Origin of the sequence: Thermococcus chitonophagus (genome assembly GCF_002214605.1) — an archaeon.
GTDB classification, from domain to species: domain Archaea; phylum Methanobacteriota_B; class Thermococci; order Thermococcales; family Thermococcaceae; genus Pyrococcus; species Pyrococcus chitonophagus.
Window position 1 is genome coordinate 162,410 of the sequence record NZ_CP015193.1, and the last position, 56,563, is coordinate 218,972.

At 46.6% G+C, this 56,563-nt stretch carries 59 protein-coding genes, 1 pseudogene and 1 CRISPR repeat array (1 of these 61 only partly in view); of the genes and pseudogenes, 33 read left to right on the forward strand and 27 right to left on the reverse strand.

Translation table 11 applies throughout. From position 1 onward, the window contains the following. The 17 genes from A3L04_RS01015 to A3L04_RS01090 form a co-directional block, all read left to right on the forward strand. Positions 1-235, forward strand: the 3' portion of a protein-coding gene (locus A3L04_RS01015; protein ID WP_338066276.1) for a hypothetical protein. The gene continues 158 nt to the left of window position 1, outside the view; 235 of the gene's 393 nt are visible here — the last part of the coding sequence; its start codon lies off the left edge, out of view; the stop codon is at positions 233-235. 1 nt (position 236) lies between these two features. Beyond that, positions 237-416, forward strand: a complete 180-nt coding sequence (locus tag A3L04_RS11415; protein ID WP_338066277.1) for a CRISPR-associated endoribonuclease Cas6 — start codon at positions 237-239, stop codon at positions 414-416. Positions 417-420: 4 nt separating this feature from the next. After that, entirely contained in the window at positions 421-2,676 is a 2,256-nt protein-coding gene (cas10, locus tag A3L04_RS01020; RefSeq protein ID WP_068575899.1) for a type III-A CRISPR-associated protein Cas10/Csm1, read from the forward strand. Between the two features lie 4 nt (positions 2,677-2,680). Beyond that, positions 2,681-3,157, forward strand: coding sequence for a type III-A CRISPR-associated protein Csm2 (csm2, locus tag A3L04_RS01025; RefSeq protein ID WP_068575901.1), 477 nt, complete (start codon positions 2,681-2,683; stop codon positions 3,155-3,157). Further along, entirely contained in the window at positions 3,154-4,017 is an 864-nt protein-coding gene (gene csm3 / locus A3L04_RS01030; protein WP_068575903.1) for a type III-A CRISPR-associated RAMP protein Csm3, read from the forward strand. The genes csm2 and csm3 overlap by 4 nt, the downstream gene beginning before the upstream one ends. A gap of 5 nt (positions 4,018-4,022) precedes the next feature. After that, on the forward strand, positions 4,023-4,880 hold the full coding sequence (csm4, locus tag A3L04_RS01035) for a type III-A CRISPR-associated RAMP protein Csm4 (RefSeq protein ID WP_231963807.1): 858 nt from the start codon (positions 4,023-4,025) through the stop codon (positions 4,878-4,880). Further along, positions 4,877-6,031: a type III-A CRISPR-associated RAMP protein Csm5 gene (gene csm5 / locus A3L04_RS01040; protein WP_068575905.1), complete on the forward strand. Its 1,155-nt coding sequence runs from the start codon at positions 4,877-4,879 to the stop codon at positions 6,029-6,031. Before csm4 ends, csm5 begins: the two co-directional genes overlap by 4 nt. Beyond that, positions 6,028-6,372, forward strand: coding sequence for a TM1812 family CRISPR-associated protein (locus A3L04_RS01045; protein ID WP_068575907.1), 345 nt, complete (start codon positions 6,028-6,030; stop codon positions 6,370-6,372). Before csm5 ends, A3L04_RS01045 begins: the two co-directional genes overlap by 4 nt. A 60-nt stretch (positions 6,373-6,432) precedes the next feature. Then, entirely contained in the window at positions 6,433-7,134 is a 702-nt protein-coding gene (locus A3L04_RS01050) for a TM1812 family CRISPR-associated protein (RefSeq protein ID WP_088859093.1), read from the forward strand. A gap of 1 nt (position 7,135) precedes the next feature. After that, complete coding sequence (locus A3L04_RS01055; protein ID WP_068575910.1) at positions 7,136-8,389, forward strand: hypothetical protein; 1,254 nt, start codon at positions 7,136-7,138, stop codon at positions 8,387-8,389. Then, positions 8,376-9,359 carry a type I-B CRISPR-associated protein Cas7/Cst2/DevR gene (gene cas7i / locus A3L04_RS01060; RefSeq protein WP_068575912.1) on the forward strand — a complete coding sequence of 328 codons (984 nt, stop codon included), beginning with the start codon at positions 8,376-8,378 and terminating at the stop codon, positions 9,357-9,359. Before A3L04_RS01055 ends, cas7i begins: the two co-directional genes overlap by 14 nt. Further along, entirely contained in the window at positions 9,356-10,039 is a 684-nt protein-coding gene (cas5, locus tag A3L04_RS01065) for a CRISPR-associated protein Cas5 (protein WP_331711194.1), read from the forward strand. Before cas7i ends, cas5 begins: the two co-directional genes overlap by 4 nt. 542 nt (positions 10,040-10,581) lie before the next feature. Continuing rightward, a CRISPR array of direct repeats spans positions 10,582-11,879; the repeat unit is 29 nt; unit sequence GTTTCCGTAGAACTCAATAGTGTGGAAAG. 66 nt (positions 11,880-11,945) lie between these two features. After that, positions 11,946-12,899, forward strand: a complete 954-nt coding sequence (gene cas1b, locus A3L04_RS01070) for a type I-B CRISPR-associated endonuclease Cas1b (protein ID WP_068575916.1) — start codon at positions 11,946-11,948, stop codon at positions 12,897-12,899. After that, positions 12,899-13,156, forward strand: a complete 258-nt coding sequence (gene cas2 / locus A3L04_RS01075; RefSeq protein ID WP_068575918.1) for a CRISPR-associated endonuclease Cas2 — start codon at positions 12,899-12,901, stop codon at positions 13,154-13,156. The genes cas1b and cas2 overlap by 1 nt, the downstream gene beginning before the upstream one ends. Beyond that, complete coding sequence (gene cas4 / locus A3L04_RS01080) at positions 13,153-13,641, forward strand: CRISPR-associated protein Cas4 (RefSeq protein WP_068575919.1); 489 nt, start codon at positions 13,153-13,155, stop codon at positions 13,639-13,641. Before cas2 ends, cas4 begins: the two co-directional genes overlap by 4 nt. A 3-nt stretch (positions 13,642-13,644) precedes the next feature. Next, the gene (locus A3L04_RS01085; protein ID WP_068575921.1) at positions 13,645-15,714 is read left to right on the forward strand and encodes a CRISPR-associated helicase/endonuclease Cas3; all 2,070 of its coding nucleotides are present in this window, start codon (positions 13,645-13,647) and stop codon (positions 15,712-15,714) included. Positions 15,715-15,723: 9 nt separating this feature from the next. Beyond that, on the forward strand, positions 15,724-17,169 hold the full coding sequence (locus tag A3L04_RS01090) for a hypothetical protein (protein ID WP_068575923.1): 1,446 nt from the start codon (positions 15,724-15,726) through the stop codon (positions 17,167-17,169). Between the two features lie 2 nt (positions 17,170-17,171). Here A3L04_RS01090 and A3L04_RS01095 read toward each other — a convergent pair whose 3' ends face one another. Further along, a complete protein-coding gene (locus tag A3L04_RS01095) occupies positions 17,172-21,131 on the reverse strand; it encodes an AAA domain-containing protein (protein ID WP_231963808.1) in 3,960 nt (1,319 codons plus the stop codon). 32 nt (positions 21,132-21,163) lie between these two features. Beyond that, positions 21,164-21,805, reverse strand: coding sequence for an alanyl-tRNA editing protein (locus tag A3L04_RS01100; protein WP_068575925.1), 642 nt, complete (start codon positions 21,803-21,805; stop codon positions 21,164-21,166). Positions 21,806-21,867: 62 nt separating this feature from the next. Between A3L04_RS01100 and A3L04_RS01105 the strand changes: the two genes are divergently transcribed. Beyond that, the gene (locus A3L04_RS01105; protein ID WP_068575927.1) at positions 21,868-23,076 is read left to right on the forward strand and encodes a hypothetical protein; all 1,209 of its coding nucleotides are present in this window, start codon (positions 21,868-21,870) and stop codon (positions 23,074-23,076) included. On the opposite strand, the gene A3L04_RS01110 is transcribed toward A3L04_RS01105, so the two are convergent. After that, positions 23,059-24,129, reverse strand: a complete 1,071-nt coding sequence (locus A3L04_RS01110) for a hypothetical protein (RefSeq protein ID WP_068575929.1) — start codon at positions 24,127-24,129, stop codon at positions 23,059-23,061. The genes A3L04_RS01105 and A3L04_RS01110 overlap by 18 nt on opposite strands. Positions 24,130-24,192: 63 nt before the next feature. Here A3L04_RS01110 and A3L04_RS01115 point away from each other — a divergent pair, with 63 nt between their 5' ends. Continuing rightward, positions 24,193-24,603, forward strand: a complete 411-nt coding sequence (locus A3L04_RS01115) for a CBS domain-containing protein (RefSeq protein WP_068575931.1) — start codon at positions 24,193-24,195, stop codon at positions 24,601-24,603. A gap of 6 nt (positions 24,604-24,609) precedes the next feature. Further along, positions 24,610-26,118: a metallophosphoesterase family protein gene (locus tag A3L04_RS01120; RefSeq protein ID WP_068575933.1), complete on the forward strand. Its 1,509-nt coding sequence runs from the start codon at positions 24,610-24,612 to the stop codon at positions 26,116-26,118. Here A3L04_RS01120 and A3L04_RS01125 read toward each other — a convergent pair. Then, complete coding sequence (locus A3L04_RS01125; protein ID WP_068575936.1) at positions 26,113-26,970, reverse strand: type I restriction endonuclease; 858 nt, start codon at positions 26,968-26,970, stop codon at positions 26,113-26,115. The two genes, A3L04_RS01120 and A3L04_RS01125, sit on opposite strands and share 6 nt — an antisense overlap. 87 nt (positions 26,971-27,057) lie before the next feature. On the opposite strand from A3L04_RS01125, the gene A3L04_RS01130 reads away from it, so the two are divergent. Further along, complete coding sequence (locus tag A3L04_RS01130) at positions 27,058-27,828, forward strand: class II glutamine amidotransferase (RefSeq protein WP_172799776.1); 771 nt, start codon at positions 27,058-27,060, stop codon at positions 27,826-27,828. Here A3L04_RS01130 and A3L04_RS01135 read toward each other — a convergent pair. From A3L04_RS01135 to thpR, 3 genes are read right to left on the reverse strand one after another with little or no spacing between them, the layout of a single operon-like run. Then, the gene (locus tag A3L04_RS01135; protein WP_157895679.1) at positions 27,791-28,420 is read right to left on the reverse strand and encodes a DUF257 family protein; all 630 of its coding nucleotides are present in this window, start codon (positions 28,418-28,420) and stop codon (positions 27,791-27,793) included. The genes A3L04_RS01130 and A3L04_RS01135 overlap by 38 nt on opposite strands. Before the next feature lie 42 nt (positions 28,421-28,462). Then, positions 28,463-29,803: a CCA tRNA nucleotidyltransferase gene (cca, locus tag A3L04_RS01140; RefSeq protein ID WP_068575941.1), complete on the reverse strand. Its 1,341-nt coding sequence runs from the start codon at positions 29,801-29,803 to the stop codon at positions 28,463-28,465. Between the two features lie 5 nt (positions 29,804-29,808). Beyond that, positions 29,809-30,363: an RNA 2',3'-cyclic phosphodiesterase gene (gene thpR, locus A3L04_RS01145; RefSeq protein WP_068575943.1), complete on the reverse strand. Its 555-nt coding sequence runs from the start codon at positions 30,361-30,363 to the stop codon at positions 29,809-29,811. Between the two features lie 211 nt (positions 30,364-30,574). On the opposite strand from thpR, the gene A3L04_RS01150 reads away from it, so the two are divergent. Then, positions 30,575-31,447 (forward strand): ATP-binding protein, encoded by an 873-nt coding sequence (locus A3L04_RS01150; protein WP_157092388.1) that lies wholly within the window; start codon positions 30,575-30,577, stop codon positions 31,445-31,447. Here A3L04_RS01150 and A3L04_RS01155 read toward each other — a convergent pair. Genes A3L04_RS01155 through A3L04_RS01165 form a run of 3 tightly spaced genes read right to left on the reverse strand, consistent with a single transcriptional unit; the run spans position 31,428 to position 33,187 of the window. Next, positions 31,428-32,000 carry an MBL fold metallo-hydrolase gene (locus tag A3L04_RS01155; protein ID WP_068575945.1) on the reverse strand — a complete coding sequence of 191 codons (573 nt, stop codon included), beginning with the start codon at positions 31,998-32,000 and terminating at the stop codon, positions 31,428-31,430. The genes A3L04_RS01150 and A3L04_RS01155 overlap by 20 nt on opposite strands. Next, entirely contained in the window at positions 31,997-32,692 is a 696-nt protein-coding gene (locus A3L04_RS01160) for a hypothetical protein (RefSeq protein ID WP_157092389.1), read from the reverse strand. Before A3L04_RS01160 ends, A3L04_RS01155 begins: the two co-directional genes overlap by 4 nt. Before the next feature lie 33 nt (positions 32,693-32,725). Next, entirely contained in the window at positions 32,726-33,187 is a 462-nt protein-coding gene (locus A3L04_RS01165; protein WP_068575949.1) for a phosphoribosyltransferase, read from the reverse strand. 141 nt (positions 33,188-33,328) lie between these two features. Here A3L04_RS01165 and A3L04_RS01170 point away from each other — a divergent pair, with 141 nt between their 5' ends. Further along, positions 33,329-34,498, forward strand: a complete 1,170-nt coding sequence (locus tag A3L04_RS01170) for an ATP-binding protein (protein WP_068575951.1) — start codon at positions 33,329-33,331, stop codon at positions 34,496-34,498. Here A3L04_RS01170 and A3L04_RS01175 read toward each other — a convergent pair. The 10 genes from A3L04_RS01175 to A3L04_RS01210 form a co-directional block, all read right to left on the reverse strand. Beyond that, complete coding sequence (locus A3L04_RS01175; RefSeq protein WP_068575953.1) at positions 34,483-36,225, reverse strand: radical SAM protein; 1,743 nt, start codon at positions 36,223-36,225, stop codon at positions 34,483-34,485. The two genes, A3L04_RS01170 and A3L04_RS01175, sit on opposite strands and share 16 nt — an antisense overlap. 32 nt (positions 36,226-36,257) lie before the next feature. Beyond that, complete coding sequence (locus A3L04_RS11155; RefSeq protein WP_231963809.1) at positions 36,258-36,638, reverse strand: hypothetical protein; 381 nt, start codon at positions 36,636-36,638, stop codon at positions 36,258-36,260. Next, positions 36,602-37,141, reverse strand: coding sequence for an ATP-binding protein (locus A3L04_RS11160; protein WP_231963810.1), 540 nt, complete (start codon positions 37,139-37,141; stop codon positions 36,602-36,604). Before A3L04_RS11160 ends, A3L04_RS11155 begins: the two co-directional genes overlap by 37 nt. After that, positions 37,122-37,223, reverse strand: a complete 102-nt coding sequence (locus tag A3L04_RS11165; protein ID WP_231963811.1) for an ATP-binding protein — start codon at positions 37,221-37,223, stop codon at positions 37,122-37,124. The genes A3L04_RS11160 and A3L04_RS11165 overlap by 20 nt, the downstream gene beginning before the upstream one ends. Before the next feature lie 103 nt (positions 37,224-37,326). Next, on the reverse strand, positions 37,327-38,502 hold the full coding sequence (locus A3L04_RS01185) for a hypothetical protein (RefSeq protein WP_068575955.1): 1,176 nt from the start codon (positions 38,500-38,502) through the stop codon (positions 37,327-37,329). A gap of 14 nt (positions 38,503-38,516) precedes the next feature. Next, positions 38,517-39,191: an ATP-binding protein gene (locus tag A3L04_RS01190; RefSeq protein ID WP_068575957.1), complete on the reverse strand. Its 675-nt coding sequence runs from the start codon at positions 39,189-39,191 to the stop codon at positions 38,517-38,519. A 64-nt stretch (positions 39,192-39,255) separates the two neighbouring features. Then, the gene (ppsA, locus tag A3L04_RS01195; RefSeq protein ID WP_068575959.1) at positions 39,256-41,709 is read right to left on the reverse strand and encodes a phosphoenolpyruvate synthase; all 2,454 of its coding nucleotides are present in this window, start codon (positions 41,707-41,709) and stop codon (positions 39,256-39,258) included. Between the two features lie 87 nt (positions 41,710-41,796). Next, positions 41,797-42,876 carry a hypothetical protein gene (locus tag A3L04_RS01200; protein ID WP_068575961.1) on the reverse strand — a complete coding sequence of 360 codons (1,080 nt, stop codon included), beginning with the start codon at positions 42,874-42,876 and terminating at the stop codon, positions 41,797-41,799. Continuing rightward, positions 42,809-43,822, reverse strand: coding sequence for a hypothetical protein (locus A3L04_RS01205; protein WP_068575963.1), 1,014 nt, complete (start codon positions 43,820-43,822; stop codon positions 42,809-42,811). The genes A3L04_RS01200 and A3L04_RS01205 overlap by 68 nt, the downstream gene beginning before the upstream one ends. Beyond that, positions 43,819-44,487 (reverse strand): TrmB family transcriptional regulator sugar-binding domain-containing protein, encoded by a 669-nt coding sequence (locus tag A3L04_RS01210; RefSeq protein WP_068575964.1) that lies wholly within the window; start codon positions 44,485-44,487, stop codon positions 43,819-43,821. Before A3L04_RS01210 ends, A3L04_RS01205 begins: the two co-directional genes overlap by 4 nt. 48 nt (positions 44,488-44,535) lie before the next feature. Here A3L04_RS01210 and queC point away from each other — a divergent pair, with 48 nt between their 5' ends. The 3 genes from queC to A3L04_RS01225 are packed head-to-tail and all read left to right on the forward strand — an operon-like array spanning position 44,536 to position 45,931. Then, a complete protein-coding gene (gene queC, locus A3L04_RS01215; RefSeq protein WP_068575967.1) occupies positions 44,536-45,255 on the forward strand; it encodes a 7-cyano-7-deazaguanine synthase QueC in 720 nt (239 codons plus the stop codon). A 35-nt stretch (positions 45,256-45,290) separates the two neighbouring features. Continuing rightward, a complete protein-coding gene (locus A3L04_RS01220) occupies positions 45,291-45,620 on the forward strand; it encodes a hypothetical protein (protein WP_068575969.1) in 330 nt (109 codons plus the stop codon). After that, positions 45,617-45,931, forward strand: a complete 315-nt coding sequence (locus A3L04_RS01225) for a DUF4352 domain-containing protein (RefSeq protein ID WP_084448836.1) — start codon at positions 45,617-45,619, stop codon at positions 45,929-45,931. Before A3L04_RS01220 ends, A3L04_RS01225 begins: the two co-directional genes overlap by 4 nt. Here A3L04_RS01225 and A3L04_RS01230 read toward each other — a convergent pair. From A3L04_RS01230 to fba, 3 genes are all read right to left on the reverse strand, one after another. Then, the gene (locus tag A3L04_RS01230; protein ID WP_068575973.1) at positions 45,921-46,391 is read right to left on the reverse strand and encodes a THUMP domain-containing protein; all 471 of its coding nucleotides are present in this window, start codon (positions 46,389-46,391) and stop codon (positions 45,921-45,923) included. The genes A3L04_RS01225 and A3L04_RS01230 overlap by 11 nt on opposite strands. A 12-nt stretch (positions 46,392-46,403) precedes the next feature. After that, positions 46,404-47,261, reverse strand: a complete 858-nt coding sequence (speB, locus tag A3L04_RS01235) for an agmatinase (RefSeq protein ID WP_068575975.1) — start codon at positions 47,259-47,261, stop codon at positions 46,404-46,406. A gap of 61 nt (positions 47,262-47,322) precedes the next feature. Then, positions 47,323-48,168: a class I fructose-bisphosphate aldolase gene (gene fba, locus A3L04_RS01240; protein ID WP_068575977.1), complete on the reverse strand. Its 846-nt coding sequence runs from the start codon at positions 48,166-48,168 to the stop codon at positions 47,323-47,325. Positions 48,169-48,453: 285 nt separating this feature from the next. On the opposite strand from fba, the gene A3L04_RS01245 reads away from it, so the two are divergent. From A3L04_RS01245 to pheA, 3 genes are read left to right on the forward strand one after another with little or no spacing between them, the layout of a single operon-like run. Then, on the forward strand, positions 48,454-48,663 hold the full coding sequence (locus A3L04_RS01245; RefSeq protein ID WP_068322409.1) for an LSm family protein: 210 nt from the start codon (positions 48,454-48,456) through the stop codon (positions 48,661-48,663). 6 nt (positions 48,664-48,669) lie between these two features. Then, on the forward strand, positions 48,670-49,395 hold the full coding sequence (gene mobB, locus A3L04_RS01250; protein WP_068575981.1) for a molybdopterin-guanine dinucleotide biosynthesis protein B: 726 nt from the start codon (positions 48,670-48,672) through the stop codon (positions 49,393-49,395). A 55-nt stretch (positions 49,396-49,450) separates the two neighbouring features. Continuing rightward, on the forward strand, positions 49,451-50,272 hold the full coding sequence (gene pheA, locus A3L04_RS01255) for a prephenate dehydratase (RefSeq protein ID WP_068575984.1): 822 nt from the start codon (positions 49,451-49,453) through the stop codon (positions 50,270-50,272). Between the two features lie 5 nt (positions 50,273-50,277). Here the strand turns inward: pheA and A3L04_RS01260 are convergent. After that, positions 50,278-50,511 (reverse strand): annotated as a pseudogene (locus A3L04_RS01260) (serpin family protein); the annotation flags it as partial. A gap of 305 nt (positions 50,512-50,816) precedes the next feature. Between A3L04_RS01260 and A3L04_RS11170 the strand changes: the two are divergent. From A3L04_RS11170 to A3L04_RS01270, 3 genes are all read left to right on the forward strand, one after another. Then, positions 50,817-50,990: a hypothetical protein gene (locus tag A3L04_RS11170; protein ID WP_231963812.1), complete on the forward strand. Its 174-nt coding sequence runs from the start codon at positions 50,817-50,819 to the stop codon at positions 50,988-50,990. A 190-nt stretch (positions 50,991-51,180) separates the two neighbouring features. After that, complete coding sequence (locus A3L04_RS11175; RefSeq protein ID WP_231963813.1) at positions 51,181-51,783, forward strand: IS200/IS605 family accessory protein TnpB-related protein; 603 nt, start codon at positions 51,181-51,183, stop codon at positions 51,781-51,783. A 332-nt stretch (positions 51,784-52,115) separates the two neighbouring features. Further along, complete coding sequence (locus tag A3L04_RS01270; RefSeq protein ID WP_068575988.1) at positions 52,116-52,886, forward strand: RlmF-related methyltransferase; 771 nt, start codon at positions 52,116-52,118, stop codon at positions 52,884-52,886. On the opposite strand, the gene A3L04_RS01275 is transcribed toward A3L04_RS01270, so the two are convergent. The 3 genes from A3L04_RS01275 to A3L04_RS01280 form a co-directional block, all read right to left on the reverse strand. Next, positions 52,844-53,584 (reverse strand): AAA family ATPase, encoded by a 741-nt coding sequence (locus A3L04_RS01275; RefSeq protein WP_231963815.1) that lies wholly within the window; start codon positions 53,582-53,584, stop codon positions 52,844-52,846. The two genes, A3L04_RS01270 and A3L04_RS01275, sit on opposite strands and share 43 nt — an antisense overlap. Next, entirely contained in the window at positions 53,559-53,888 is a 330-nt protein-coding gene (locus tag A3L04_RS11180; RefSeq protein WP_231963817.1) for a hypothetical protein, read from the reverse strand. Before A3L04_RS11180 ends, A3L04_RS01275 begins: the two co-directional genes overlap by 26 nt. A 108-nt stretch (positions 53,889-53,996) precedes the next feature. Next, a complete protein-coding gene (locus A3L04_RS01280; protein WP_068575990.1) occupies positions 53,997-54,536 on the reverse strand; it encodes a CBS domain-containing protein in 540 nt (179 codons plus the stop codon). Between the two features lie 50 nt (positions 54,537-54,586). Here A3L04_RS01280 and A3L04_RS01285 point away from each other — a divergent pair, with 50 nt between their 5' ends. After that, on the forward strand, positions 54,587-56,515 hold the full coding sequence (locus tag A3L04_RS01285; RefSeq protein WP_068575992.1) for a phosphoadenosine phosphosulfate reductase domain-containing protein: 1,929 nt from the start codon (positions 54,587-54,589) through the stop codon (positions 56,513-56,515). Positions 56,516-56,563: the final 48 nt, after the last annotated feature.

Consider the following 56,563-nt stretch of genomic DNA (forward strand, 5'->3'; position numbering starts at 1 on the left):
CTTTAGGGATTCTAAGGGACTCTACACGCTCCTGATATCTTCCCCGGACAGGGGGTTCATAGAGACCATCTACCAGAACGTCAAAGACAGGGAAACGATATACATAGGGAAAGACGAGTTTAGGCTCATTGAGGTCAAGAAGTTCAGGCTTAAACTGAAGAGGGCGTTTCAGACCGGTTCCCCGGTTGTAATATACAAGGACTCTACCGAAGCTGAGGAGGAACGGGAAGCTTGATGTGTACGTTAAGGTTGTGAAGAACGGAATTCCGTTTCCAGTCATAGGGAGCAACTGGGAGTTGCTCGAGAAGGAGAGGATAAAGCCAGAAGAGAGGAAGCTCTACGAGTTTATCATGGACTGTGGCCTGGGGGAGAAGAACTCCCTCGGTTTTGGGTTTTTGAATCCGATAAGGAGGTGATCTAGTGGATATAAGGGACTTAATAGCCTTAGGAGGCCTCCTTCACGACATAGGTAAGCCCGTCCAAAGGGCCCGCCTTTATAATGGAGATCATTCAATTCAAGGCCACAACTTTCTCCTCGATCTTGCGGAGAAAACTGGAGTCAAGGAATACGAAATTCTTGCCCTCTTCTCAAGGTTCCATCATAAGAAGTATATGGAAGAAGTGAGAGAGCTTAATATCCCTAACGACATAAAGATTGCTCTATATGTTGTCTACGTAGCAGACAACATTTCCTCAAAGGAGAGGGAAGAAGAAAAAGGATATGATATTAGAAGACCCCTGAAGTCGGTCTTCAACAGAAACTTAGGTTATCCCCTTTATGAGCTCAACCTAGAGACATTGCCCATCCCGGGAGAAGTGGATGGGATAACGAGCGAAGAGTACAGGAAGCTCGTTAAAGCGCTCAAGGAAGACTTGAAAAAGGTAGAGCTAAGAGTCGACAAGGTAATGCCTATTCTGGAGAAGCACTTAACCTTCGTTAGTTCTGTCACGACGGAAAACAACGTGATATCCCTCTACGACCACCTTAAGATGACTTCAGCTATCGCGCTAGCCCTGTACAACGCTGGCTGTAGGCCAGGAAGCGTCGAAGAAGCTGAAAGGTGCATGAGGGAGAAGAACCTCCTCCTTGTAGAGGGTGACTTTTCCGGAATTCAGAACTTCATATACTCGGTGAGTGGGAAGGGGACGCTCAAGTACCTTAGGGCAAGGAGTGCCTACCTGGAGCTGATAGGCTGGGACATCGTTCTCAAGATAATAGAGGATTTAGACCTAACACTTGCCAATGTTGTCTTCAACGCCGGCGGGCACTTCATGATAATAGCTCAGAACACAAAGGGGGCAAGGAACAAGCTTGAGGATATCAGAAGAAAGGTGACGGAGTGGCTATGGAAGAAGTTTGAAGGGAGGCTGTACATAGGAATTGACTGGGAAGAATGCACGGGAGAAGAGTTAATGAAGGATTTCAACAAAGTCAGGGGGAGGCTGAAGAAAAAGGTTACGATAAGAAAACTAAAGAGGTTCGAGTTTGTAAACAATGTTTTCACGGTTGGAGACAGAGGCAGGTTAGAGGAGTGCCAAATCTGTGGCGTTGAGGTTCCAGAGGAGGAGCTAAAGGAATTAGGGTTTGAAGACGGAGAGGTAGCAAAAGTCTGTGAAACCTGTCACGCTCTCTGGTTCCTGGGAGAGAAGCTAATAAAGATGGAGAAAGGCCTCGTTCTCACAGACAAAATAACTGGGGAAGGGATTCCGGGGCCCTTCTCGGAGTTTCTACCATATGAGGGGCAACTGCAAGGGAAGTACCTCCTGATGAAGAACACTTTCAGCCCTCCCAGGACGGACATGGTTTTCGTTCCTTACATAGTCGCCGACTACTATAGGGAGAAGGAGGGGAGGGTAATAAACTTCAATGAACTCGCGGAAGAGTCAGTGGGAGCAAAGAGAATTGGAGTTATAAAGGGGGACGTTGATAAACTGGGAGAGTATTTCGCCAATAGAAAGTCAATATCAGAGTACGCTACCGCTTCAAGGTTCATGGACTACTTCTTCAAGTTCTACCTAAAGGGAGTAATTCGGGGGTACTACTCCGATATTATTGGGGAAGTTCCCTCCCTGGGAGAGTGGAAGGAGAATCCAAATGTAGTCGTCGTGTACGCCGGTGGAGATGATTTCCTCATAGTGGGGAGCTGGAACGAGATTTTTGAGCTTGCCTTCAGGATAAGGGAGGCCTTCAGGAAGTACACGGGAGAAGGCCTTACAATTTCAATAGCCCTGGGCTACTTCCACTCGAAGACACCGATATACAGGATCGCGGATGTGATGACGGAGAGGTTAGAGAAGGCTAAAGAGGAGGGAAGAGACGCCATCTACGTAATCGAGAGAACAGGATGGAGAATCTCTTATCCCTGGGATATTTACATGGACTTTTGGAGAGAGATTGGGAGGAAAGTGTACAGTGATGGCAGGTTAACCGGAAAGTTCAGGGATAAGAAAGGGCTACTCCACAAGGTACTCGAGCTCAGGGAACTCTATGTCAGGGATCCTAAGGATGTAAGATGGGCTTATCTCCTCGCATATCACCTTTCTAGGCATGAGGTCGAGGAAGTGTTTAGGAAGATTCTGGGTATAGACTCCAAAACATTAGAGGAGGAGAAGCCCCAGCCGATTTATTGGGTTGATGGGATATTGAAAGTTATTCTCATGGCCGTTAGGGGGTGATTTTGTGGATCCTTTTGTTGTTAAGAACCAGTTGAAGATGGACAAAAATTACTGGAGCAAGGTGGAGCCGAAGGTTAAGGAGATAGCAAGAAAGGCTGAAAACTTCCAAGACTGGGAGCCAGGAGAAACCCTCGACTATGCGATAACAATAGCCTCATATCTAGTTTCGAAAGATCTGAGAACTAACCAGATAAGGAAGATACTTGAGATGGTAAGGAACGTCGAGTTGAAAGTAAAGACCGGAAGGGATGAAGACATAAGAGACGATGTTGCAAGAATAAGGCTTCTTTTGGCGTACACGGTAGGAAAGTCGCAGAAAAATACCAGAGAGGCATTGGAGCACTTGTATATGGTTCTGGAACCAATACTGAAAAAGATGAGTGAAGACAACAATTTCGCGGTCAATAATTTTGGCAAGTTTTTCGATTTCCTCCAAGCAATAGTCGCTTATCATAGGTTTTTAGGAGGGAAGGAGAAATGAACAGGGAATTTTATGGTAAGGTCATTATAGAGGGAGAGATCGAGGCTCTCACGGGTCTTCACATAGGGGCGCAGAGGGATATCTCCGAGATAGGTGGAATTGACAATCCAGTTATAAAGGATCCGCACACAGGTCTGCCATACATCCCAGGTTCCTCCCTGAAGGGGAGGCTTAGGTCCCTCTTCGAGATCTATGTCAACTCGAAACTCGATGAGCTTAAGGATCAGTACAAAGGGCTAAAGAATTACACGAAAGGTAGTTGCAGGGAAATAGGGAAAGAGAACTGTGGGAGGTTTTTCAACAGAGAACTGCATAACATCTGGATCCACGTTTGCAACACATACGAGGAAGCAAGGAACTGTCCAGTCTGTAGGCTGTTCGGGGCGAGCGGAAAGGAGAGTAACTTCCCCTCTAGGGTAATAGTTAGGGATGCCTTCCTAACGGAGGAGTGGAAGGAGAAGTGGAGGAAGGGAGAAGAGATCACCGAGGCTAAAATTGAAGTCGGAATAGACAGGATAACATCCCAGGCTAACCCCAGGACTACTGAAAGAGTTGTCGCTGGAGCAAGGTTCAACTTTGAGATTATCTACACGGTCGAAGATCTAAATGAGGTGGAAGACGATCTAAAGCATCTCCTTATGTCGATGCTTCTCCTAGAGGACAGCTACCTTGGAGGTTCCGGAAGCAGGGGGTACGGTAAGGTCAAGTTCCACATCAAGAGGATAGCGTTCAAGCCCAGGGAGTTCTACGAGACCGGCGATGAAGGGAAAATAAAATCCACTAAACAGTACAAGAGCGTCCAAGAGTTACTGAACAACATAAGCGATGTTATAAGCCTGATAAAACCCCAAGGGGGCTAGATGTTGTGGGCAAGTACTTAGCAATTAAGATGATTCCGAAGGGGCCCTTCAGGGAAATCCCGAAGGCCACCACACTCTTCGGAGCGATAGCCAACGCCGTAAGAGAGATCTACGGGGGTTATGAAACAGAAAAGTTCATAAGGGAGTTCAGCGAGAAAGCCAGGATTTCCTCTGCTTTTCCCTACTTGGGAGAAGAGTATTTCCTTCCTTTCCCCCTGAACGCCGAAGCAAGCCTATATGAGATCTTCAAGGGAGACATCTCAAAGATCAAGGAGACAAGAGAGAAGCCTTACATACCTTTAGACGCATTTGAGAAGGCCATAAGGCTCCAAGAGTTCACGGTGAAAGATATTCCCTACAAGAGGGTGGAGATACCAAAGGTTTCGCTGGACAGGGTTTCCCAGGACTCTTCAATTTACTTCTGGGATGCAGTCGTGTTCAAGGAAAATGGTGGTCTCTACTTCCTATATGACGGGCCAAAAGATTTCTTTGAGAGGTACATAGGGCCCGCAATGAACTTCCTGGGGGATCATGGGATTGGAGGGAAGGGAACCTGGGGCTACGGATTGTTCGTGCCGGAAATAACGGAAGTCTACATAGACGAGCCCCAGGGAAACGCCTTCGTCACTTTATCCCCGATGTACCCGAGGAATGAGAACTCGCTGATCCTGTGGAAGGTCGAGAAGATCGGGGGATGGAGCTGGGGGAGGAGGAAGCCAAAGGTGCCAATGGTTCTGGAGGGATCCGTGATCAGAGACGATCCAGGAAAGATGATCGAGCTCGATCTAGGCCTCCCGTTTAAAATTTACGTGAACGGAAAGGCCTTCCCAATTAAAGCTGAAGCCCCGAGGGATGCTCTATGAACGTTCTAACTCCGCTCCACATAGGAAACGGGAACGAGCTAACGCCAATAGACTTCTATCCTAGGGACAATGAGATTCTAGTTCTGGACGTCGAAAGGCTAGTGCACGACCTGCAGAGGCTTGGAGCCGATATAGGAGAGATCCTCGATATGATAAGGAACCCAACTGAAGACCTCTACGTCTGGAAGAAGTTTTTCGCCGAGTACAGGATAAATCCGGAGCAGTACGCTAAGTACAAACTTAAGGTGAGGGGCAGGATAGGGAAAATGAGCTCGAGGATAAGGGAGTTCATAAAGGAAAATGGAAAGCCCTACATTCCCGGGAGTTCAATAAAGGGGGCAATAAGGACTGCAGTAATGTATGAGATCATCAAGGAGTGTGGAAACACGCTCACGGTTATAGAAGCCCTAAAAGAAGGGGCAAAAGTAGCAGGGAAAGATCCAATAGCGGTGCAGGGGCTTATAAGGGGCATAGGACATCCCGCGAATAGCGATATCCTCGATTACTACATCCACTACATCGATATGGAGATCAAGAGGGCCTCCCAAAGGAGGAAGGGGGTAAACTTAAGGACAATTGACGACCTCTTAGAGGCGATAGTCTTCGGGTTCGATATTGGAAGGGGTGGAGTAAGGCACGAACCCAAGAGGGATCCACTGAGAGCCCTCATCGTTAGGGATTCCTCAAAGGTACAGCTCAAGAATCTAGCAGTTTATGAAGTCAGGATTATTGGAGCAGACGTTGACATTCCAGTGTGGGTCGAAGCACTAGAGCCGAACACCACGTTCAACGTTGAGGTTAAGTTTGACAAGGACTTAGCAGAGAGGAACTCCAGCTACTTCAACGGCCTCCTCTGGCACTGTAAAGGTGAGGAATTGGAAGATTTCATCTGGAAGGCAGTTGAGGACTTCTATGGTGAATTGGCTAGGATTGACGGAATTAGGGGGTCAAACCTCCTGAGAATAGGTTGGGGCAAGGGCTGGGTGTCTAACACCATAGGCCTTCTCCTAAAGAGGAAAGGTCAGAAATGGGAGAGGGTTAGGAAAAAGCTGGGACTTGGTAAAAAACCCAAAGGAAAGAGCATTTCCTCAGTATTTCCCAAGACCAGGAGAATTGCAGACGGAATGCCAATGGGGTGGGTAGAGTTATGAAGGTCTTGATTTCCCCCTGGGGGAACTTCAGGAGCTGGAGTGAAGTGGAGTACCACTTCGAAGGTAAACGCATGAAATCGAAATCCCCGCTCCCCCTCCTTCACGATGCGATTGAACCGGACAAAACCATGGTTATCCTGCCGGATACCCTCGCAAGTGATCTAGAAAGGGCGGAGAGAGAAGTCGAGGAAGGGGCCAGGGAATTCCTGAGGGAGCTTGGAGTTGAGGCAGAGGTAATAGTGATCCGGGAACTGGGAAGTTCCCCAACGGAGAGTTCCTGGGGCATCCAACGGACGCCTATTACTATCTCACCTACAGGCTTTCCCGGGAGATTCCAGTGAAAGATCTCGAGGTTCACCTCGACATAACCCACGGCCTGAGTCACAAGCTTAGGTGTAAACGTGATAGAGGAGAGGAATATTGTAGAGAGACCAGTAAGCGAGAAGGTAGGGAAACGGGTACTCAAAAATTACTCCCTCGAGAACGCTGAATTTGGCAGAATAATGGCAAAGTTCAGGATTAACTCGGCGAAGCTCAATCTCTGGACTTCTTCAATATTACTTGGACTACCCCTACTCCTAGCAACCACTCACCCAAATCTAACCGAAATACTTCAAATACTGGATGAGGCCCTCTGCGAGTTTAGGGAAAATACCGAAGTTCAAGGGAAGACCCTCGAGAGGAGGATTGGATTAGGAAAAGATTTCGCAACGCTATCAAAGCTCGCCTTTCAGGTTAGGGTTATCAACTGTCTCCTAGAGGATATGAACCTGCCCAAGGAAGAATTATCCGCCGACGAGCTTTTCGAAATAGCGGATAGGGTGTTCAAAGGCAGAATCGGGGCATCAACAAGAAAGGAAATAGACAGGATACTAACAAGGGTTGGAGACGTGAAGGAGTGGACTAGGCTAAGAGAGTTCTTCCCGAATGCAAACCCCCAGGTAGACCCCAGGAACTTCTTAGCCCATGCTGGCCTCGAAGCTAACCTAGTGGAGGTAAAGAGAGAGAAGGACGTGCTTTTTAGGTATACTAAGGATCGGGTTCTCTACGGAGGGAAGATGGAAGATCCATGGAGGGTTATATCGAGGATTTTGGGTGGTTAAAGTGCTCCTCCCATATATGAGGAATGGCGAACTATTTTTGGAAAGAATTGGAGTAAAGGAAGTTAGTGAAGATGTGGTTAAGGAGAAGTACCTCGAACCAATAAAGGCCCTAACCCTCGACTTAATTCCGGTGGAAGATGACGCCCAAGCCCTCAAGCTATTAAAGAGCTACGGCTTCGAAGTTGCCGTAACTAGTAAGAGCATACTAGATGCTTTTCTAAAGAGGAGGAAGGGAGTATGCTCAATCTGCGGTAGGGAGGGAGAAGTCGTTGAGAACAGGGCCTTCATATACCCTTTCGAGAGGAAGATAGATTCTATAGTAAACGAAAAGAACAGGCTGACCTTCTGCTTAGAACACGCCTTCAAGCTCTATTCGGCAATGGGATACCTCTACGTAGTCCCCATCGGAGGGAAGGATAAGCTCAAGTTCTTCTTTGAAGGTGAAAGCAGGGCATTTAGAAGATTTTCCTACCTGTTCAGGGAGTTCTGGAAGGAGAAATCGAATGTAAACAGGGACAGGGTAGTAACAAAGCTCAGCTTAAAGCCCTACCACGGGAACGAGGCGTTCTTCTCAGTCCTCTACGACTTCGTTGACTTCCTCAGGGGAAGAAGGATGATACAGGAAGCCTACGATATCGAGAGGAGTATAAGGGCATACCTAGTCTACGGCTCGGGCCAGTTCTACGGATCAACTATCGTGGAGGGGACTAGGCTCGTAGAGCTCACGAAGTTCCTGGCAACTTTAGCGGAGAAGAAGGTTGTGAAGGGCTTTTTTGACGACCTCGTTATTCCAAGGGGTAAGGATAAAAAGAAGAACACGCTCGAGAGGGAGAAGTTCTTCTCGAAACTGCTGGACGGAAAGTTCGATTTTATCTTACTGAACCAGATATTCATTGAGAGGGTGAAGAGAAAGTTGAGGGTGCCGAGATATTATCTTCCCTGGGCTCGCGCGTATTTTGAAGCCTTCGGAGGTGATATCTTGAACCTGGAGGTTTTTGAAAGGATAAACGGGCTGGGCTACTCCCTGGGGAAGAAAGTGAAGGGAACGAACCTAGAGAAGTACTTCTGGGAGCTCTTCAGGGCCAGGGGCTTTGAGGAATTCATGAACAAACTTGTCGAACTGCAGGCCAAGCTCGAAATTAGTATGGACGTTAGGCCCTTCTACGAGAACGAGAAGAATTGGAAGGTTTTGAAGGCCATCCTCCTGAACGGTATGCTAAACGCGATCCACGGTGGTGAAGATGAAGGCAATTGAAGTTGTTACCCTAACAAAGGTTGAGGGGGCAAATCTAAACTCGAACGGAACCGAGGGGGTAATCTCGGTCTTAAAGAAGGTAAGGGATCCAGTGGACGGGAGGGAGTACGTTAGGATCTCGGGGCAGAGCGTGAAGTACCACCTAAGGCAGATCCTCAAAGAATTAGGCTGGGAGCTCAGCCAGATAGTCCCCAGGGCTGAAGGTGGGCAGAAAGTCATAGTTTCCCAGGGAGAGCCACACAGGTACATAGACGATGACCTCTTCGGCTACATGATTGCCAAGAAAGTCGAGGGCAAGAACGCCACCCTAAGGAGAACCGCGGTCGTGAGAACTAACGGAATGATGTCGATATTCCCCTACCAGGAGGACAGGGACTTTGGAGTTCGCTACGATCCGACGGGGGATCAGCACAACATATACGAGACCGAGATAACTACAAACGTCATGAGGGGGAACTTCTTCATAGAGGTTGACAGGCTTGGGGTTTTCAAGGAGGGCCTAGAGGTTCCAAGGCTTGAGGGCCTTGAAGTCAGGAGGGAGAGGGATCCGACGGGCAATGAGGTAACGCTCTACGTCCTACCAAAGGAGGAGAGGGAGAAGAGGCTTAGGGCGATAATAAAGGCCATCCTAGAGTACCACGGTGGGGCTAAGCTAAGCAACTTCTTCACCAAGGTGTACCCTGAGATTGCAGTTGTGGTATTACTGAGGAGGAAGATACCAGTGGTTGGAGATGCATTACGGGTCAAGGAAGGTTACGTTGACGGGAAGTTCGTTCTAGACGTGGAGAGGCTCAAGGAGACGCTTGAGGCCTTCAGAGACAACATAGAAAAGATCTACATAGGGCTATTTGAGAGCAGGTTCGCCAACGTTGAAGAGCTTAAGGAGGCGTTCAAGGACTGGGACAACGTGAAGATAATGAGCATGAAAGACCTGAAGGAGGAGATGGAGAAAATAGGCCTCGGTGAGTGAAATTGCTTGGACTTGTGGTGGACGCAAGGCCCCTTCAGGCGCACTTCAGGGTCCCCCACTCCTCCCTACTTTTAGAGACCTATCCTTTTCCGCCAAAGACGACAGCTATAGGAATGGTTGCTGGGGCAATGGGACTCGGTGAGAGAAACTTCCTCCAACTGGTGAGGGAGGTAAAGTATGGCGTGATAATAGAGGATCCTGGGGAAAGGATTGAGGAGGTAAGTGCGATATACAAGAACCCCTACTCCCCAAGCTACCCGATAACGAGGGTTTCCCTGTACAAGCCGAGGTTCAGGATGTTCTTCCTTGGTGAGGAGGAGGTAATTGAGAGGGCATATGATGCCTTACAGGATCCTGTGTACGTCCCCTACATGGGCGACAGCGAGAGCCTCTTTTATCCCAACGGAAGGAAGTTCGTTGAGATATTGAACGTTGAGGAAGGGGAAGAAACAACGCTAAGGAGTGTTCTCCCTGGGGATGCAAAGATAAAGGAGTTCAAACCCCTTAGGAAGAGGATCCAAGTCCCCAGGATGTACGAGGCTCCAGTTGACTTTACCGTTAAGGGCAAAAGTAGGAGAGCGGTGTATGGGAAGTTCGTTGCGTTCTCTGGAGGCTTCGTCGAGCTCGAAGAGCCCCTGAAAGTTGTGCTCTTCGATGGGGAACCGGTGTTCGTGTTTTAGTGTTACTATTTTTCTTTTTTGTGTTATTTTTTGTTATGTTGGGTTTTTCATTTGTTGGTTTTGGGTTTGTTGGCGTTGTTTTATCCTATTGAAGGCCTGCTCGGGTCTGGAATTCTGGATTAAGGGTTTAGGTTGGGAACTACTGGGTTTAATGTCGTATTATAAATTTTTGCTCTGAGAGTATCTCGTTAGTGGTAATTTATTGGATGTTTTAGCTAACTAGGTGGTTATAACTTCTCCTGGCCCTATTCTTGATTTAAAGTCATAGAAACCTTAAATTGGATAGTCTAGGAGTTTTAGTTAACTTGCATTTTTGGATTAATTTAACGCCTCGAACTTTTTCGAGTTTACTTAGTTTCGATTGTTTGGAAGTTGATTTTACGGGTTTGTAAGGGTGGGTTAGTGAATTATTGTCATTTTCTGGCCCCGTTATTTTCAGGGTAAGTTTATAAAGGAATGACAGTGCTACGGGTTTCCCAGGAAAGTAAATTATTTAAGCCCTCAGAAGAGAGTATCAGTCGAACAAAGCCAAAAACCCCAAAGTTTCCGTAGAACTCAATAGTGTGGAAACATCGCCTTCTTGGCACCCTCCTTGATCCATCCTGGGAGTTTCCGTAGAACTCAATAGTGTGGAAACTCAATAAGCCAGCCTATGGCTCCTCCAACGAGTTTTCCGTTTCCGTAGAACTCAATAGTGTGGAAACATGGCCTTGACAACGATATCCCCCAATGCGGGGAAAGCGTTTCCGTAGAACTCAATAGTGTGGAAACACTACAAACTTGCTCAATCCATGACTCCTTGCAAATTCGTTTCCGTAGAACTCAATAGTGTGGAAACGAAAATCCACTCTTTCGACAGTTCGTCCTTTTCAACAACTCCAGTTTCCGTAGAACTCAATAGTGTGGAAACAAAATTTCTTGAATGACTTTTATCGAGTGCTCTGCCCCCTCTATCCCTGCAATCTCAGGTTTCCGTAGAACTAAATAGTGTGGAAAGCTAAGTCGTCCGTATGAATTGTACCTGCCGCACTTGGTTTCCGTAGAACTAAATAGTGTGGAAAGGGGCCTGTTTACCGGGGCTAAGAAATACGGCTGGCTGGGTTTCCGTAGAACTAAATAGTGTGGAAAGATCTCAAGAACCCTAAGCCTGCTACCCTAGCAGTTGTGTTTCCGTAGAACTCAATAGTGTGGAAAGTTTTTCTGGGTGGGTTCTAACGTAGGTGGTTACTTGGGGTAGTATGTTTCCGTAGAACTCAATAGTGTGGAAAGTGGATCCTCCTAAAGCGCCATTCGGCCATCCTGCTGGCCCTTCTGAAGTTTCCGTAGAACTCAATAGTGTGGAAAGAAGGCTTTCTGGAGTGATGGCCCGCTGTTCTGCCTGTCCTTTGTTTGTGTTTCCGTAGAACTCAATAGTGTGGAAAGACACTAACTTCCTGCTCCTCAAATCCCAATTTTATAAGTTTCCGTAGAACTCAATAGTGTGGAAAGGTCAAGTTGCGGACGATCTTGGCGTGGGCCCTGTCGAGGGCCTCGAAGGTTTCCGTAGAACTCAATAGTGTGGAAAGAGGGATTCTTGATCCATCAAATGTGTCACCAAAATCAGTTTCCGTAGAACTGAATAGTGTGGAAAGATTATCTTCTGTACCAACTGCTCTGCGTTTTCAACACGTTTCCGTAGAACTGAATAGTGTGGAAAGCCGATGCTCTTTATTCCGCTCTCCTTGATTCCCCCTATGGTTTCCGTAGAACTGAATAGTGTGGAAAGTCCATATTTGATCTTGGCGATCCTACTCCTGATATTCGGAGCCATAGTTTCCGTAGAACTGAATAGTGTGGAAAGAAATGATGCATTTTCCTAATTAGCTTTTGATAATTTTCCGTAGTACTTAGTAGTGGGCTGGAGGCTATGAAAAGCCCAATATATATTACCCAGCCCGGGATATTGGAGAGAAAGGCAAATACAGTTTTCTTCGTGAACGAGAACGGAAAGAAAGCTTTGCCAATACAGAACATAAGTGAGATCCACTGCTTCGCTCCCACAACATTAACCAGTGGGGTAATAAAGCTACTTGCAGATAACGACGTTCCCGTGCACTTCTACAATAAGTATGGCTATTACCGAGGCTCCTTCATGCCCGCCGAAGGCCAGATTAGCGGAGCTATAGTGATAGCCCAAGCCTCCCACTACCTCGACAAAGAGAAGAGAGCCTATATAGCCAGGGAGTTCCTGAACGGAATAAAGGCCTCGATGATAAGGCTACTCAAATCCCAGAGCGTGGACCCAATGGACATTGAGGAGATCGAGGTAAGAGGAGAGAGCGCCCAGGAACTCATGGGGATCGAAAGTCAGCTATGGAAAGCATTCTACGAAAACTTTGCTGGAATGCTAAAGTACTTCTCCTTCGATGAGAGGAACAGGAGGCCACCGAGGGATGAGGTAAATGCAATGATAAGTTATGGGAACTCAGTTCTCTACACTGTAACCCTATCCGAAATCAGAAAGACCTACCTCCACCCCGCCATAAGCTTCCTGCACGAACCATTAGAAAGGAGGTACTCCCTATCCCTCGATTTGGCGGACATATTCAAGCCAATAACAGTCTTCAGGGTGATACTAAGGTTAGTGAACCGGAGGAAGATAAAGGAGGAGCACTTCTCAAGGGACGTTGGTGTCCTACTAAACAGAGAGGGCCTAAGGATATTCCTGAAGGAGCTCAATGATGAGCTCGAGAGGAAAGTTATGCACCCAAAGCTCAAGAGAAAGGTCTCAATAAGGTATCTTATTAGGCTTGAAGCTTATTCCCTCGTGAAGCACGTCCTGGGGGATAAGGAGTACAAGGCCCTTAGGGCGTGGTGGTGATGTACGTTATAGTTGTCTACGATGTCTCCGTTGAGAGGGTTAACAGGGTCCACAAGCTCCTAAAGACTTACCTCTTCTGGAGGCAAAACAGCGTATTCGAGGGGGAGTTGAGTAAGGCACAGCTGTACGAGCTCAAGAGAAGGTTAAGCAGGATAGTAAAGGATGAGGATTCGGTCTTAATTTACGAGCTTCCCTACAAGAACTTTAACCTCCACGTTATTGGAACTGATAAAAGCCCCGTGGAGACGATACTATGAGGGTAACTGGGCTTATGATACAGTACTACTTCACGTGCAAGAGGGAGCTCTGGTTCTTTTCGAGGGGCGTAAACTTCGACTTCGAGAACGACGACATGATAATAGGAAAGATAATTCACGAGGAAGCTAGGGAGGGGGACTGGAAGGAGATACTGCTTGAAGACATAAAGATCGACGCCATAAAGAGGAAAGGAGGACTCAGGGTCATAGAGATAAAGAAGAGCTCGAAGCTTGAAGAGCCCGCGAAGTGGCAACTAAAATACTACCTCTACTATCTCAAAAAGGCCGGAATTGAGGCTGTAGGCATTATCTCGTATCCAAAGGAGGGGAGGCAGGAGGAAATAAAGCTAACGAGGGAAGATATTAGGGTTCTTGAGGACGCCATAAAGGAGATAGAAGAGATAATTGCATCGGACAAACCACCAAAGGCAGTTAAAAAGCCTTATTGCAAAAAATGTTCCTACAAAGATTTTTGTTGGGTGTGAGGGATGGATGAGTTAATAGGGATACTGAGGAAGAAGCTTGCAAAGCCAGATAAAACCCTCTATGATCACTCTGAAAGGGCTAAGAGAATTGCCGAAAAACTCCTCGATAGGATAAATTGTGGGGAACTCAAAGATTGCATACTCCAGCACGTCTTCTTGCACGACATAGGGAAGATAGATGACAGATTCCAGGAGAAGTTAAAGAGAGGTGGAAGGGCCCCTCCTCACGCTTATTTGGGAATCGAGCTCGCTTCAAGGTTCATCGACTGCGAGAGCCCATATAAGGAGATAGCCCTCCTCTCGATATTAACCCACCACAGCGACTTCCACGTCAACCTCTACCAGGATGAGATAGAGAGAGATGAGAAGCTGATAGTTAACGGCAAGGTAATCTCAAAGCCGGCAGAAACTGTACTCTGGCTAAGGGATGAAGTCTTTCCAGATTTTTTCGAGTTTGGAACTAATGAGTACTCTCCAGAGGAGCTCAGGAACCTCTACTCTCTATTTAACGGGGTTTTAAGGTTAGCAGATTGGCTCGAAAGTGCATCGCTAAGCCCGGAGATGTACCACACGAATAAGGAATTCGTACATGAGAGGGTTCTGGAATACCTCAGGAGGAGGGGCTTCAAACCTAGGGGTTATCAACTCCTAGTCATCGGAAAAGGCCCCGGCTATTTCCTCCTCCCAACGGGAGACGGAAAGACTGAAACTAGCCTATTAGCGACCCCAGAGTCAGTGAAAGTAGTCTACACCCTCCCGACAATAACCACCGTGGAGGGAATCAGGAGAAGGCTTGAGGAGATGTTCGGAAAGGAGAAGGTATCTTTTGGACATAGTATGCTCTTCTACTCCCTCTACAGAGAGGGAAGGCTCGATGAGAGGCTAATAAACAGGTACGCCATGAAGAAGATCCACGTCTCAACCATTGACCAAGTGCTTTTGGCTTTCCTCAACTACTTCAGATTTCCACTGAGGGAATTCTCCCTGAGGAGGGCCCACCTGATAATTGATGAGATACATTCCTACTCACCGTTCACGATGAGCCTGATCCTTGAAGGTATTGAGTTTGCAATGAAGTTCCTGGGGACTAGGGTAACCTTAATGTCGGCAACGATGCCCTCGCTCCTCCAAGAAAAGCTCAAGGAAATCGGATTAAAAGAGTTAATCCCCTTTGAAGAGGTCAGGGAGAGGTACGCAAGTAGGAAGAGGGTTACCGTGAAGTTTCACGACTACGGAATAATGGATGCAATAGATGAAATCGTTAATGCAAAGGGAAAAGTCCTAGTGGTAGTTAATACCGTTACTAAGGCCCGAGAATTGTACGAGGCCCTGAGGGAGCACAGGGATGACGTTTACCTCTTCCACTCGAGGTTCACGGTCAGGGACAAGCAGGAGAAGATGAGGCTTGTTGAGGAGATAAGGTCCGGAATTCTAGTTGCAACTCAGGTGGTGGAGGTTTCGCTGGACATAGACTACGACGTAATGTTCACCGAGGTTTCGCCCGTAGATTCCCTGATACAGAGGTTTGGGAGGGTGAACAGGAGAGGGTTAAGGAATGGCATTGTACACCTCTACACGCCCGAGAGGTATTTACCCTACACCAAGAGGGCAATTTCCATCTCCCTGACATTAATTGGTGAGTTAGAGAGCGCAAAAAGTGAACTAGACTTCCTAGCAGTTAATGACCGCTATTACGAGGAGCTCTGGGACGAGTATGAGAGGGCATTTAAAGAGGAGTGGCTCCACAAACACGGGCTGAGAACGATCCACAGGTTTAAAGCTGGAGAGAAGTGGCTATCGACGAGGGACACCTTTATATCCCTACCAGCGGTTCCCAGGAACTTCTGGGATAAAGTTGTAGAGTTCGCGGAAAACTGGGGTAAGATGAGTGACGAGGAAAAGCTAGAGGCCACAGTTTACGTTATAGAGAACACCGTGAACGTCCCCATATGGATACTCGAAAAGGCAAAGATAATCGACGAGAAAGTCTATTCAATCTTCGGTGTTTTCGGGATAGACATTGAGTACTCCTCCGAGTTAGGCTTAATTGAGGGCAGGGAGATAATATTCTAGGGGATCAAGATGAAGGTTTATGTGACCTCTGTTGGAACTTCACCCGAGGCGGTCTTTAACCCCCTATGGTTCCTAGTTGAAGTTTATTCCTGGGTTCCCGACAAGATTTACCTGTTTTGGAATGACGAAGTCACTGATGTGCTAAACAAAGTCACAGAACTAATCGAGAGACTAAAGAAGGCCTACAACGTTGACATAGAAATTATCGCGGATGAATCAATGAAGTTCTCTGAAGAAAACCCAATAGAGTTCAGGGATAAGGTTTCATCGCTTCTGCAGTCGCTGAGAAGAGAAGAGGTCATAGTGGATATAACCCCAGGAAGGAAATTCATGAGCGCGCTAATGCTAGGTGCTGGGATGATAAATAACGTTGAAGAGATAGTCTACCTGCACCTCCAAGACTTCAGGAGGTACATGGGCAGGCTACTCTTTGAAATACCAATGGTAGAGCAACAGCTCTTCTTCAAGGAGCATCTAACGGGAAAAAGAGGTAACGTTAAGTTCCCAGGAAGGAAGAAGGATGAGCCCCAGGAAGTCAAAATAAGGAGAGAAGACCTGATGGCCGTGATAAACTCTATGTACATAGATGGTGAGGACGTCTTCACGGTGAAAGTTGGGAACGCATTAGTTGGCAGAGTAAGGCTCGATAAGAAAGTTGAATTCACGGTTCCCTCGTTCATAGACTTAAATGATGATGTTCATGGGAATTACAACCTCGTCAAGGAGGCCCTAATAGCCGGGGGCCTGGCAAAGTTCAGAAACTGGGATGAATTAATAAGCCTCATAAGGACTTTGAGAGCCTCAAAAAGGCCCATATACATCGGTTTCGATACGAATGCCCTGTACTTCATGGTTCCCTCAAAGATTCTGGAGGATCCAAGGTTCAGGGAAAGGGGCAACCTGATAGTGGACTTCGTATACTCCGACGAGGTTGCCGAGGAAGTTGGGAAAAAGCTCAACCAGAAGCTCCCCTATGGAAGGGAGTACGGAGAGTTCTCGAACCAGCCAACTCCAAAAGCGAGGCTTGCCATGCTGGGAAGCATTGAGCTGGAAAAGATAAAGATGCTCGGTGCCGAGAGAACGAAATCTAAGGAGATTGCAGAGGGGGATACGAAAATAGCCCTGGACTACAAGGTGTTCGCTGAAGAAAAGGATGCAAACGTTATAGTTGTAACAACAGATGACACGGCGTATTCTGAAATGGAGGCGTACTCCGGAACTGGACTAATTCCATTTAAGCTTGAGTGGGAGTTTTCCTTCGGATCAACGTTAGAGGGGACGTGGGAGGAACTCAGGGACAGCATATACACACTAGCCGTCCTTTTAGGTGAGCTAAAGGTTGGGAAATACTCAATCCTGGGGATCTGGAGAGGCAAGAACCACAGGGACTGGAGAGACGAAACTGTTAAGGTCAGGAACTTTGAATACTCGAGGATACTCACCATGCTAAAATGACGCTACTTCATCCGATAGGCCTCAACTCTTACATCTCCAACCTTCCATTCGAACCTTTCCCCTTCTCTCATCCTCACGTAGAACCTCTTCCACGGCCTGACAAGCTCGAAGGTGTCAAGATCCCTGGGGGTCAGGGTGAAGATGTTCCGTGAGGCTATCATTATCAGCTTTTCTTTAGCCCTGCTCGCGGCAACGTTGAGCCTGTTTGGATCGTAGAGAAAGTCCATGACCTTCGAGAGGTAAGCCGGATCGCTCGAGGTCATTGAGACTATTATAACATCCTTCTCCCCGCCCTGGAACCTCTCAACCGTATCAACCTGCACGTCAATCCTAGACCTTATCAGCCTCTTCTGGGCCCTGTAGGGAACGACGACCCCAACACCAACATTCTCTAAGGCATTGACTATTCTCTCGACTAGAGAGGCCTCGAGCTCGTTGACCTTCGTAGATTCTCCCTCTTCGTGGACAATCAACACCACCGGGTAGTCAGGATCAAGCACGAAGCCCAGGAACTCATCCTTTCCGGCCCTCCTCAAAGCATCTAAAACCTCTTTCTTGGGCTTCTTTGCACTCCTGAGCTCTATCCCATCGAAGGAGTAGAAGAGCTCGGTGTGCAACCTAGCTAGGGTCTGAGGTAGCCTATAAGTTTCCTTAAGCCTGTACATCGGCAGTAGCTCATCCTTCTTCCCGTTCAGCTTTGGCGGATCCCTGCCTAGAATTCTCCTGAATCTCTTAAGCTCCCTCCCATCTAACTCTCCCCTGAGGAACCTCACGAAGTTTAAGGCCGAGAGGAATGGGAAGTGCCTCTCTATGGTCTTCCTGTCCTCGAGCTCCCACTCATGAACCTGTATTGGCTGCATCTGCCTGTGGTCTCCAACTAGGAGGACTTGACCTCTGGCTTTAGAAGTGGCAAGGAGGAACATGGGAAGATCCATCATGCTGGCCTCGTCCACTACAACCAAATCAACACCCTTAACGTTCTTGAGCAATCTGTGGGCCGTTTGAGGGGTTGCGAAGAGTATCTCGACCTTCCCACCACCGAAGAGGCTCATTTGACCTGACGAAAACTTGATCTCCTTGAACACGTAATCAACTTCCACGCCGAGATCCTTCCTTATGACCTCGATCGCTTCCTCACCAGAAACTCCTCTGAGCAGCCGAACTCTATCCAGTAGGGGAAACTTACCCTTCATATCCTGGATCAGCCTGTAAGTCCTCAGGAGAACCTCGTTCACGGCTCTGTGAGAGAGGCCGGTAACAAGGAAGAGGGCACTTCTTCCCTTCTTGAGTGTGGCGTAGGCCCTAGCGAGTATGGCGGGGGCCAAGGCTCCGGAAGTTTTCCCGGTTCCTGGGGGACCCTGGAGGGTTACCAGCCTATGCCTCACGTCCGAAGCGAAGGCCCTCTGCTCTTCGTTTAAATGCTCAATGCTTGCCAAGAACTCCTCAACGGAGCTTTCATCCCACAGATCAACGGTAACGTCGACTTCAGGGTTGTCCTCGTATAGGTTCCTGAGCAGATCGTAGATCACGTGGTTATCTATGTTTTCGAGGATCTCAAAGGCCCTAGACATGCCTATGTCATCGATTGCTGGATCTAAGACCAGATAGTTACCGGCCCTGACCTTCACGCCGTTGATTACAACCTCACCGTTCATGCACTTATAGCCAAAGTGGGGGAAGGTAAACTTCATCCTCCGAAGTGAGATGAGCTTTATAACAATGCCTCCATGCTTGTGGTCTATTGCCTCAACTATTCCCAGGGGCATCCTCCTTATTATTCTGGCCGGATCATCCTCTCCCAAGCTGTCAAGGGGAGTTACAACCACCCATGAATCTTCATCTATATCGACCAAAACTTCATCAGGTGAGTACCTGGCAAATCCATTCTCTCCGGGAATTACGAGCTGGCCCCATATCCTGCACTCTCTGCCCTTCTCTACCTTAGTCACCTTGACTATGGCCGTCTTCTCCGAGTAAGCTCTAACGTCGAGGGGAAGCCTGTAGTACTTTTCGAGCATTCCCCTTCTCGAGTGGAATTCAAGGAGGAGGTACTCCATTAGAACCTTGGCCAAAGAGCCATCCTCCATGTCGAAGTTCTCCAGCTCGTCCCTCTTAATGGGTTCCTTCTTCACGAATCCATCCTTGTACCTCTCATCTATCCCCTTCTCTATCGTTGCCATGGCCTCAACTACCTGCCCCAGGATGTCGTGAAGGCCCAAGGCTATCTCCTCGCTATTGGAATTGCTCATCTCAACGAGGGCCTTCCAGAACGGCGTGAATGGAAGCTCAGCATCATCCCTATTTATCACGGGATAGAGGGGCTCCTCGAGCGGGTTATGTCGGGTAACGCTCTCCAGCTTTCCCAGGAAGAGCCTCCCATTGCTCTTCCACGCCAATACCTTAAAAATGTCCTCAAAGAGCCTGTTACTCCTCCATCTGTAGCCGAACTGTATTGATACCGGAATTATTCCGAGGCCCTGGGCGAAGGGGAGGGCATGCCTCTCTATGAGCTCATCTGTTAGAATAGAAAAGCCCTCCCAGTCTATGGCCCTCCTCAAGCTCAGGATTGCCCTTATGGGCTTGCTCCACCAGAGATTGTAATGCCTCCTGAGTGCATCAACTAGGCTCTCCCTCTGACCCCTCGTGTAGAAGTAGAGGTGTAGGTATATATCCTCGCTGGGAGAAAGATCCTTTATTGTGTTTATTAAATCCTTGAAGAACCTTTCCAGCATCTTTGCTTCCTCTTCGAGACCTGTCTGAACCTCAATAGGTGCCTCCTCCACGATCTCAGATATTATCCTCTCCTCTTTAAGACCCTTAATCCCTCTAGGACCCTTAACAAGGGCCGAAATTCCAATGAGAGTTTCAGTTATAGGACTTTTCTGGACGTATATGAAGACCTTAACCAGGTCTTTGTAGTACTCTCCCCTCTCTTTGGGAAGGTTGTAGCCCGAGCCTGGGATATACAGTCTTTCAACCCTTCCGCCCCTCTCCATGAGAACAGCCTGAGCTATCCTTGAGAGCCTGACGATGTTAAGGCCCGTCCTCCTCGCTATCTCCTTAACTGCATCCCTGTTCCTCACCTCGGGCTCCCTAAAATCGACGGGACTGTTTGAGGGGAAGGAGAAGAGGTTAGCTAAGTCCTGAATGTCCCTAACACCGTTCTCAACGAGCACTCTCTTCTCCCCTGGGGCCACGCCCAGTAGCCCAAGATCCCCGGTGCTTAAAGCTTGAGAAAGGCAGAGGGCTTCAAACTGGCATGTGGTGCATCTAACGGTTATCCACGGCTCAACTTCCCTGAAGTCCCTCGATAGCGTATCCTCGATCGTGAACACGAACTCAAGGACGTCATCAGGGAACTTGAGAAAGTTGGCAGGCCATGGAGCATTATCCCTTGTAACTACCGAGAGGTTTATCTCTCCATCAATAAGCTTTGAGAGGAGCATTGAATATATGACGGCTTGAACCCTGTGAGGTAGCTTTTCCTCCTTGGTGAACTTCGTTTCAAGGAGGTAATACTTTCTCCCACGCTTAGCGATAAAGTCGGCCCTCCCCTTTATTTTGAACTTCCCTATCTCTCCAGTCAAGGGGGCCTGATAAACTAGAACGTTTTCATGCGACCCCAGGATTTTTAAGAGAGTCTTAACAGCGTCATATTCGCTCTCAAATTCAATTATACCCCCAGGGTTGTGTTTTTCAAACCACTTCTTCGTTACTGTATCCTCCCCTTTCCTAAAGAAGCCATAAATTGCCTCAAACTCACCCTTAAGAGCCCCCAATATCTGGAGCTCGAACTCCTCACCCCACTTAGCCAGCTCCCTATCTTCAGTCTCTTTCTTCCTAATAATTCCCTCGTATTCCCTTAGCTCGCCTTTTTTCCTCTTTTGAAGGAATATCATGAACCTGGGGCAGTGATCAAGCTCGAAGAACCTAGCTATCTCGCTTGGATGAAGCTCTATCATGCTACTAAAAACTCAAGAAGAGAATAAAAGAGTTACTCAAGCCAGATTTCAATCCTCTGCTTGCCCCTTCCAATGCTGGAGCGCTTAAGCTTCTTTATGTGGCCGATTTCCCTGATGTCCTTAACGTGGGTTCCACCGCAGGGGATTACCTCGAAGTCTCTTATCTGCGTGTACCTCGTCTCTCCCTCCCACCAGATCTTCATCTCGCCGCCCTCGTCAACGTACTTGTTGAAGAGCTCAATTATCTTCTCCTTGTACTTGTTGATGTTCTCAGGGTAGGCTATATCGTACCTTCCCTTCTCGACACTCATCCCAGAGCCAACGAGCTCCCACTTTCCATATCCCAATACTTCGTTCAGAACGTGCTCAAGTAGGTGGAGTGCAGAGTGGATCCTCATGAGCTTATAGCGGTAGTCCCAGTCTATCTTGAGCTCAACTTCATCTCCAACCTTGAACTTCTCCGGCTCTTTAACCACGTGCCACACGTTTCCATCTTCGTCCTTGTACACATCTAAAACCTCAACGCCGTTTATAGTCCCCCTATCGTGGGGCTGTCCACCGCCAGTTGGGTAGAATATCGTCTGATCTAAAAGCAGAGCATTGTCCTTTATTTCCAAAACTTTCGCCTTGGCTTCCTTTAAGTATGCATCCTCATAGTAGAGTTTCCTCGTCATGGTATCACCTAGCCCGAATATCATCAGAAACCTTTTAATTACTTTAGCCAAGCTAGGAAGGGATGAGGAGGATCCTGGGATTCTTCGTCTTGGGATTCCTCACCATAACTGGCTTCCAGATAATATCCCAAATTAGTGATGGAAAGATACACCTAGAAGGATACCTAAAAGAGCCATTTGTGGTTATAATGCTCCTGCTTTTCATTGCCTTTTCATGGTGGGACTACTTCATTTTCGAAATTCTCTCGACAAGGCTTACCGGACTCATGCTGGCGTTCATATTCGGAACCATAGAAGGACTCTTTAATGCAATTCCATTCTTAACGGTTTTCTGGATCTTCACTACCCTCCTGCTGTTTGGAAAAGAAAGAGAGGCTTACTATCTAACACTCCTTGGAATTCCAGTAGCATTCTTTAATTCCTATATGCATCCGGATGCGGCAGCCTTCATTTGGGGAGTTTTTGGTTTAATGATCGGATATACGGAGAACGCGATAATAGAGGAAATGGCCGAGGGGGACATTGACCTGGCAACCTTCTACTTCTTCACATTGGGGCCTCTGGGCTTCATTCCTTACTCCTTTCAAGAGGGCCTCGGAAATCTTTTGTACGCAAAGAGGGAGAACGAGAAGATATACTATCCAGTCGCACCGTCCTTATACACGGCGTTTATCCTCCCGTTTTACTTAGTTATCACTCATTACAAAGAGCTACCCGTTTGGATGACTGGTATCATTGGATCACCGAACTTCTGGGGTAGGGCTATGCTGTTGGCCTTTGCGGCGATATTTTTCGGCATAGTCTTCTCTCCAGAAGGCATGCTGAAGTTCGTCCACTACCTAACACTAATCCTCATAGGTGAGGGACTAGCATACAAGCACCTGCACAACGTCCTCTCTGAAAACAAGCTGATAATAGCACTAATTGCTGTCTTTATGATCCTCACCTTCATCGAACTTATCTTCCTCAGCGGAAAACTGCACTACCACGGCTACAGCACCGTTAATCCATACATTCTCAGGTGGGTTTCCCTAGGTCTTGCAATCTGGGGATTGGTCCAGCTCTTCCCATACTTTCAAGGGATTGCATCTCCAGACATCCTTAAGAATGCGGGTATACTAGAGGCATTTTTCCTTACGCTCTACCTTATCTTACTTAAAAGGGACTACGGAGGTCTATCGGCGTATGATGTCGTCAATGGGATCTTAGGAACAGCCCTCCTCTCCCTCACGCTTGCGTACTTCTACCCGTCCTTAAGGACTCTCATATAACCTCTCAAAGTACTCCCTAAACTCCCTAACTAGGTCTTCAAAGTCGAATAAGGTTAGCTCTATGAGCTCTATGCACTCTGTTTTGTACTCTTTCTCACAATTTTGAAGCAGGTATTCGGCCCTCGCATCACCTTTTATGGCTTCGAGTATCATTGCAACACTTATTACCGCAGTTCCGCTTGTAATGTCAAAAATGACTTCACTCCCTTCCCTTTCAAGGAGATCCGAGAGTCCTGTAGATACCGAGTTCTTAACTTCCTTTATATCTTGGCCACTACCGATCCTTATGAAGTGAACGTGAACTTCCCTACCTTCACCAATGACCACCTCCCCTCTCCCAGGAAACAGCTCTCCAAAGTTTATGACGAACTTTAAGCTAAGACATTTAGACGTCATTGAGAAAAACCTCTCAATGTATTCTCTCCGTTCAATTTCACCAGCAACTCTATCGGAGACTAAAAGGAAAACTTCCTCAAGCCTGTCTTTGTGGTAGGCTAAGGCCACATAGAGTGGAATTATGTTTAGGGGCCTATTTCCCTCATAAACTGCCCCCCGAAGGAAGTCCTCACACTTAGCTCTCTCAAACACACTATCATCCCCCCAGTTTGGGATGCTCAGGGAGGCAACAAGGTACTTGGCCCTCGCAGGGAGTTGAGTACTCTTCCTAGGGACTCCAAAGACCCAAGCACTCAGGAATACCAGGCCAAAAGTGTACATCAGAGTAGAAACCGCGAATACTATATCTCCCTCCTCCAAACCATCTGGAAGCCATGCGGTGAGGGTCATGGCGAACAGAATAAAGAGGGAGATACCATAGAGCGTCAACACATCTCCAACCAGAAACTTTGGTATGAACAGCCTCAAGAACGTGAGAAGACTATCGGATCTTTCTCCTCGAATTTTCCACCCCGCATGCATTGCAAGTACTATAGACATGAGAAGGAAGGCAACTGCCCCAAACTCAAATGCTCGCTTACTCCAAGCTAGGAGAAATGCTACAGAGAAGGAAGCCAAGATGCCAATGGCCCTTCTCTCTGAGCTCTTAAGCTTCACGCTAGACAATCACAACGGGAAACATATAACCCTTTCCACCCTATATCTATACTAGGTGGTATTATGGACATGAGAGCTCCCGTCAAGGTGTACATGACCAAAAAGCTTCTCGGCGTTAAGCCAGATACAACGGTTCAAGAAGCATCAAAGATGATGATGGAGTTCGAAGTTGGCTCTCTAGTTGTCATAGATGACGAGGGCAAAGTAGTGGGGTTCTTCACGAAGAGCGATATCCTGAGAAGAGTTATAGTTCCTGGGCTACCCTATACAACCCCAGTAAAGGAGATAATGACCAAAAATCTCATCACGGTCGATGCAAACACCCCCCTGGGAGAAGTCCTGAAGAAGATGGCAGAGCACAGAATAAAGCACATTCTCATAGAAGAGGAGGGCAAGATAGTGGGAATATTCACCCTGAGCGATCTCTTAGAGGCAAGCAGGAGAAGGCTGGAAACAGCAATTTCAACGGAGTGAGGGGAGATGCTCATAGCCCACATAAGCGACACCCACATAACGAATGAAGTTGCGTTCAAGTCCTATGCCTTCGACTTGATAGCGAACGAGATAAACACGAGACCATTCGACCTCGTCATTCACACAGGTGACGTCACCAACAACGGGCTGAGGGAAGAGTACGAGCACGCAAGCTACCTAATAAGGAAGATAGAGAAACCCCTAATAGTCGTCCCAGGAAACCACGATGCCAGAAACGTTGGGTATGAGCTCTTTGAGAGGTACATCGGGCCCCTGTTTGGCGTTCACGAGTTTGAGGACGGAGTTGTAATATGGGTAGACTCCACGATACCAGACCTAAGCGACGGGAGGATAGGAGGGTACAAGTACAAGTGGCTCAAGGCAAAACTTGAGGAGTACAGTCACAAGAGGATAAAGATAGTCGCGGCCCACCATCATTTAGTTCCTCTTCCTGATACCGGGAGGGAGAGGAACGTTCTATTTAACGCCGGAGATATCCTCGACCTGCTCCTGAGCCACGAAGTAACCCTGTACATGTGCGGCCACAAGCATGTCCCCAACGTGTACCGAGTAGAGGATCTCGTAGTAGATAATGCGGGATGTACATCATGCAGGAAGACGAGAAAGGGAGATGTAAACAGCTACAACATAGTAAAGATAACCAAGGACGGCGTTAAAGTTACGATAAGGAGGGTTACGGGGGAGGAACAAGAGAAAGAGCATAGGCCAATAAAGCCCAAGATATTCATCCCAAAGGGAAAGAGACTCCTGAGAATAGTTCAAGTTGCGGAAAGCAATGTCTCGGACAGGAGGTACTTCAGAAAGAAAGTCCTTGAGAATGCAATTAAGGCCATAAACGAGAGATACAAGCCGGACATAGTAATTCACTGCGGTGACGTTGTAGAAAAGGGCATAGAAAGGTTCTACGAGATGGCAATGGAGTTCTACGAGAAAGTCAAGGCTGAGAAGCTAATAGTTCCTGGGCATAACGACATAACTTACCTTGGCTACGACCTCTTCAAGGAGTACTTCGGGGAGACCGAAGTAATTGAGAAAGGCGATTTCGTCTTCATTCCAATCCTCTCGGCCCAGTACGAAACTCAGATAGGAGTCGTTGGGAGGATAGGGCAGAAAATCCTCAAAGGATTATTAGAAGACTTCAGGGAGAAGTTCAGGGTTGTAGTAATGCACCACAATCTAGTCCCAGTTCCGAGGGCTAGAGAGCTCGGTTATTTAGAGGATGCAGGAAATGTCCTCAAGATCATCACCGATCAAGAGGCTGAACTAACGCTGACTGGACACGGAGGCAATGCTCATGCAGTTAAGGTTGAAAAAACGCCAATAATAAACGCTGGAAGCATAAGCTGGGAGCTCCACAGGGATCCCTTTGGAAACAGCTTCAATTTAATTGATGTATATAAAGACATGGTCATAGCTTTTGAAGTTCAGGCAACATGGGGAAGCAGAAAGCTCCTTGGTATGTGGAAGATCAAGGGGGAGGTTCCTTGGCTATAAAACGAGCCTTATCTTCACACCTTTCTCTTCCTCAATTCCCCTCAACAGGGATACAGCTTTTTCATATTTTATGCCAAAAACCCTTATCTTATTAATAGCGACTTCAATAGCCCTTCTGTCCTCCTCGGGGCTTTTGTCGAGGAAGTACCTCAAAACCGCAACTAAAGCATCTTTAAGCTCCCTCCCCTCAACGGGAATGAACTTCCATCCACCATCAAATACGTAAACACCAAGAATTCTGTCGGAAGGACCAACGTCCTCAACGCCAACCACATAACCCCTCAGCGGAAGTGAGAGAATGTACTCGGCCAACTTGACCTCAGAAGCTCCAAGCTTTACCAAATCCTTAGCAGAATTCTCAAGCAACTCCAAGCTCTTATAAAATCTGATTGCACTCTCAATAACATCCTTAGACAGCCCAATGAATTTCAAGCTTAACCTTTCGATTGGCTCCGAAAGTACATCTATGCTCCCTACGACTCTCTCCGTGACATCCCTTCCAGGTTCAAAGGCATTCACAACAAGCCATCTCGCTCCGTTTGTAACTATTCCAACCTCAACCCCCATGTCAAAGCAGTACTTGGCCAGCTGAGGGACTGCCTTTGAAATGTTAATATTTAGGTTTTTGGCCTCGAGGAAGGCAACTACCCTACCGCCCTTCACCAGCGCGTAATCAGCTCTTCCTTCACCCGTCTTCTCTTCGGGCCTGACCTCAGAGGGATCATCGATTTTCCAACCGAGCTCCTCAAGTAGGGGGAGAATTAAATGTTGCTTAACCGCCTCCTCATTTCTAAGGTAAACTTCCCTATGACCAATGATCTTTCTCCTAACTTCCCTAATTATCTCTCGCATACGACAGGTATATACGGGACTACAAATATTATATTGTCGGTGATAAGAGTGTGCCGAATTCTTCTAGCTGCAGGAGAGGGGTACAGAATGAGACCCCTCGTCGAGGCCCTCATAAAGGCCTCAGAAAATGACCCATACAAGGCGGCGAGAGGAAGAGGAAACCAGCACAGAGATGGATGGGGATACGTTCTCATAACAAAAGAGAAAATCGAGTATTACAGATCACCAAAGCCGATTTTTGAGGACGAAAAAGCCACACAACTGATGGATAAGTTAAGAGGGTTCGGTGTTCTACTACTCCACTCAAGGGCAGCAAGTCAAGGCGGAGTGAACCTATTTAACACTCAACCTTTTGCCTACGGAAGCCCTCACGGTTACCAGCTATTCTTCATGCACAATGGAGATCTAATAAAAGATCTCCTCCTCGAGGGCCTGAGGCTACCCAAGGAAAGGTTTGAAAAAGCATCAGATTCGTATCTAGCAGGAATGTACGTCTCCTTATTCCTAAAGGATACCGACGACAATAGCATAGTTGAGAGGATGGCCCTTCTCAAGGGAGTAGTTAGGACATCCCTAAACACCGGCGGGATAATCCTAGAGCCCGAGAATATCAAACTCTTTGGAACTGCATACATGAGAGAGGAGTTCCTTGAGAAGGAAGCAGAAAAAAACTACATGAGACTGCTCTCATTTTACAGTGCCGATTTATTTGCAATGATGTCCTCGACACTCGAGTTGTACACGTTCCTACCGCTGGATGATGTAGAAAACTCAACGATATACGTGATCGACGTCGATATGGAAAAGGAAACGTTTAAACCTAAACCCTATCCCCTCGAAGTATCTCAGGGGCAGTAGTGCCCAGAGTTAGATCCTCTATTTCCGGATTCGCAGATTTAACAACGTGAAGAAGTAACCTCTTGCCAATCCGCCTCCAGTCTATTATGGAAGTTGCGATTTCATTCCAAAGCTCCATAGCCCCAAGACCTGTCTTATCTATGAACTCTTTGTTAACGAAGTAGAAGGTAACTCTCCCCTTCTCCCCTATGAGGGAGGAGAGGTTACCAACAAGGTTAAACAGTTCTTCCCTAGTCAGCATACTTGCCAACTTGTGGAGACCAAGAACAACGCTGAAAACGTTCTCCCCAACAAGCTTTGAGTAGCTTCCCATATCAAGAGCGTACTTATCAGCCTCCATCTTCTCCAGAATCTCACCAACACTCCTAAAGCCTCCTATCTTGATGACTTTAAGGTTATCACACACGTTTAATTGGAGGAGGGAGAGCCTCTTGCAGTATTCAGACAGCGTATCCATTATGTCGCTTACAATAACTTCTCTGCCAGCGGTCACAATAAGATAGAAGAGCAGCTCAGGAGATGAGTCGGGAGTATATCTGACCAACACGTTTTCGCCGGGGCGGAACGATGTTATAATATCCCTTATCCTCATACCCCACCCCATGACAATGTAACAAGTTCGAATATTTAACCTTCACTTAATTCTAAACTTCATCCTTGAGAGGAACAAGTAAGCGTCCTTCCGTAAGCTTCTTGGAACATAATCAACCAATATATCGGCCTCCTGCACGGCCTTTTTAACCTGCTTTCCAGCAGAAAACATTCCGCTCTTTAGTATCTTCTCGAGAACATCTACTATCCAGCCCTCAGTAGGTTTCTCGGAGTACAGATCCTTTCCCTCGATCCAAACCCTCTCGTTCCTCGCATAGAACCTCAAGCCATGTGACGAAAAGTAGAGGGGACCTCGCTTTATCGAAACTATTGGCCTCTCAAGTCTATCGACCTCGAGAAAGATGAAATTCCTCCCATAGTCAATGCCTAAAACCTTAAAGCCCTCCAGCTCGAGCTGCCTAGCTAGGCCCTTAGCCGTCTTCTCAACCTGTGGTAACAAGAGGTCATCAACTATATCGGGTGGATTAAACAGGAGCGTGAGAAGATGAGTCCCCTTTCTCTTGAGTTCATTCAAGTAGTTCCCAGGGGTGACCCTAGGGAAGAAGAACTCTTGGGAAGGATTCTCTAAGAACTTCTTAGCGTTGAAGTAGAAGAGACCATAGCGCTCCCAGCTTAAGTTAGCCGCAACGTTCCTCCTGGGGTCTACAGGATCTATAACTACCAATGGTTTATCCTCCTCTATCTCCCTCTTCACAGTCTTCATTGCAATCTCGGGTTCTCTCTTAAGCCAGTTCCCAGGATCGATAACCTTCTGCCTGAGCATAAAGTCGTGCTTTTCAAGAACCTCAAGGAAGGAGCCAAACTTTATAACGAGTATCTCCGCGAGGTAACCTGAGAATCCTCTAACATAAATCTCGCTTCCGTAAGCGTTTATCCCCTTCAAGAATTTCTTAAAGAGCCTAACCTCATCGTTCCTTCCGCTGAGGTTCTCAAGAACCCACCTCGTGTGGAGTATAGACCTGTCAACTGCAGTTTTTACGTCCCTCCAATCCCTAACGTCATAGCAAGGGACGAGATCAACTTGAAAACCCTTATAGTAGGCCCTAACGTAAGGATGCTCAGCATATGCCACTTCATAACGGTCGAGATCTTCGGCAATTCTCTTTGCCAGCTCAAGCCCCTTCTCCCTGAGCACCTCAAGGGGAGTATCTAAGGGAAAGGCCAAAAACAAGTCTATGTCATGGTCACCCCTTAGAAACGTGTCCTTCTCAAGGGATCCAACGAAGTAAGGCTTAACCTCAAGACCAAGCTCTTCTGAGGAGGACTTAACCAGCTCAAGAAGATACAATCTAACCTCATTTAGCTCTCTATAATCCTCTTCCCTGGGCTTTATCCTCTCAAGAACTTGAGATAAAAGCTCCATGGATATCACTCCGAGAGCTCGAACCTTGCCAGGGTTTCATATATCGGCCCCTTAGGGGTTAGAGTACTCTTCTTCAGCTCTATCGCCTCAACTCTAAACGTTCCAAAGTCCTCGTTGGCCAATTCCTTGAGCTTCATCGCCAAGCCAAGCTTATCCTTAACGAACTTAACCCTACCGATTGTAACGTGGGCAACGAACTCCTTGTCCTTCTTGAAGCCTAGCTTTGAGAGTTCCCTTTCTATATCCTGGGCTATGGCCTTTATCCCCTCGTCGTTCTCAACCCCAGCCCATATGACCCTAACGTAGTTTGGGTTCGGGAAGACCCCTATACCTTTAACCCTCACTTCATGCTTCCTATGCCTCTTAGCTATCTCCGCGAGAACTTTCTTTATTTCTTCGGCCTGCTCCTGCGTAATCTCGCCAAGAAACTTCAATGTTATGTGAAGGTTTTCCCTCTCAACGAACTTTATCTTCGCCTCTTTAGTTCCTATGAAGTCTTGAGCTTTAACTATGGCATCCCTAACCTCCTCGCTGACGTCTATGGCTATAAACGCCCTCATGATACCACCGAGAGAAAGTTAGAGGAAAAGGTTAAAGAGATTTTGGGAGAGCTATTAAAGGATGATGAAGGATCCAGCTCTGAGCGGTGATGAGGCCTGCGATGACTGACGGTGATTAAATGGAGTTCTATAACAGAGAGAAGGAAATTGAAGGAATTAAGAAGCAGGAAGATAATAAACAAAGAATAAGAATGAACCAACGCTAATTACATTGGCCAATAAACAGCGGGAAAACGGCCTTAATAAAGAAGATAATCGAAGATCTCCCGAAGGATTACGTGACATTCTACATCAACCTCAGGGAGAGAATGATAAAGGTATTCAAGAACTCTTCGAGACCTTTGACGTTAAAGTTCTTGACCTGCTGGAGGAAACCACGAAGTTCATGGGAATTCCAATCTCAAGAAATTTACTTGAGAAGATATTTAGCAGAGATAAGCCCGGAGATGCATTCAAGTACATCGTGACCCTAACAAAAGAGCTCAAGGACAGCGGAAGGACACCAATAATAGTATTGGACGAGCTCCAGAAGATCAAGGATATTAAGATAAACGGTTACCTGCTGTACGAGCTCTTCAATCTCTTCATAAGCCTAACTAAGGAGAACCACTCGGCACACGTATTCGCTATTACCTCGGATTCACTATTTATAGAGAAAGTGTTCAGAGAAACGAAGCTCTATGGGAGGGCAAGATACTTCCTTGTAGACGACTTTGATTATAAAACCACTGAAGGGTTCCTGAGAAAACACGGATTCTCAAGTGAGGAAATTGAGCTAACGCGGAAATACTTCGGAGGTAAACCCGTATTCTTGATTGAGGCTATAAACAACAGGGAGAACTTAAAGGAATTTTGTGAAAGTCAGCTTTCGTTAAGGAAAAGGCAGATAAAGGAGATAATAAAGGAAAGGGACTTCAAAATACTCAGGGAGTTCAAGGATAAAGAGGAGATCATTATTGAAGAACTTGATGAGGAAATAGAGAACCTAGTGGAAAACAACGTCCTGTTCTTCGATCCAGTAAGAGGAGTTCTAAAGCCACAGTCAAGGCTCGATCTACTCGCAATCAGGGAAATAGTTTCCTGACGAGCTCCTCCAATTTCTCCTTTGCGTTCCCTATTATGGGCTCGCCGTGAGCTGGATAAAGGTTCTCGAAGTCTATCTCAAGCAATTCCTTGATTCTCTGCCTATTCTCTTCAGGGTTCAAGGAATACATTTGCGGAATCTCCTTTAACCTCCCATTTTCCTCCATCAGAAGATCCCCAGGGAACAAAGACTTTGATTCCAAGTCCAAGAGAACTATGCTACCCTGAGTGTGCCCTGGCATGTGGAATATCTTTAACCCGTCAATGACTTCCCCACCTTTAACTTTCACATCCACCTCTCCGATCCTGGGAGCATCCAACTCGTGAGCAACAACCTTAATCCCTGGGAACTTCTCTCTCAGGCACCTCAGGGAGCCCGTGTGATCAAAGTGGTGGTGAGTCAGAAATACAGTTGTCAGAGGTTTATCGAGCTCCTTAACTTTCTCAATGATCTTTTCACAGGTCTCCTCAAGGCCAGCATCCACGAGGATTAGGTGATCCTCCCTCTCGATTATATACACGTTAACGAACCTGTCGAATATCCTGTGGATCATCTCCTCCACCTCAATATCAATATCAATACAACAACCCCTATAACCCCAGCGGCCCACCACGGGAAGCACTTCAATTCAGATTTAGAAACTGTGAAATTGGTAGGAATCTCCTCATAATTGAGGGTGAAGCCCGTGACGTTCTCGGGAGTTATAACCTCGCCGTCCAATCTTATCACGAAGCTTGTAGATTCCGTATTCACGATGCATGTATCTTGGCACTCCAGACCCGTAACGTTGAGCGTCCAGAAAACATCCTCTCCAGACAAGCCCGCCGTGTAGTATTTTGCCCAGGATACTTTTCCATCCCTGAGTACTCTGGTCACAAAGTAGTAACCTATCCAAGGAGCATCACTGCCTCCTCCAGCAATCCCGGCCACTATCACCGAGTCCTTTACGAATACTACTGCCTCTGGAACCATATAGTATTCTGAGGCGATGACCTTTTGCACAACCAAATTCCCGTCCCTGTCCAAAACTGCCACCCAAAGCGAGTCCTTAGGGTGAGCAGGCATCTTCGCGGAGCCAATAACCAAAATATTCGAGCCAAAGTCGTGGTAATCGATGACGTTGACGCAGAACCACGGAGAAGTTGAATTAAAGGTGACAACCCAGGAGCACTCCTTCACTACCTCATTCCCGGCAACCACCCAAGGAAGGATTAATAGCATTACAAATAGTGATATCCACTTCATGATGGTTTAGAGTGTAGTTAAAAATATATAAAGCTACTCTTTGGTAACGACTGGAAATTCCTCCCATGGAAAGACTATCCACTTGTCAGTCCTGAAGACATAATAGTCCGGAACTACGGAAGTCCAAGGCTTCATTGCCAAGCAGGCGACCTTTATCTCCTTCGCACCAAGCCTCTTTACTTCCTCTATCACTACCTCCAAGGTTTTTCCAGTATCGCTGACATCATCCACTATCACAACCTTCTTGTCCTTAAGATCTCCATGTATCGGGATTGTAATCACAGGCTTCTCTGCCCTCTCATCTATCCCCTTGTAGAACTTAACGTCGATTACCTTGAGCGGAAGATCGCCAAGGATGTGGCTCAACCTAACGGCTGGAATTAACCCTCCCCTTGCGACGCCAACGATTACGTCTGGCTTGTACTCCCTCAGCTTATCGGCTAGAGCGAATATCGCCCTGTCAACTTGCCACCAAGTTAGATAGACCTTGTCCATTCTTTCACCCCCTTTGCTCTCCAGTTAACACCTGAATTTAAAAATCCACCGAAAAGCTGAGGCATGTTTGTCAGGATATTGCAATATTGTGTAAAGCAACAGTTGACAATATTTATAAAGATATGTAAAGTACAAGTTAACATGATTGGACTACTTGAAGATCAGAATCCATGGTGGATACATGAAGAAGATCCAGAATTGAGAGAATTTAAGAAGCTGAGATACAGGATAACGCCAAAATGGATAGAAGAAATCTCCCTCCAGCCATTCTCCCTTAATTTCATCCTAGGACCAAGGAGAGTTGGAAAAACCCTCGGAATGAAGCTATTGATAAAAAACATCTTGGAGCATTCAAAAAACCCATACTCAGTATTCTACTTCGACTGCAGCATTTTAGAGAGTTATAAAGAGCTTGTGAAGGTAATGGAAGCATACTTCAAAATAAGAAGACGCAAAGGAGTGAAGAGTTCGTATATATTCCTTGATGAAGTAACCTTGCTCCCAGACTGGTGGAGGGGAGTTAAGTACCTTATTGACAGGAAAAAATTCATTGATGATGTTCTCACAGTAACTGGATCAATAACCCTCGCCAGGGAAAGGATTATAGGAGCATTTGGAGGTAGAATGGGCAGAGGAAGAATTATAGAGGTTACTCCCCTCTCATTCAGAGAGTACTATCACTTATTCTACCAAGAGTTTGCTCGCTCGAAGGCCAGTGAAGTCTTCGAGAACTACCTAGAAACCGGAGGATACCTGGCCTATCTCAACGGAATGCTCACGACAAAAGACGTAATCTTAACAGTAAAATCAGACATTCTAACCCTTGGAAAGAGCACGAGTATCGCTAGGGATGTAATAGGAGCCATAATTGACGTTGCTCCCGATCCTGTATCCTTCAGAAAGCTCGCTGAAAGGTCAGGCGTATCAGTCCCAACGGTAAGAGAGTACATTGAAGTGTTTGAAGCCCTTCACATTCTCCTCCAAATACCCTTCAGGGACGAAGGGGGAAGAATAATAGAGAGAAAAGACAGAAAGTTCATAATAAGAGATCCTCTAATTGCAAGAGCTTTAGCGAAGTGGGCGGGAAGGGAGATAGGGAAGGACGTGCTGTACGAGTGGATCGTGCAGAAACACTTATACAGGAAATTTGGAGAGGTATTTTACTTCAGAACGGACAGATACGAGATCGACGCTGTTGCTAAGGGCATTAAAATCGAGGTCAAGTCTGGAAGAATAAAGAAGAAGTATCCCAGGGATGTTATGATCATCGGTGGAGAGGAAATTCCAGAGTTCCTCTACAACTTAACATGACCCTTATAAAGGCCCCTTGCATCCTGGGGAAGCAAATTAAGGAACTCATCCTCGCTCTTGAAAGGCCTTTTTGCTAGAATTTTAGCTAGGGTCTTCTTCCCCACCCCAGGAAGCCACTTCAAAACCTTGGAGCTCTCCCTGTTAACGTCAATGGGAACCGGAATGCCGGTAACGCTTCTGAGTCCATGATCGACTATCATTACATCGTAATATTTGTCGAGCTCAAGCCTCTTGGGCACGCCAACTATCAGGGGATAGCTTCCGAACTGCCTGCCAAAGGTTAGTCCATTATCATAAACCTCCATCCTCACGTCCCTCAGAATCGTCCCTACTGGAACTACTCTCTTGAGCATTGGGAGGTCTATCTCATGCCTTATCTTATGCCTGTAGTGCTCTATCAGCTTCTTGTGCTTCTCAGTCTTCACCTTATCCCTCATGTTCCAAAGCGGTGTCCCGGGGAACACAACGACCTGCCTGATGTTTATCCTCCTGAGCATCAAACCGTCATCGAGTATCTTCTTTAAAAACTGGAATGTAAGTTCGTACGTTCTCTTTGTTTCCCCAGGAAGTCCAAAGATTATGTTTATCCCAGGAAGGAGCCAGGGAAGGCCGTTGTAGCCTCTCCTTCCTCCAACCTCGTTTATTATCTTTACGGCCTCGTAGGTTTCCTCTGGGGTAGCGTTGAGGTTGTTCAGCTTGGCCACCTTTGGATCCGCAGTTTCCAATCCAAAGGCAACCACGTTCCCCGGGGTTCCGTACTTAATTATGGCCTTTGCAATCCTCCTGCTCTCTTCTGGGTAGTTAGCGATCACCGCTGGATTTGCATTGTCCACGTGGAGGGTTTTAACGTTTGGCGCAACACTTCTAACTGCTTTAAACAGCTTTTCAACTTCCTCAGGCTTTGGAATCGGAACCCTACCGTTGGGCTCGGCCATGTAGGAGAAGATGCAACTCTGCCTCCCTATCCTGAAGTGCCTTACTTCCAGCCTGTAGAGAGCTTCAACTTCCTGGGCAACGAATTTCTGGGGCCTGTTCTCTACGATAGGATAGCGAACTGGCTCCGTACAGAAGGAACAACCTCCTATACCCATCGCCTTGGGACAGCCACGCTGGGTTTCTATCTCAGCCAATACGAATTCAGGGTAGCCCGGGAACTGCTTGACAACTTCTGCCCCCAGTAAAGCGTAGGGCTGCAACTCCTCATAAGTTCTAAACCTGAATGGGTCAAGATCCCTACCGGAGAAGTAGTCATAGAGGAAGGCCTCAAGGTCGCCGTAGACCACGTAATCAAAAACCTCCTCGGCGAACTTAAGTTCCCTAGTCGTTATCTTAACCCCACCTATCTTTGCCGAACCCATGAAGGCGGGCCCACCCAAGATCTTAACGGCATTAAATCCGCCTATGAACTTTGCAACCTCTTCAACACTCCCAGGAACAGCTGAAAGATACTTTCCCGGAGTGTGAAGGCCACCTATGAAAATTATAACATCGGCCTTCTCAAGTATCTCTCTAGCCTTGGGAAAGTTCGGAGTTTTGTTTCTCGTTCTAATTCCGTCTTCACCCTCGAATGTCGCCCTCAAATCGTCAATCGTGAGGTAGAATACGTTAGCATCTCTCCTAGCCTTCTTTATCGCACCATAGGCGTACCTTGGGTAGAGGCCCATGTAGGGAGGAACGCCAAGCCCCGCGGGTTCATCCGTGTAGCCGTCTATTATTGCAACTATCATCTTAGACGAGAACACAGGAGGGGATAAAAACCTTATCCAACCTCATCCAACGTCCTCCTTATCGCCAAGAGCTCAAGCCTGCCCTGAGACCTCAGGAGCCTTTTTTTCGGATCAAAGAAGAGGATATTGTTCTTAACAGCCCAGAAAACTGCGTCATTTATCTCATTACACTTTACTATCTCCTTGTCGATGAACTCATTGAGAAGCGCCAAAATATCCTTGAACAACTCTGAATTCTTTCTCCTTATCGAGTTGAGAGATAGGACTAACCAGCTCGTCTTGTCCTCGAGGACTTCCTCGCACCATTCCTTAAGCTCTTCCCTGTGCTTTAAAGCCTCGACAAGGTAAACAGGCTTACCCCCAAAGTAGCTCCAGACTAGCTCAGCCTCATCATTAGTGAATCCCTGGGACACGAGGAATTTAGGGCAGTTTCCTTATCGAAATCATCAACTAGAAGGTAGTCCGCCCTCCCTTGAAGCATTGCTTCATTGTAGACTTTCTCTATGAATAGACTATCAGATGTAACAACAAAAACATGGGATAAGTGCTCCTCCTTAGTCAAGTGAACAAAGAAGTTGAACATCTCATAGATCAACGAGCCATTAACCTTTAAGTCCTCAATAACCTGCAACTCATCAACAATCAAAATAGGATTCTTACCCGCCTCCTTAACCTCCTTCATTAAAGTTGCAATATAAGCGAAGGCATTCTTAGGTTTCTTCTCTCTAACTATTTCATTTAGAAGCTCTGCAGGGATAGGAAATCCAAAAGCCTCTTTTCCCGCCGATAATATTAGAGAAACTGCCTCCTTTAATGTTTTCACACTATTCCTGAATTCAAGTGAAAACAATATATCAACGAACTCTTCATAGCTTGTAATAGGAGTTCTCCTGAGGTTAAACTTGAAAAACAACATAATCGTTTGGAAGCCTTTTGATAAATTCATTCATTAATGCGGTCTTTCCAGAATTTATTGGGCCGTAGATAAAGGTTATCATGTTTGATCATAGGAAACCATGATCAACAACTTCCTAAGCTCCCTCTCCCTATCGAAGAACATGCTACCACCTAAGGCCAATTCTGATAAAACGGGTAAAAAGGTTATCCCAGGAGCCAGCTAACGACTTTCAGGCCTTCCAGAGCCTCAGGGGTATAAGGCATCACAACGTGGTGGTTACCTAGGGCTTTCTCCAAGAACTCCCTTCCTATGTCCACCACCAGCTGGGTTCTGCAAAGGCCTTCCTCAAGGAGGCCACTTCTCACTTTTCTCGCAACGAAGTAGGAAAGCTTTGAGTAGTCTAAACTCACCCTGCCTATTATGAGCCTATCGTACTTTATTTCGCACGTCACGGCATAGGGATAACCGCTCTCGAAGTGGGAAACTAAGCTACAGTTCCTGCCCAGGGTAGGTGCTATCGTACAGTGGGCAAGCTTCAGCTCGCCATTTTTCGTGAATCCGCTCGGGTTTGCTATCCATCCGGGACTGTCGGTTAGCTCATAGCTTATCGTAAGCATGAGCAAGCTGTGGAAATCATCCTCGCATGCGGTTGGGATCCCCTCAGCGTTCATCATTGCTACAGCAAGGCAGGGAGTTAGCTTGTACTTAACCACGAGGGGAAAGCAGTCAATTACTATGGCGTTAGCTCCGTACTCGTCCTTTAACTTCTTTAACGCATAATAGATCCTCACAACATCCTTGACCTTCTCCCCCTCAGCGTTTATGAGAACCCTAACCTTGGCAAGAAACTCCTTTATTTCATTCTCACCTGCACTCCACCCAACTTCCCTTATCCTTTCATAACTTACTGCATAGACCTTAGAACCGAAAACCTCCGAGAATACCTTAGCGTTCTCACTTACTTCGCCATCACTCGTTATCTCGAGGATCCTCAGGTTCTTCAGCCTTTTATACGCCTTTAATCCCCTTATTAAACCTCCTAGCTCCTCCGGGGATTCCACATGGTACAGGTAGACACTGTAACCATTGGCCTCAGCCCAAGCCTTAGCGGACAAACCGCTTGGAAGGCTGTTGTGCTTTCCGTGGGTAATTAGAATCGTTGGCTTCCCAGCTTTTATTACCTCCTTAGCTTTTTTGCTGGTTCCTCCAGTCAGCAGGAAAAGCAGTACAATGTCGGCATTATCTACTCCAGAAACATTATTAACATCGCTAAAGCTCACGAGATCCTTAGGAAACTCCCCCTTAAAGCTCTCCATGACCTTCCTGTAGTAGCTTTCACCGTGAAGCTCACTCGCTAAGAATAAGCCAACGATTTTCACATCTACCACCCCCACTATAACTTTTCAAGTGCCCTCCTTATGGCCAAAAGTTCGAGCTTCCCTTGGGGCCTTAAAATTCCCCCCTTAGGATCATCAACTAGGAAGTAGTCCGCCCTCCCTTGAAGCATTGCTTCATTGTAGACTTTCTCTATGAATAGACTATCAGATGTAACAACAAAAACATGGACTAGATGGGTCTCTTTTGTGAGCCTAACGAAGAAGTTAAAGAGCTTATATATCAAGGGCCCATCAACTTTTAGATCCCCTATAACCTGTAGCTCATCTATAACTAAAATGGGTTTTCTCTCTTTATCCCTTAGCTCTCTAAAATAGTCCTCTAAAAACACAAATGGATCCCCATTCTTATTTTCAATCAAGTCTCTGAAGACTTTTTCAGGGATCGGAATGCCTTGGTATGCCAAACCGCTCTTTAAAACGTCCACTAATAACTCCTTTAGAGAGCCTTCTTTGACACTAAACAAAACCTTCATGAAGTCCTCGTAACTGTTAATAAATCTCCCTCTGAGGTTAATATAAAAGATCGCGAATTCTCTTGAAATCCTCTTAGTCAGTTCCATCAGTAAAACGGTTTTCCCAGAATTTATCGGGCCATAGATAGTTATCATGTTTGGTTCATAAGAGATTAAGCTCAGTAAAGCCTTAAGTTCTTCCTTCCTATCAAAGAACATGCCATCCACCAATAACTAATCCAGAGGAATGGATAAAAATATTACTTGAAGAAAGGGAAAGAATTCAGAAGAACTCCTCTTCTTCCTCTTCCTCGAAGAGCTGCCTCCTTGCTGCCTCAAGCATGAGCTTCCTCTCTTCCTGTGCAACTACCTGCCTGATTAGCTGTACTGCATCTGGGTTGGCTGAGATGCTGTCAATGCCAAGCCTAACAAGTATTCTTGCCATCTTTGGATCACTTCCGGCCTGTCCACAGATGCTGGTCTCAACTCCGTACCTCTTACAGACCTTAATGACGTGCTTGATGAGCGTAAGAACTGCTGGGTGGGTCTCATCATAGAGCTTGGCAACCCTCTCGTTGTCCCTGTCAATTGCAAGGGTGTACTGGGTCAGGTCGTTGGTTCCAAAGCTGACGAAGTCGATTCCCTCCTTGATGAGGTCCTCGATGATTATTGCCGCAGCTGGAACCTCGATCATGACACCCCAAGCAACGTCCTTGTGTGGCTCAAGGCCAACCTCTCTAGCGATCTCCTTAGCCTTCCTTATCTGCTCTGGGTGGCTGACGAGTGGTAGCATTACACCGATGTTGTTGTAGCCCTTCTCAACGACCTTCTTAATTGCTGCAAACTCTGCCTTGAGTAGCTCGGGCTGATCAAGCCCTCTCCTGATACCTCTCCATCCAAGCATTGGGTTCCTCTCTTCTGGCTCATCCTCTCCACCGGGCATCTCCCTGAACTCGTTGGTTGGAGCGTCAAGGGTCCTGTACCAGACTGGCCTTGGATAGAACGCTGCTGCAACCTTCTCAATTCCCTCGGCAAGCTTCTCGACGAGCTCGTCAAACTTGCCCTCCTTGATGAACTTAATTGGGTGCTGTCCAATGCTGAGGATCATGTGCTCAGCCCTGAGCAGTCCTACACCATCAGCTCCAGTTGCTGCAGCCCTCTCGGCAACTTCTGGCATTGAAACGTTGACCTTAACGAGCGTTCCGGTGACCAATGGTGCAGCAGCAACTGCTCCAGCTGCTCCAGCCTCAGCCTTAGCCTCCTCCTTCTTCTTGACAAGGCTCTTGACGATTCCCTTGTAAACGAGACCTCTTGTACCGTCAACTGTAACGTACATTCCGGTCTTGAGCTTCTTGGTTGCCTCCTTGGTACCAACTACTGCGGGAATTCCGAGCTCTCTTGAAACTATTGCGGCGTGGCTCGTTCTTCCACCCTCGTCAGTTATGATTGCTGCAGCCCTCTTCATCGCTGGAACCATGTCCGGGTTGGTCATGGTCGTTACGAGGACGTCACCCTCCTTGACCTTGTCGATCTCGCTTGCGTCGAAGATCACTACAACCCTACCGGCACCGATTCCTGGTGAGGCACCGAGACCCTTGAGGATGACCTCTGCCTCCTCAACCTCCTCGGTCTCCTCGGCTGTGGTCTCCTTGAGGGTTGTGATTGGCCTGCTCTGGACAATGTAGAGCTTGCCGTCATCCTTGTCGTAAGCCCACTCGATGTCCTGTGGCCAGCCGTAGTGCTCCTCGATCTTCTGACCCATCTTTGCAACCTCAATGATCTGCTCATCGGTGAGCACCTGCTTCTCAACCCACTCTGGGCCAAGGTACTCGGCGACCTTAACCATCACAGTGCCCTTACCGGTCTCGGGGTTCCTGACGACCATAACCTCCTTCTTTGCGATGACCTTCTCCTTGATCTTCCAGGTGCCCTTCTCGACAATGTACTCATCAGGGGTTACAGCACCGCTAACTACAGCCTCACCAAGACCCCAAGAAGCGTTGATCATTATCTCGTTCCTGTTGTTGGTAACTGGGTTGGCCGTGAACATGACACCGCTCTTCTCACTGTTGACCATCTTCTGAACTACTGCACTAAGGTAAACCTTGCTGTGGTCGAAGCCCTGCTTGGCCCTGTAGAAGGTTGCCCTTGCAGTCCAGAGTGAGGCCCAGCACTTCTTCACCTTGTCGATAACATCATCAGCACCGAGAACGTCAAGGTAGGTCTCCTGCTGACCGGCGAATGAGGCCTCTGGGAGATCCTCAGCGGTAGCTGATGATCTGACAGCAACGTAAACCTCATCCTGACCAAACCTCTGGCTGAGCTCCTTGTAAGCCTGCTTGATCTCATCGGCGATCTCTGGAGGCATGTCAAGGGCCTTTATGAGCTCTCTAATTGCCTCAGTGTTCTCCTGAAGCTGCTTTGAGTCATCAACGTTGGTTCTGCTTATTATGTCCATAATCCACTCCTGGAGAACCCTTGGCTCGTCAGGAGCCTGGGCGAGAACTTCAGCTATAGTTCCCTTGTTTGCCTTTTCACCGAGGATCTTCTTAACGTCTTCCTTAGAAACCTTAACGTTCTCAACGAAGTACTTATACGCCTCAGCTGTAACACAGAATCCTGGCGGAACTGGAATGCCAGCCTTTGTCATTTCACCGAGGTTTGCTCCCTTACCACCGACAAGTGGCACGTCTTCTTTACTGAGCTCCTCAAACCACTTTATGAACTTGTACGCCATTTTCGTTCACCTCCGGCTTAGAATAACCGGGAGTGATAAAGAAGGAACGTATTTAAAATTAACGTGGATTTATTAGAGGGTTAATGTTCAATGTTGTCGAGAAGATTCATTGTGCTCATTTTGAGAGCCACTGACCCTCAATTTGACAAGTGGAAGTTTAAACGTATTATAAATATTATTGCCAGTAATAAATCCAAAGAGAAATATTACCGCAAGCTTTGGAGCATCTAGCCCCAATTCTATTGAAAGTGTCAAAACAGCTAAAACAAAAGAATGAGCCCATGCCAATCTTCTGAGTGTCCTGACGAGAATTCCTAAAACAAAAGCCTCAAAAAGACCAAAAACCCCAAAGTCAGCTACTGCCTCTCCAAAGATAGTGTATGTGTACCTAGTTTTACTCCCATATAAAGCCGCAACTTTATATCCAGGAATAGGCTCGGGAAGTATGAAGAGCTTTCCAAAAGGCATTCCAATTTCATATAATCGTTCGTAAACCTGGTATGTAAAAGCTGGCCTCAAAATAATGTCATGTAAGTTTAGCCCTCTTGCCAGTGAGATTATTAAAACAGCTACTATTGCAATAAAAATCGTTTTCCATGAGATATATTTTCTCCTGTAGATGCATGCCAAGAAAATGAGAGCTATTATACTCCTAAACGTAGAGACTATACCGAGTATCATACCATAAGCCACTAGATAAGGGGAGGGGGTTATTGAAACTGCTAAAGCTGTTGCGTATCCGGAGATAAGATAAAGAACAGCAAGAGGCTTAAATCTAAGTCCAGGGTATAGCAGGGGGATAAATTTGCAAATGAGTAGAACAACAAAAACAGCGACTGAAACTAATATCAAAACATTCCTAATAACAATAGTTCCATTCTTTTTTTTAATCCTAAGATACACCGCCAAAGGAATAGCAGTAATTAGCCATACAGCTAACCACATCCATCCCATAGTGGCTATAATCCCAATAGAGAGGATAAGCCAAGTCCAAGATGGAACCTTGACATTACAGTGAAGACCAATAACGAAGAATGTTATATAAAGAATCGAATAGGTTAGAGGACCAACCTCCAGTTGTGAATCAAAGAAAACTACCTTACCTATAACTGATAATATTATAAATGCGAGCCCAAATCCTACGAATAGCTTCTCTGACATTTCCATTAAATTCCCTCCAGGCAAGTATAATTGTTATAAGGAACATTAGATAAGTAGGCAAGTCTAGTATTCCAGTTTCAACTCCGACTAAGCCATAGGCAAGCGTAACATAATACAAAGCCCGGGAAATTGGAGAAATAAGTTTTTCCGTTATGCCATAGTATAACCCCAACAACAACATTTCTATCCCCGCAAACAGCCCAAAATCTAGGTACATGCCCCCTACCAGTGTTGCGGTAATTGTGACATGGTATATACCTAAGTACCGGGCTATCATGCCCCTGGGACCTATACCACCAACAATGTAGGATGTTACACCAGCCCACTGGAGGTGCCCTTTATAAAATCCCGCTAAGCTCGCCTGCTTAATTATCACATCGAGAACTGACGTGGTCCCCTCGATTCTTATTAGAATATCCATACCCCCTCTTAATACGGAAAGTCCAATAATTGCGAAGGCTCCCACAACGCCAGCAAGTATAGCCCCTCGAACTTTCTTTCCTTCTAGATAAGCCAAGGTAATGGCTATAGCAGAGACAAGAACCGGGGTTCTATACGCATACAGGGAAACTAAAGGAATGTAAAGGTAACCCAACTTTTTTCCTTTAATAGTTAGGTACGTAGATGATGGAAGTCCAAGAAGGTAAGTCAGCATTGTTAGTTTGGGATTAAGATGTGTCCGAACAGAAGGATTCAACAAAGGTACTGACCTCGTTATGAAAACAATCTGGAATAGTATTATAAGGAAAGATAATAATAACGCATATAAAAAGGGTTGTTCCCTAACCTCTATTCTGGTCTTAGGATTACCAAATCTTTGAAATCCGATCTTATACCCCAGGATAAAGAGAATCCCAAAGAATCCAACAACAACTACCGTCTTAACTCTCCCTAGTCCCACACTTACAAACGCCATGAGGAGAATAGGAATAAGAAGGGGGAGACCTCTCATGGAGATCTCACCTCAATAATCTTAAGGGGAAGTGTTCTAGATTCAGAATTAACATAGAGTATACCATAAATAAATATCTCCTTATTTTTCAATTCCTCCTCTAGAAGTTGGACTGGAACGTAATTTGCCGTAATTATCGCAGAGTCACCGTATATGCCATTTATTGTTATTGAGCCATAGCTCATATAATCTGCAAGATACTTAAGTTTTCCAAGTTCTATAATCGAGATGTTCTTTATATATATCCTTCCACTGAACCTAACCGAATATTCTTTGCCAGTAAGAAAATTCCGCAGAATATCTCTACCATATCCCTGAGTGCCAGGAAACTCATAAACATAAACCTTGCCATGGTAAATTACCCTAATAACTTTAGCTTTTATCTCCTCCTTAGTCGCGGAAGGCCCACCGACCGTTACCCTACTTCCATTAACTATTATTGTAATTTCAGAACCTTTAGCTGCAAATGCTTCCCCCTTTACAATTTTTCCATCAACAGTTTCCACTTCGACCGTGACGTTAAACCCCTTAGCCAGAAGATTCATAATCTCATTCGCAGCTTCATATATCTCCCCACCCTGATAATGAACTACACTCTTGGTTATTACAATCCCAATAATCCCCATTAGAATTACGAGCATGAGGGCCAGCTTCACTCTATCCATAACAAACACCAAAGGAAACTTCATAAACCCCTTAAATTACTTTCCGATATGAAGCGTGCCGTGGTTTTATTCTCTGGAGGGCTGGATTCAACGGCCTGCCTATACTGGGCAAAGAGGAATTACGAAGAGGTTATTATGCTCACGGTCAACTATGGAAGTAATGAGGAGAGAGTCACAAATAAAGTGGCAGAATTCTTCTCTAAAGAACTCAACGTTCCGCTGAAAATTATTAGACTAGACTTCCTCGAAGAGTTCTCTAAGCTAGCTGGAACAACGCTAGTGGGAGGAGAAACCCCCAAAGTAACAGCAGAAGAGCTGGAGAACATTGAGAGAGCTAAGGAAACTGCCAAAGCGGTGTGGGTTCCTGCCAGGAATCTTGTTTTGATTTCGGTTGCTGCCTCTCTACTTGATGCAATGGGGGGAGGAGATATAGTCGTGGGCTTCAACGCTGAGGAAGGAGCCACATTCCCGGACAACACCCAAGACTTCGTCGAGAGAATCAACAAGGCACTAGAACTAGCAACCATAAATCCAGTTAGGGTCGTTGCACCCCTCATAAATCTGGATAAGAAGGGGATAGCCAAACTTCTAAAGGAGCTGGATGCCAAATACGAGTACTCAAACTCATGCTACATGCCCCAGGGATTCACGGAGGATGGAAAGCCCATACACTGCGGGCAGTGCGAGAGTTGCGTGAGGAGGCACCGTGGGCTTATAGAGGGAATAGGAGAGGACAGGACAGTCTATCTAGTACCGCCAAAGTTATAAGTTCACGGGGTGAACCTTTCCGTAAATGGGGGGCAATGAGTAAGAAACTTATTATGTTGTTCATCCTTTTGTCCACGATAGTTTTTGTAAGTGGATGCATCGGAGGATCGACTGTCACCAAAACAACTACTGTGACCGTTACCGAGACAGAGACCATAACAATGACCCTAATCGAAAGAGAAGATGTTCCAACGTATTCACAACCACAGCCTTCGAGAACCTATACAACTAGCATCCTCGCGACCTCCACAAGCACAAGTTATGGAGATATTCAGAGTAAAGTTATCCGTGATTATCTCGGTAGAAAAATAGAGCTCAGTCTGGTAGAGTATCTAAGAGGAGAAAGTGCTTATGAAAAAAAATAAAGAGTTTCTGGAACCCAAAACCTGACCCAGGATATGAATATTTGCTCGTAAAAATAAGGATCAAATATATAGATGGAGAAGATAAGCTACCTGTTATGGGGTATGACTTTAGGGCAGGGATAGACAATACTATCTACTCTCCAGAACTTGTGGTGATGCCAAAAACTCTCAAAGAATTCGAGTACGTTGAGTTATTACCAGGAGGAGAGGTGGAGGGTTGGGTAGCCTTCATAGTACCCCAGGGGAAACTTGTACGCCTATATTACACGGACGGACTCGATACATATGAATTTGCAAGGATTAATCCCTAGCTTCCTTCTTAACTATCTCCTCAGGTCTTAGAACTGAAATCCCAGCTTTCTTGCCAAGGACGTTAACCATAATTATGACGTCTGGCTCCTCAAGGTTTACTGGATTGCCGTTTACTGCCTTTATAATTCCTCCCAACCTTTTCTCAAGGGACTTCTCTCCAACCTTCGCCCCCCTAACCTTAACCCTTACGGCAAAGCTCTTTCCTGGGGGCAACTTTATTCCCTTAACCTTCTCTTCAAGATTCTCAAGGTCAACTATATCATCTATGGGAATGAAGCTTTGAAGGGCAAAAGTTTCAAACTCCCTAACCCTTTTTATCGCTTCATCCCGCCCGAGATTGGTCTCTCCTAGGAGCACGCCACCCCACTTCGTCCTCCTAACCCTAGCGTTTATCGCCCACTCAAGTTCGAGCATTGCATCCCCTTCCCTTCCTGGGAGGCATGTCGCTATGAACTTCAAGCTTTAAACCTCCTAGCGGAACTCTCCGAGCATGCCGAGGATGTGGAAGAGCAACTTTCCGGCAGTTAAGGCGGTTATGTTCCCCAACCTATCTCCAGAAACTTCCATTATATCAAAAGCTATTACCTCTTTCCTCTCGCTTATCCATTCAAGGGCCTCTACTACATCCCAGAACCTTAATCCGCCGGGCTCAGGAGTTCCAGTTTCCGGGACTAAAGAGGCGTCGAATACATCTATATCCACGGAAACGTAGATTGGCTCGGGCATCGCTAGGACTAGATCAACGAATGCCTCATAGCTGTAATCTCTGGCATGAACCCACTCAATACCCTTTTCCTCTGCGTACAACAGCTCCTCTCTGGTTCCGCTCCTAACCCCAAATATTGCAACCTTAACGCCAAGCTCGCTTATCCTCCTAGCCACGCATGCATGGTTGAACTTCGAGCCCTGATACTCATCCCTGAGGTCAAGGTGGGCATCGAAAACGACGTAGCTCTTTGGCTTCAGAACCTTAACTGGGGCATAGGTCATCGAATGCTCTCCACCCAGAAATATAGGAATCGCGTTCGGATTAACCTCTCTAAGCTCCCTAATTGTCTCTTCCGCAACCCTAAGGGCATCTTCAACGTTTACTGGCAGAGCTACATCCCCAGCGTCAGCAATCTTAAGCTCGGCTATGTCAACGTTGTAGTCGAGGATGTAGCTTTCGAAGTTGAGGGTGGCCTGCCTTATAAGTGCCGGCCCAAACCTCGCCCCCGGCTTGTAGCTTGTGGTTCCATCGTAGGGCAATCCTAAGATTACAAACTCAGCCTCCCTCAAGTCCACGGTGGGAAGTTCCATGTCGAATGAGCGGTAGGTGTGAAGTAGCATTGCACCACCCGCGCGTAGAAGGAGGGAAGAGTTTAAGAATTTAATGAATAAAGAAGAGGGATCAGATTAAACCTTCAGCCTTCGCAGCTTCCTCAGGATCCTCGTTCCTGTGGACAACTCTTATTAGGGCCTTGATCATTGGCTCTGGGTTCTCCCTCTGGAAGATGTTCCTTCCAACTACGGCTCCAGCTCCTCCAGCCTCGATGACCTCCCAAACCACCTTAAGAAAGTCCACAGGGTTCTCGGTCTTTGCCCCACCACTCAAGAGCACGGGAACTCCAGCGGCAGCATCAACGACCTTGGCAAAGGTTTCTCTTGAACCAGTCCAGTAGGTCTTTATCATGTCCGCTCCGCTCTCAGCTGCTGCTCTAGCTCCGTACATGACAACCCTGTAGTCCTCCTTCTTTCCGTACTTCTCATTGATGTAGGGTCCCCTCGGGTAGGCGAACTGAACAACGGGGAAGCCGAGGTCGTGGGCATAGCTAACTATCTCTGCGAACTGCCTCATCATAGCATCTTCCTGGGGTGAGCCCCAGTAGACCGTTGCGGCTATTGCATCTGCACCGAGCTTGATGGCATCATCGACAAAGGCAAGCTGGCTCTGCATCAGCTGCTCATCCTTTGGCCTTAGATTAGTCTTGCTCGTGAGCTTTATCATCAATCCCACGTTGGGCTTGACTTCATCACCAGCTATTCTCGCTATCCCTGGGAGCATCATTACCCCATCGATTCCAGCCCTTACGACCTTCCTGATTATAACCCTGGGGTTTACGTGTTCCCAGACTGGCTCAAAGTCGGTTGGCCCATGCTCAAAGCCATGGTCCATTGCAAAAATTAATGCTCTTCCATCCCTGCGGAAGAACCTCCTCAATCTCCTCCTAATACCAACACTTTGAAGGGCATCCATATGTATCACCTGAGGTGAATAGATTTATAGTTTAAAAGCTCTTTCCTTGACATAATGAAAAGCCTATAGGTTATTTCTTAGCCAAAGTGTTTAGCAAAAAGTCGGGCTTTATGGATCCTACGTATGCCAGTGTGACGGCGATTGAGTAGTTGAATCCAGTAAACATAGAATAAGCCACCTTAACCTTCGGAAGAACAGTCACCGCTAAAACTATACCACCAAGAAACGTTAAAAAGTGAGCAAGTTCTTTAAGGCTAAGCAGGTTCATTTTGCGGAGGTGAGAGGGTGGAAAGCTTACTTGAAAAAGTTCTCACAGAATGGAAGGGCCACAGGATAGCAATAACGGTGGGAAGCGAGCACTCCTTCACGGGAATCCTTGAGGACTTCGACGGGGAGGTTATGCTACTCAGGGACGTGGTTGACGTCGTGGGGAACAGAGGAAAGGCAATGCTAGTTTCACTAGATGATGTAAGCTGGGTAATGCTCCTGGAGTGATGAGCCATGAAAGCCATGGCCTTTGTCGGCTTCAAGAAGAGCGGAAAGACAACGACAATTGAGGCCGTCGCAAAGGTGCTAAAGGAGAAGGGATACAGGGTCGTGATAGCTAAGAGCATGCACGTTGACTTCGACAGGGAGGGAACGGACACGTGGAGGTTCTCGAAGGTTGCCGATGCAGTACTAGTTAGGGCCCACGATACCGATGCGTTGCTGTTTAAGGCAAAGGACATAAACGCTCTCTTCTCCATGGTGTCCGCTGACGTCATGTTATTAGAGGGGTTTAAGGGCATAAAGCACGTACCCAAGGTGATATGTGCCAAAAGTGAGGAAGAAGTCAAGAAGCTCAATGATGGGCTTGCAATAGCGGTGAGCGGGGTTATAGCGAGCAAAGGGATTAAGGAAATCGATGGACTACCTGTAATAAAGGAGCCTGAAAAGCTTGCCGAGCTCGTTCTAAAGAGAGGTTTTATGTTGCCCAATATAGACTGTGGCCTCTGCGGCTTCAACTGCGCAGAGATGGCCAAGCTTATAGTCAAAGGAGAGAAGAGTGTTGATGACTGCGTTGTTTTGAGCTCAAAGCCCAGGGTTATAATAAAGATAGACGGGCAAGTTCTCCCACTAAAAGACTGGGTTCAAGAGCTTGTAGAGAAGACCATAAAGGGTATGCTCTCAGCCATGAAGGGCTACCGTGAGGGAAGGAGGATAGAGATAATAATAAGGAGCGAATAGTGGGCAGATCTACCTGACTAAACTTCCTTAAAATTTAGCCAAGTGAGGTTTCCCGATGATATACGCGCTAGGTCCCCAGGGAAGTTACACTGAAAAGGCAGCGAGAATTTTCGCCAAGTTGATCTCAGGAAAAGTTAGGCTTCTCCCTTCGATCTACGATGTTTTTGAGGCCGTAACACGAAAAAACCTGGGGGTAGTTCCTGTCGAGAATTCCATTGAGGGGTCGGTAACACTAACAATGGATCTGCTCCTCGAATTCCCAGTTAAAATATTTGGAGAGGTTAGCATCGAGATAAGGCACTGCCTCATAGGCTACAACATGGAAAAAATCAGGAAAGTAGTTTCCCACCCACAGGCCCTAGCACAGTGCAGAAAGTTCATAAGAGAGCGAGGCTGGGAAGTTGAGAGCGTAGAGAGCACTTCAACCGCCGTCCAGCTGGTCGCGAGACTAAAGAGAGAGGATGTAGCTGCGATAGGACCTAAAGAGGCAGCAGAGCTCTATGGCGTTCCCGTGCTCATGGAGGACATTCAGGACTACGAAAACAACAAGACCAGATTCATCCTAATAGGACATCAAGAAATTGAGAACCCACTTAGATGTAATGGCTTCCCCAAGAAATCCTCAATAATAGTCGAGCTTAAGGAGAACAAGCCGGGTTCACTTTACAGGGCCCTTGGAGAGTTTGCAAATAGAGGGATAAATCTCACGAGGATAGAATCAAGGCCCTCAAGGAAAGATCTCGGCCTGTACTACTTCTACATCGACTACGAGTTCTACCCTAGGGACGATGAGCTAATGGAGGCGTTAAGAAAGCACGCATCTTTTATCAAGCACTTGGGCACGTACTGCGTCATAGAAGGAGACTTAAGAGTTTAAGGTTCTCAGGAGGAGGCTCTATTGAGGAAGTCAATCTCCCTTATTTCACCCCGATAGTACTTCCTTATTGTCTCGACGTATTCCTTCTCCTGTTTAGCACCTTCCCTAACCCAGATGGCATTTGCTATGTCAAGGGTGAAGTTCCTAGAGGAGGTTAAGTTGAGGATCAAGTTTCTGACCTCACCTCTCATCTTCTCTCTGGGAGGAAACCCAAACACTTTCTCAAGTTCAGCCTTAGTCTCGCCTTCTGAAACTGTTCTTTTTGCTCGGAATGGTTAAAAGTTATTGTGGGTGAGTGGGAATAAATGGTAGAGGTTTACCTCACGTACAAAGTGAAACATGATTGGGATGTTGGTGGGTTGTTAACTGCATACAAGAGGATACTGCAAGGCAATTGACATTATATGGGAGAACACAATCTGGAGGGAGAAGAAAGTCAGGCATAAGTATTCCATCGGAGATAAAATACGAGTACTACGAGACTGTAAGGTTGATCCCTTATTTTCCTAAATCCAGGGATTTTAAGAATTGGTTGAGGGGTGAATTGTTAAGGGACTGGCCTTACGCTAACCACTACGTTGATTCAGCCATAAAAACGGCTTACTCAATTCTCAACAGTTGGAGGGAGAACTACCTGAAGGGATTAAGGAGGAGAAGGAAACCCACCGTGAAGAGGAGGTTCGTGAGAGTTAAAACAACCCCTAATCAAGGTTACTGAGGGTAAAGTTAGGATTACAATCAAACCCTACGAGTGGGTTTACCTGGACTATTCTCGCGAGTGGTTTTATGACAGAATAAAAGACTAGAAGGTTGGTGAATTAATACTCAAGGAGAGTGAAGTTTACTTAACGTTCTCAAAAGAGATTGAGTTTAATGCTGAAATCAAGATTGGCATTGACTGTAATTTAATGAGTCTTGACGTTTATCATTCAGAAAAAGGCTGGATTAAGGTTGATATTTCGTACATTCACAGGGTGAAAGAACGGTATGAGGGCATAATCTCAATGCTCCAAAGCATTCACAGGAAAGCACCCAAGAGGATTAGCAGGTTACTGGAGAAGTACAGGACGAGGATGAGGAATAGGATCGAGGATTACTTAAACAAGCTGGCAGTCCAGCTAACGAGAGAATTCCCCAACACAGTCTTCGTCCTCGAGGATTTAGACAAGCTGAACATGTTCAGGGGCAATAGTAAAGAGTTTAATAGAAAACTTTCAAGAGCCGTATGGGGTAAAATCGTGCAGAAGCTGTCTTACCGCGTCCCAGTTGAATTCGTTAATCCTCGCGGTACTTCGGGGAGGTGTCCGAGATGCGGGAGTAAGCTAGAGTCCCAAGACGGACGCCTCCTCCACTGCCCAAAGTGTGGTTTTATTGCTGACAGGCAGTTTGTTGGGGCATTTAACATTTGGATGCGGGGAGTTGGGGTCCCCCTGAGCGGGGGCAAGGCCAATGACATACTCCCCAATGAACCCAGAGAGGCTAATGAACCCCAAGTCCGTCGTGAAGGTTGATTTACAAGGGAGAACGTTTACTCACTTATCTCCCTAAACCCCCACGACGGACAGACCCCTTCAGAACCCTCATAGAGCATGGAGAACGCTAAGAATACGCTCAAAGGCGAAATAACTAAGTTATCTTTTCTCCACTAACTAACTTGTACAGGTTGACGGCAAAGTTATTATTCGCCTCAACGACGTTCTCATAGCCTTCCCCCGAAGGGCGTTACAGTTCCATTCCCCAAGCATCCAGCAGTAATAACAATGAGTAGTAAACTTACGATAACTTTGTACATGAGAGCATACCAACAACTATTAAAGAGTAAAACCATATAAGGGTATCGAAAATGTGGAGGGATGGAAAGCTCGGCCTTCCCATTAGAGATGCCGTAAAGATAATCCCCGAACTCAAGAAGTACCTTGATGAGAGAGGCAGGATAGACTTTTCCAACAGGAAGGCAAGGATACTCTACAACAAGGCCATAGCCAAGGCTCTGTTCAACCTCAATATCGAGTACCACCCTAGGGGCCTCGTGACAACTCCGGTCTCTAGGTTTATATTCCTCAAGACATTCCTAAGAGGAGGAGAGAAAGTTCTTGAAATAGGAACGGGGCATACAGCTTTAATGGCCCTTCTCGCCGAGAAAGTTTTCAAGTGCAAGGTTACGGCCACGGAAGTTGATGATAAGTTCTTTGAGTACGCAAAGAAGAACATAGAGAGAAACAACTCCAATGTTAAGCTCGTGAAAAGTGATGGCGGGATAATAAAAGGCGTGATTCCCCAGGAAGAGAAGTTCGATGTTATCTTTTCAGCCCCTCCCTACTACGACAGGCCAACGAAAGGTGTTCTCACGGAGAGGGAGTCCCTGGGAGGAGGCATGTATGGTGAAGAATTCTCGGTTAAGCTCCTCGAGGAGGCCATAGACTACCTAACTCAGAGAGGTAAAGTGGCACTCTTTCTTCCAGATAAGGAGAAGCTAATAAAAGCGATAGTCAAAAGGGGGGAAGAACTTGGATATTCGGTGAGGGACATTAGGTTCAGGGTAGGAACGAGGTGGAGACACAGCCTAATATTCTACCTGAAGGCCTCTTCAACTAGTGGATCTGGAATGAAGTAGCCTTCTCCAGTTTTCTCGAGGTAGCCGTACTTGACTAGATTTTTCAATAGGTTCGTGAAGTTCTTGTCATCAATTTTCTTCCCCTCAATTACCTCCAAGCTCCTCTTTATCTCACTCCAGCTGTACCTTCCCTGGGCTACTATTCTCATTATAAGCTCGTACCTGGGTGATAGCTCCTTCAGCTTTGAGAATTCCAAAAGCACTATCCTGACGGCATCTTCCTTTAGCCTTCCAAGGGCTTCCCTGTGGCCTAAGCCCAGGAACCTGTTATACCCATAGAGCGTCAACCATCCCACGATACCATCAAGCTCCTCAATGGCTTCGTACAGCTCATCCGGTGTTACGTCAATACCTATTTCCTCAAAACCCCTCTTCAAGAAATCCAAGCTCTGCTCCCTGCTGAACCTCTCTAGTTTAATCTCTACATATGGTCTGCCAAAGAGCGGTGATTCGGGGTTATGAAGCCTGAGAAGATCCTCAAGCAGACCAACTTCAGAGCTCGTGAGGATGAAGGTTACGTTTTCAAGCTCGTCAATAGCCCAAGCGAGCATATCAACGTAGCTCGCTTTTGAGAACCTTAAGTATTGGGCCTCATCTATAACCAGAACAACCCTCCCAAACTCATTAATACTCTCGAGGATTTCTGTGAGAGTTGCGTGCTCTCTCTTAATCTCAAAAGCTAACTCCCCTAATGCCACTTATTAGCTGTTTAACCTTCTCAATTCCTGAGATCCTTATTAAGCCTTCTAGAATTTCCTTTGCAAGGGCGTTTGGACTAACACTTTTATGCTGGAAGTACAGTTGTCTAGCATCAATCCTTATCCCAGGATAAGAGGATTCGTTTAAGAACACGTTGACTAGAGAACTCTTTCCGAGCCTCCTTATCCCAAGAACTATAACTAGACCAACTTTCTTCTCAACGGCCCTCTCAAGGGTCATTAGCTCAAACCCTCTATCATAAAACTCATCCTTTCGAGTCTTTGGCCTTGGGTTAAAGAGCACACTACCACCATTAACTGGTACTTACAATTTCCCATAAATATTTCGAAGGGGAAGAAAAGGACTCTGGCCGTGGGCGTTTCATCATTATTCAGTGGAGGTGCTTTCTCTTCATCGTCCTTCGATTAGATCCTTACAGTTCTCGCAAACCCAGATCTCCCTACCCTCATAATGAACCTTGTAGAGAGGCCCGTACTGACCGCAGAGCTCACACATGCCGTAAACTTCTGGCTCTTCCTCGCTCTTCTCTTCCTCTTCTTCATGATTTTGAGAGGCCAATGCCGCAAGTAAGTCAGTTGCAGTTACGAATCCGATAGGCTTACCAAACTTCGTAACTAGAATTCTCCTAACTCCCTTTTCGGTCATCAGTTCAATTGCATCTTGAACGTCGTAATCGTACTCAATCTTAACTGGATTTTTACTCATAATTTCCCTGACCGTTACCTGCTTCGGATCCTTGCCTTTAGCAACTACCTTGTCAAGAATGTCCCTCTCCGTCACTATGCCGAGGATCTCATCCTTTTCCATTACAACGGCACTGCCAACTTTATTCCTTGACAGAACTCTCGCAACCTTGTGAACGGTGTCATTGGGCTTAACCACAACTGCCTTTCTCTTGACAACCTGCTCCACTAGTATCTTTGGCGCCATGGTTACCCCTCCTACTCAATCCGTTTTAGCAAGGGAAATTTAAAAAGGTTATGCGGAAGGGGTTAGCAGGTGGTTCGGTGAGGAAAAGGGGACCGGTAGTCCTGGGGAGGTTTTGGATACACTGGTGTGAGAAGTGTAACGTTCCCCTAATCTCGGACAGGTGTAGCGTTCACGGCGAGGAGGGAGTTTTCAGAATAGATCTGACCCCTCCGGGCGATGTCAGGTTTGCATTTAAGAGGGATATTGAACTGATCAGAGAGGTCTTTATGAAACATTATGGAGTCGATCTAGAAGAGATTTTAGAGGACAAAATCGTTTTACTTAACAAGATCCCGAGCGAAGATGATGCCTACGAGATAATTTTTGACGGGTTTATATTCGGACTCATAATATTCGACCCAATAAAGCTTGAGTGGAGGCCTGCCTTGAAGCTTGAGGGCGCAAAGCTTCTCTGGGAGAAGTTCGGAAAGGAAATGAGGAAGTGGGTTATAATCGATGAAGGTGCCGTAGAGCCGGTAAAGAAAGGAGCAAACGTTCTCCCCGTCGGCATAGTTGAAGCTGAAGAGAGCATAAGGAGAAACGATGAAGTAATGGTGGTTAGCGAAAGTGGAGAAGTAGTGGGAGTTGGAATAGCCAAGAAGGACTACAAGGGGTTAGTATCTGGAGAAAGGGGAACCGGAATTAAGATGAAGAGAAAAGCTCAGGGTAGCGGAAAGAGAATTGAAGGGAAGAAGGCAACTATTGAAGATGTGATAAGGGCCAACAGAATCGCCTTGGAGGAGAAAGTCGAAGAGGCAAAGGAGTTCATGAAGAAAGTCTCGAAGAAGTATGGACTACCCGTGGCGGTAGCGTACTCCGGAGGAAAGGACAGTCTAGCAGTCCTGGGGTTGGCACTTGAAACATTTAGGGAATTCACGGTTTTCTTCAACAATACTGGAATAGAGTTCCCAGAGACCCTTGAAAATGTTGAAGAGATAAGGAGGGAACTAGAGCCTAGGGGAATAAAGTTCGTCATTGCCGATGCTAAAGATGCCTTCTGGAGGGCTATAAACGTATTCTCACCCCCAGGAATGGACTACAGGTGGTGTTGCAAGGTTACTAAGCTGGGCCCGATAACGCTCGCCATAGAGGAGCACTTTCCCCAGGGAGTACTCATGTTCGTCGGCCAGAGGAAGTTCGAGAGCTTCAAGAGGTACAAGCAGGGAAGGGTGTGGAGGAACATCTGGGTTCCAAACGAGATAGGCGCTGCCCCCATATTCCACTGGACGGCCTTGGAAGTCTGGCTCTACATATTCTCCAGACGTTTGAAGTACAACAAGCTGTACGAAAGGGGGATAGACAGGATAGGTTGCTTCCTCTGTCCGAGCCAATCCTTAGCTGAAATAGAGAAGTTGAAGAGAGAAAAGCCGGAGCTATGGGAGAAGTGGTACAACGAACTTGAGAAGTGGAGGAAGAGGCTCAGCCTTCCAGAAGAGTGGATAAAATACGGCTTTTGGAGATGGAGGAGGCTTGGGAAGAGAGAGAAAGTCCTAGCTAAAGAGCTCGGCATAGAGCTCCCGGAGGAGAGGAAGTGGGAGCCTATAAAGTTCACAATAAAAGAGGATGATAAGAAGTACAGGGTGGAGATAAGCACCAAAATAAACCTCAAGAGAATAAGGGAAGTGGCTCCAATCCTTGGAGATGTTGAGGAAAAGCCGGGAGTTTTAGTTGCCGGTGAAAACGAGTTCTATGGGGAAACAAACTACATACTATCACCAACGCTTGATGAAGCCTACGCCTCTTTTTTCCTCGTTAGGAGGGCATACGAATGCGTGGGCTGTGGAGTATGCGTAACTAAGTGCCCGGAGAGGGCAATAAGCATAGATGGGAGGAGGATGAAGATAGTGGTTGATCCAGAGAAGTGCACCCACTGCAGGGAGTGCATGGAAGTCTGTCCCCTAGTCGTTATCAAAGGTGTGGATATAGGTAGCCAGCTTTAGATGACCGTCAAAATTTTTTATATATCTCGAATAAACGTCAGTTTTCGA

What these genes read in the sequence shown, in the direction of transcription:
- mobB (WP_068575981.1), top strand. Translation starts at nt 48,670, where the DNA reads ATGAAAGCCATGGCCTTTGTCGGCTTCAAGAAGAGCGGAAAGACAACG.
- A3L04_RS01205 (WP_068575963.1), bottom strand. Translation starts at nt 43,822, where the DNA reads ATGAGAGGTCTCCCCCTTCTTATTCCTATTCTCCTCATGGCGTTTGTA.
- cas1b (WP_068575916.1), top strand. Translation starts at nt 11,946, where the DNA reads ATGAAAAGCCCAATATATATTACCCAGCCCGGGATATTGGAGAGAAAG.
- fba (WP_068575977.1), bottom strand. Translation starts at nt 48,168, where the DNA reads ATGGATGCCCTTCAAAGTGTTGGTATTAGGAGGAGATTGAGGAGGTTC.
- cas7i (WP_068575912.1), top strand. Translation starts at nt 8,376, where the DNA reads ATGAAGGCAATTGAAGTTGTTACCCTAACAAAGGTTGAGGGGGCAAAT.
- speB (WP_068575975.1), bottom strand. Translation starts at nt 47,261, where the DNA reads ATGCTACTTCACACCTACCGCTCATTCGACATGGAACTTCCCACCGTG.
- A3L04_RS11175 (WP_231963813.1), top strand. Translation starts at nt 51,181, where the DNA reads ATGAGTCTTGACGTTTATCATTCAGAAAAAGGCTGGATTAAGGTTGAT.
- queC (WP_068575967.1), top strand. Translation starts at nt 44,536, where the DNA reads ATGAAGCGTGCCGTGGTTTTATTCTCTGGAGGGCTGGATTCAACGGCC.
- A3L04_RS01120 (WP_068575933.1), top strand. Translation starts at nt 24,610, where the DNA reads ATGCTCATAGCCCACATAAGCGACACCCACATAACGAATGAAGTTGCG.
- csm5 (WP_068575905.1), top strand. Translation starts at nt 4,877, where the DNA reads ATGAACGTTCTAACTCCGCTCCACATAGGAAACGGGAACGAGCTAACG.
- A3L04_RS01095 (WP_231963808.1), bottom strand. Translation starts at nt 21,131, where the DNA reads ATGATAGAGCTTCATCCAAGCGAGATAGCTAGGTTCTTCGAGCTTGAT.
- A3L04_RS01210 (WP_068575964.1), bottom strand. Translation starts at nt 44,487, where the DNA reads ATGGATAGAGTGAAGCTGGCCCTCATGCTCGTAATTCTAATGGGGATT.
- A3L04_RS01105 (WP_068575927.1), top strand. Translation starts at nt 21,868, where the DNA reads ATGAGGAGGATCCTGGGATTCTTCGTCTTGGGATTCCTCACCATAACT.
- A3L04_RS01045 (WP_068575907.1), top strand. Translation starts at nt 6,028, where the DNA reads ATGAAGGTCTTGATTTCCCCCTGGGGGAACTTCAGGAGCTGGAGTGAA.
- cas4 (WP_068575919.1), top strand. Translation starts at nt 13,153, where the DNA reads ATGAGGGTAACTGGGCTTATGATACAGTACTACTTCACGTGCAAGAGG.
- cca (WP_068575941.1), bottom strand. Translation starts at nt 29,803, where the DNA reads ATGGAGCTTTTATCTCAAGTTCTTGAGAGGATAAAGCCCAGGGAAGAG.
- cas2 (WP_068575918.1), top strand. Translation starts at nt 12,899, where the DNA reads ATGTACGTTATAGTTGTCTACGATGTCTCCGTTGAGAGGGTTAACAGG.
- A3L04_RS01175 (WP_068575953.1), bottom strand. Translation starts at nt 36,225, where the DNA reads ATGATAGTTGCAATAATAGACGGCTACACGGATGAACCCGCGGGGCTT.
- A3L04_RS11165 (WP_231963811.1), bottom strand. Translation starts at nt 37,223, where the DNA reads ATGATAACCTTTATCTACGGCCCAATAAATTCTGGAAAGACCGCATTA.
- A3L04_RS01090 (WP_068575923.1), top strand. Translation starts at nt 15,724, where the DNA reads ATGAAGGTTTATGTGACCTCTGTTGGAACTTCACCCGAGGCGGTCTTT.
- A3L04_RS01270 (WP_068575988.1), top strand. Translation starts at nt 52,116, where the DNA reads ATGTGGAGGGATGGAAAGCTCGGCCTTCCCATTAGAGATGCCGTAAAG.
- csm3 (WP_068575903.1), top strand. Translation starts at nt 3,154, where the DNA reads ATGAACAGGGAATTTTATGGTAAGGTCATTATAGAGGGAGAGATCGAG.
- A3L04_RS01190 (WP_068575957.1), bottom strand. Translation starts at nt 39,191, where the DNA reads ATGTTCTTTGATAGGAAGGAAGAACTTAAGGCTTTACTGAGCTTAATC.
- A3L04_RS01100 (WP_068575925.1), bottom strand. Translation starts at nt 21,805, where the DNA reads ATGACGAGGAAACTCTACTATGAGGATGCATACTTAAAGGAAGCCAAG.
- A3L04_RS01125 (WP_068575936.1), bottom strand. Translation starts at nt 26,970, where the DNA reads ATGCGAGAGATAATTAGGGAAGTTAGGAGAAAGATCATTGGTCATAGG.
- A3L04_RS01165 (WP_068575949.1), bottom strand. Translation starts at nt 33,187, where the DNA reads ATGGACAAGGTCTATCTAACTTGGTGGCAAGTTGACAGGGCGATATTC.
- A3L04_RS01220 (WP_068575969.1), top strand. Translation starts at nt 45,291, where the DNA reads ATGAGTAAGAAACTTATTATGTTGTTCATCCTTTTGTCCACGATAGTT.
- A3L04_RS01115 (WP_068575931.1), top strand. Translation starts at nt 24,193, where the DNA reads ATGGACATGAGAGCTCCCGTCAAGGTGTACATGACCAAAAAGCTTCTC.
- A3L04_RS01135 (WP_157895679.1), bottom strand. Translation starts at nt 28,420, where the DNA reads ATGAGGATAAGGGATATTATAACATCGTTCCGCCCCGGCGAAAACGTG.
- A3L04_RS11160 (WP_231963810.1), bottom strand. Translation starts at nt 37,141, where the DNA reads ATGTTGTTTTTCAAGTTTAACCTCAGGAGAACTCCTATTACAAGCTAT.
- A3L04_RS01285 (WP_068575992.1), top strand. Translation starts at nt 54,587, where the DNA reads ATGCGGAAGGGGTTAGCAGGTGGTTCGGTGAGGAAAAGGGGACCGGTA.
- A3L04_RS01130 (WP_172799776.1), top strand. Translation starts at nt 27,058, where the DNA reads ATGAGACCCCTCGTCGAGGCCCTCATAAAGGCCTCAGAAAATGACCCA.
- A3L04_RS01155 (WP_068575945.1), bottom strand. Translation starts at nt 32,000, where the DNA reads ATGATCCACAGGATATTCGACAGGTTCGTTAACGTGTATATAATCGAG.
- A3L04_RS01280 (WP_068575990.1), bottom strand. Translation starts at nt 54,536, where the DNA reads ATGGCGCCAAAGATACTAGTGGAGCAGGTTGTCAAGAGAAAGGCAGTT.
- A3L04_RS01160 (WP_157092389.1), bottom strand. Translation starts at nt 32,692, where the DNA reads ATGAAGTGGATATCACTATTTGTAATGCTATTAATCCTTCCTTGGGTG.
- ppsA (WP_068575959.1), bottom strand. Translation starts at nt 41,709, where the DNA reads ATGGCGTACAAGTTCATAAAGTGGTTTGAGGAGCTCAGTAAAGAAGAC.
- pheA (WP_068575984.1), top strand. Translation starts at nt 49,451, where the DNA reads ATGATATACGCGCTAGGTCCCCAGGGAAGTTACACTGAAAAGGCAGCG.
- A3L04_RS01200 (WP_068575961.1), bottom strand. Translation starts at nt 42,876, where the DNA reads ATGGAAATGTCAGAGAAGCTATTCGTAGGATTTGGGCTCGCATTTATA.
- A3L04_RS01170 (WP_068575951.1), top strand. Translation starts at nt 33,329, where the DNA reads ATGATTGGACTACTTGAAGATCAGAATCCATGGTGGATACATGAAGAA.
- thpR (WP_068575943.1), bottom strand. Translation starts at nt 30,363, where the DNA reads ATGAGGGCGTTTATAGCCATAGACGTCAGCGAGGAGGTTAGGGATGCC.
- A3L04_RS01085 (WP_068575921.1), top strand. Translation starts at nt 13,645, where the DNA reads ATGGATGAGTTAATAGGGATACTGAGGAAGAAGCTTGCAAAGCCAGAT.